43 protein-coding genes and 2 pseudogenes (2 of these 45 only partly in view) are annotated in these 57,671 nt (G+C 70.1%); 22 read left to right on the forward strand and 23 right to left on the reverse strand.

The genetic code is table 11. From position 1 onward, the window contains the following. The 4 genes from ADL29_RS42345 to ADL29_RS03810 all read left to right on the forward strand — a co-directional run. Positions 1 to 337, forward strand: the 3' portion of a protein-coding gene (locus tag ADL29_RS42345) for an RDD family protein (protein ID WP_157878375.1). The gene continues 332 nt to the left of window position 1, outside the view; the window shows 337 of its 669 coding nt (coding positions 333-669); its start codon lies off the left edge, out of view; its stop codon occupies positions 335 to 337. 579 nt (positions 338 to 916) lie between these two features. Then, the gene (locus ADL29_RS03800) at positions 917 to 1,528 is read left to right on the forward strand and encodes a GNAT family N-acetyltransferase (protein WP_053922339.1); all 612 of its coding nucleotides are present in this window, start codon (positions 917 to 919) and stop codon (positions 1,526 to 1,528) included. 1,165 nt (positions 1,529 to 2,693) lie between these two features. Next, positions 2,694 to 3,305 (forward strand): lasso peptide biosynthesis B2 protein, encoded by a 612-nt coding sequence (locus ADL29_RS42350; protein ID WP_107094887.1) that lies wholly within the window; start codon positions 2,694 to 2,696, stop codon positions 3,303 to 3,305. A 1-nt stretch (position 3,306) separates the two neighbouring features. Then, entirely contained in the window at positions 3,307 to 5,133 is a 1,827-nt protein-coding gene (locus ADL29_RS03810) for an asparagine synthase-related protein (RefSeq protein ID WP_053922340.1), read from the forward strand. On the opposite strand, the gene ADL29_RS03815 is transcribed toward ADL29_RS03810, so the two are convergent. After that, on the reverse strand, positions 5,117 to 6,337 hold the full coding sequence (locus ADL29_RS03815) for a hypothetical protein (RefSeq protein WP_245689126.1): 1,221 nt from the start codon (positions 6,335 to 6,337) through the stop codon (positions 5,117 to 5,119). The two genes, ADL29_RS03810 and ADL29_RS03815, sit on opposite strands and share 17 nt — an antisense overlap. Positions 6,338 to 6,786: 449 nt before the next feature. Next, positions 6,787 to 7,608 (reverse strand): SDR family oxidoreductase, encoded by an 822-nt coding sequence (locus ADL29_RS03820; RefSeq protein ID WP_053922341.1) that lies wholly within the window; start codon positions 7,606 to 7,608, stop codon positions 6,787 to 6,789. Between the two features lie 97 nt (positions 7,609 to 7,705). Here ADL29_RS03820 and ADL29_RS03825 point away from each other — a divergent pair, with 97 nt between their 5' ends. Together ADL29_RS03825 and ADL29_RS03830 are read left to right on the forward strand one after the other, a co-directional pair. Next, positions 7,706 to 8,125 (forward strand): MarR family winged helix-turn-helix transcriptional regulator, encoded by a 420-nt coding sequence (locus tag ADL29_RS03825; RefSeq protein ID WP_053922342.1) that lies wholly within the window; start codon positions 7,706 to 7,708, stop codon positions 8,123 to 8,125. Between the two features lie 462 nt (positions 8,126 to 8,587). Then, positions 8,588 to 10,120 (forward strand): tyrosinase family protein, encoded by a 1,533-nt coding sequence (locus tag ADL29_RS03830; RefSeq protein WP_053922343.1) that lies wholly within the window; start codon positions 8,588 to 8,590, stop codon positions 10,118 to 10,120. A 349-nt stretch (positions 10,121 to 10,469) separates the two neighbouring features. Here ADL29_RS03830 and ggt read toward each other — a convergent pair whose 3' ends face one another. Beyond that, positions 10,470 to 12,344 carry a gamma-glutamyltransferase gene (gene ggt / locus ADL29_RS03835; protein ID WP_053922344.1) on the reverse strand — a complete coding sequence of 625 codons (1,875 nt, stop codon included), beginning with the start codon at positions 12,342 to 12,344 and terminating at the stop codon, positions 10,470 to 10,472. A 208-nt stretch (positions 12,345 to 12,552) separates the two neighbouring features. Here ggt and ADL29_RS03840 point away from each other — a divergent pair, with 208 nt between their 5' ends. Together ADL29_RS03840 and ADL29_RS03845 are read left to right on the forward strand one after the other, a co-directional pair. Next, positions 12,553 to 13,302, forward strand: coding sequence for an SOS response-associated peptidase (locus ADL29_RS03840; RefSeq protein WP_046930217.1), 750 nt, complete (start codon positions 12,553 to 12,555; stop codon positions 13,300 to 13,302). Between the two features lie 312 nt (positions 13,303 to 13,614). Continuing rightward, positions 13,615 to 14,061, forward strand: a complete 447-nt coding sequence (locus tag ADL29_RS03845) for an RICIN domain-containing protein (RefSeq protein WP_053922345.1) — start codon at positions 13,615 to 13,617, stop codon at positions 14,059 to 14,061. A gap of 143 nt (positions 14,062 to 14,204) precedes the next feature. Here ADL29_RS03845 and ADL29_RS03850 read toward each other — a convergent pair whose 3' ends face one another. The 6 genes from ADL29_RS03850 to ADL29_RS03875 all read right to left on the reverse strand — a co-directional run bounded on the left by ADL29_RS03850 (position 14,205) and on the right by ADL29_RS03875 (position 21,881). After that, a complete protein-coding gene (locus tag ADL29_RS03850) occupies positions 14,205 to 15,128 on the reverse strand; it encodes an RNA polymerase sigma-70 factor (protein WP_053922346.1) in 924 nt (307 codons plus the stop codon). A 54-nt stretch (positions 15,129 to 15,182) separates the two neighbouring features. Then, complete coding sequence (locus ADL29_RS03855) at positions 15,183 to 15,656, reverse strand: carboxymuconolactone decarboxylase family protein (protein ID WP_053922347.1); 474 nt, start codon at positions 15,654 to 15,656, stop codon at positions 15,183 to 15,185. Positions 15,657 to 15,756: 100 nt separating this feature from the next. Then, positions 15,757 to 17,166: an alpha/beta hydrolase family protein gene (locus tag ADL29_RS03860; RefSeq protein ID WP_053922348.1), complete on the reverse strand. Its 1,410-nt coding sequence runs from the start codon at positions 17,164 to 17,166 to the stop codon at positions 15,757 to 15,759. A gap of 1 nt (position 17,167) precedes the next feature. Next, a complete protein-coding gene (locus tag ADL29_RS03865) occupies positions 17,168 to 18,496 on the reverse strand; it encodes an MFS transporter (RefSeq protein WP_078970717.1) in 1,329 nt (442 codons plus the stop codon). Next, complete coding sequence (locus tag ADL29_RS03870) at positions 18,493 to 20,511, reverse strand: PEP/pyruvate-binding domain-containing protein (protein ID WP_053922350.1); 2,019 nt, start codon at positions 20,509 to 20,511, stop codon at positions 18,493 to 18,495. The genes ADL29_RS03865 and ADL29_RS03870 overlap by 4 nt, the downstream gene beginning before the upstream one ends. Beyond that, positions 20,508 to 21,881, reverse strand: coding sequence for an ATP-grasp domain-containing protein (locus ADL29_RS03875; protein ID WP_053922351.1), 1,374 nt, complete (start codon positions 21,879 to 21,881; stop codon positions 20,508 to 20,510). The genes ADL29_RS03870 and ADL29_RS03875 overlap by 4 nt, the downstream gene beginning before the upstream one ends. Positions 21,882 to 22,237: 356 nt before the next feature. Between ADL29_RS03875 and ADL29_RS03880 the strand changes: the two genes are divergently transcribed. From ADL29_RS03880 to ADL29_RS03890, 3 genes and pseudogenes are all read left to right on the forward strand, one after another. Continuing rightward, a complete protein-coding gene (locus ADL29_RS03880) occupies positions 22,238 to 23,518 on the forward strand; it encodes a helix-turn-helix transcriptional regulator (protein ID WP_053922352.1) in 1,281 nt (426 codons plus the stop codon). 377 nt (positions 23,519 to 23,895) lie between these two features. Next, a complete protein-coding gene (locus ADL29_RS03885) occupies positions 23,896 to 24,672 on the forward strand; it encodes a class I SAM-dependent methyltransferase (protein ID WP_053922353.1) in 777 nt (258 codons plus the stop codon). Between the two features lie 127 nt (positions 24,673 to 24,799). Continuing rightward, a pseudogene (locus tag ADL29_RS03890) lies at positions 24,800 to 25,213 on the forward strand (M24 family metallopeptidase); the annotation flags it as partial. Positions 25,214 to 25,255: 42 nt separating this feature from the next. Here ADL29_RS03890 and ADL29_RS03895 read toward each other — a convergent pair. From ADL29_RS03895 to ADL29_RS03915, 5 genes are all read right to left on the reverse strand, one after another. Next, the gene (locus tag ADL29_RS03895) at positions 25,256 to 26,455 is read right to left on the reverse strand and encodes a molybdopterin molybdotransferase MoeA (protein ID WP_053922354.1); all 1,200 of its coding nucleotides are present in this window, start codon (positions 26,453 to 26,455) and stop codon (positions 25,256 to 25,258) included. 171 nt (positions 26,456 to 26,626) lie between these two features. Continuing rightward, a complete protein-coding gene (locus tag ADL29_RS03900) occupies positions 26,627 to 28,267 on the reverse strand; it encodes a glycoside hydrolase family 13 protein (protein WP_053922355.1) in 1,641 nt (546 codons plus the stop codon). A 65-nt stretch (positions 28,268 to 28,332) separates the two neighbouring features. Then, positions 28,333 to 29,166, reverse strand: coding sequence for a carbohydrate ABC transporter permease (locus ADL29_RS03905; RefSeq protein ID WP_046930205.1), 834 nt, complete (start codon positions 29,164 to 29,166; stop codon positions 28,333 to 28,335). After that, entirely contained in the window at positions 29,163 to 30,185 is a 1,023-nt protein-coding gene (locus ADL29_RS03910; RefSeq protein WP_053922356.1) for a carbohydrate ABC transporter permease, read from the reverse strand. The genes ADL29_RS03905 and ADL29_RS03910 overlap by 4 nt, the downstream gene beginning before the upstream one ends. A 13-nt stretch (positions 30,186 to 30,198) precedes the next feature. Further along, positions 30,199 to 31,503, reverse strand: coding sequence for an ABC transporter substrate-binding protein (locus ADL29_RS03915; protein WP_053922357.1), 1,305 nt, complete (start codon positions 31,501 to 31,503; stop codon positions 30,199 to 30,201). A 433-nt stretch (positions 31,504 to 31,936) separates the two neighbouring features. On the opposite strand from ADL29_RS03915, the gene ADL29_RS03920 reads away from it, so the two are divergent. Further along, positions 31,937 to 32,995, forward strand: coding sequence for a LacI family DNA-binding transcriptional regulator (locus ADL29_RS03920; protein WP_342671135.1), 1,059 nt, complete (start codon positions 31,937 to 31,939; stop codon positions 32,993 to 32,995). A 286-nt stretch (positions 32,996 to 33,281) separates the two neighbouring features. Continuing rightward, a complete protein-coding gene (locus ADL29_RS03925) occupies positions 33,282 to 35,033 on the forward strand; it encodes a PKD domain-containing protein (protein ID WP_245689127.1) in 1,752 nt (583 codons plus the stop codon). Between the two features lie 114 nt (positions 35,034 to 35,147). Here ADL29_RS03925 and ADL29_RS03930 read toward each other — a convergent pair whose 3' ends face one another. The 5 genes from ADL29_RS03930 to ADL29_RS03950 form a co-directional block, all read right to left on the reverse strand. Beyond that, positions 35,148 to 37,007, reverse strand: a complete 1,860-nt coding sequence (locus tag ADL29_RS03930) for a glycoside hydrolase family 35 protein (RefSeq protein WP_211274242.1) — start codon at positions 37,005 to 37,007, stop codon at positions 35,148 to 35,150. A 246-nt stretch (positions 37,008 to 37,253) separates the two neighbouring features. Continuing rightward, positions 37,254 to 39,344 (reverse strand): serine/threonine-protein kinase, encoded by a 2,091-nt coding sequence (locus ADL29_RS03935; protein ID WP_053922360.1) that lies wholly within the window; start codon positions 39,342 to 39,344, stop codon positions 37,254 to 37,256. 52 nt (positions 39,345 to 39,396) lie between these two features. Further along, a complete protein-coding gene (locus tag ADL29_RS03940; RefSeq protein WP_053922361.1) occupies positions 39,397 to 41,583 on the reverse strand; it encodes a protein kinase domain-containing protein in 2,187 nt (728 codons plus the stop codon). Between the two features lie 4 nt (positions 41,584 to 41,587). Then, positions 41,588 to 42,460, reverse strand: a complete 873-nt coding sequence (locus ADL29_RS03945; protein WP_053922362.1) for a protein kinase family protein — start codon at positions 42,458 to 42,460, stop codon at positions 41,588 to 41,590. Between the two features lie 100 nt (positions 42,461 to 42,560). Continuing rightward, entirely contained in the window at positions 42,561 to 43,529 is a 969-nt protein-coding gene (locus ADL29_RS03950) for an ArsR/SmtB family transcription factor (RefSeq protein WP_053922363.1), read from the reverse strand. Positions 43,530 to 43,587: 58 nt separating this feature from the next. On the opposite strand from ADL29_RS03950, the gene ADL29_RS03955 reads away from it, so the two are divergent. Next, a complete protein-coding gene (locus ADL29_RS03955; protein WP_053922364.1) occupies positions 43,588 to 44,817 on the forward strand; it encodes an MFS transporter in 1,230 nt (409 codons plus the stop codon). A gap of 360 nt (positions 44,818 to 45,177) precedes the next feature. After that, positions 45,178 to 45,507 (forward strand): annotated as a pseudogene (gene merB / locus ADL29_RS44865) (organomercurial lyase); the annotation flags it as partial. Positions 45,508 to 45,777: 270 nt separating this feature from the next. Here merB and ADL29_RS03960 read toward each other — a convergent pair. Together ADL29_RS03960 and ADL29_RS03965 are read right to left on the reverse strand one after the other, a co-directional pair. Further along, positions 45,778 to 46,803, reverse strand: a complete 1,026-nt coding sequence (locus ADL29_RS03960) for an aldo/keto reductase (protein WP_053922365.1) — start codon at positions 46,801 to 46,803, stop codon at positions 45,778 to 45,780. Positions 46,804 to 46,810: 7 nt separating this feature from the next. Next, positions 46,811 to 47,275 carry a MerR family transcriptional regulator gene (locus ADL29_RS03965; RefSeq protein ID WP_053922366.1) on the reverse strand — a complete coding sequence of 155 codons (465 nt, stop codon included), beginning with the start codon at positions 47,273 to 47,275 and terminating at the stop codon, positions 46,811 to 46,813. Between ADL29_RS03965 and ADL29_RS03970 the strand changes: the two genes are divergently transcribed. The 7 genes from ADL29_RS03970 (at position 47,274) to ADL29_RS04000 (ending at position 56,302) form a co-directional block, all read left to right on the forward strand. Next, positions 47,274 to 47,912, forward strand: a complete 639-nt coding sequence (locus tag ADL29_RS03970) for an aldehyde dehydrogenase family protein (RefSeq protein WP_078970718.1) — start codon at positions 47,274 to 47,276, stop codon at positions 47,910 to 47,912. The genes ADL29_RS03965 and ADL29_RS03970 overlap by 2 nt on opposite strands. 237 nt (positions 47,913 to 48,149) lie before the next feature. Next, positions 48,150 to 48,887, forward strand: coding sequence for a FadR/GntR family transcriptional regulator (locus ADL29_RS03975; RefSeq protein ID WP_078970719.1), 738 nt, complete (start codon positions 48,150 to 48,152; stop codon positions 48,885 to 48,887). A gap of 72 nt (positions 48,888 to 48,959) precedes the next feature. After that, a complete protein-coding gene (locus ADL29_RS03980; protein ID WP_053922368.1) occupies positions 48,960 to 50,450 on the forward strand; it encodes an amino acid permease in 1,491 nt (496 codons plus the stop codon). Positions 50,451 to 50,494: 44 nt separating this feature from the next. Continuing rightward, the gene (locus ADL29_RS03985) at positions 50,495 to 51,526 is read left to right on the forward strand and encodes an asparaginase (protein ID WP_053922369.1); all 1,032 of its coding nucleotides are present in this window, start codon (positions 50,495 to 50,497) and stop codon (positions 51,524 to 51,526) included. 89 nt (positions 51,527 to 51,615) lie between these two features. Beyond that, the gene (gene aspA / locus ADL29_RS03990) at positions 51,616 to 53,037 is read left to right on the forward strand and encodes an aspartate ammonia-lyase (protein ID WP_053922370.1); all 1,422 of its coding nucleotides are present in this window, start codon (positions 51,616 to 51,618) and stop codon (positions 53,035 to 53,037) included. A 127-nt stretch (positions 53,038 to 53,164) separates the two neighbouring features. Beyond that, positions 53,165 to 54,124: a LysR family transcriptional regulator gene (locus ADL29_RS03995; RefSeq protein ID WP_053922371.1), complete on the forward strand. Its 960-nt coding sequence runs from the start codon at positions 53,165 to 53,167 to the stop codon at positions 54,122 to 54,124. A gap of 216 nt (positions 54,125 to 54,340) precedes the next feature. Then, entirely contained in the window at positions 54,341 to 56,302 is a 1,962-nt protein-coding gene (locus ADL29_RS04000) for a collagenase (protein ID WP_053922372.1), read from the forward strand. A gap of 82 nt (positions 56,303 to 56,384) precedes the next feature. Here the strand turns inward: ADL29_RS04000 and ADL29_RS45935 are convergent, their stop codons facing one another. After that, complete coding sequence (locus tag ADL29_RS45935; RefSeq protein ID WP_281181755.1) at positions 56,385 to 56,510, reverse strand: hypothetical protein; 126 nt, start codon at positions 56,508 to 56,510, stop codon at positions 56,385 to 56,387. A 72-nt stretch (positions 56,511 to 56,582) separates the two neighbouring features. After that, on the reverse strand, positions 56,583 to 57,671 hold the 3' portion of the coding sequence (locus tag ADL29_RS04005; RefSeq protein ID WP_053922373.1) for a carboxylesterase/lipase family protein. It continues 537 nt past the right edge of the window; only the last 1,089 of its 1,626 coding nucleotides appear in the window; its start codon lies off the right edge, out of view; its stop codon occupies positions 56,583 to 56,585.

Raw genomic sequence — 57,671 nt, forward strand, 5'->3', positions numbered from 1 at the left:
CTCCTCCGGAGCCCATCTGCCCTTCTCGAAAGATCTCCTCATCGTCTTCGGCGGAGGCCTGGGCTTCTCCTTCCTCAACCATGTGATCCTTGCCCGTATCTCCGGTGCGAGCATCGGCAAGTTCGCCACCCGCACCCGCGTGATCTACGAGAAGACCGGGACCCGCCCCTACCTGCCCCGACTGTTCCGCCGTTGGCTGGGAGGCCTCGTCTTCGTCGTGATCTGGATCATCGCCGCGCTCATGGACTCCGCGGACGAGGGCCCCGACGACTTCTGCGGCGTCCGCCTGGTCCGCTACCGGGACCTGCGGGCGGCCACCCAAATGCAGGGCCACTAGCGGCCGCGGGACCGGGCTTCTCCCTACGCAAGCAAGCCCGAGCCCGCCCCGGATCCAGTCCCGTCCCGTCCCGTTCCGCCTCTGGATCCAACCCACGCATCGAACACCGCCCGCGCCCCTCCCCCGTCGATCCGCTCGGTCGGCTCCTGGAGGGGCGCCGAGCACCAGGCACCCGGGTGGGCTGACAACTGGTGGCGCAGCCAGAGAGCCCACCCTGTCGAGCGCCGGCCCCTGACCAGCAGTACTCCGAGCCACAGCTGGCCAACCACCAGGACGACGATCCTCTGCCGTCACGAACACCGCCTGACACTACGACGCCTGTGCACAACTGCCGCGCTGCCAGACGACCCGTTCCCCCCAACTGCCCTTTTTCAAAGACGAGTTCGCATGGCACTTCAGCGCACTGCTCGAACGTCACCTACGACTCAGGAACGGTGGGACTGATCCCGCTTACGGTGCGCAGGCTTTACCTGCTCGCCCGGTGTGGCTCCGGGCAGCGGTGGGCTTATGCCATGCAGGCGCGGTGCGCAGGCGAATAACCGGAGGACAATGGGCCCGTCGCCCGGACACACTGCAGACATGACCGATCATGAGCGAGACGTTCCGTTCCGCCGGTTCCGCTTCAAGCCCACGCTGGATGGAGAGCTGGTCGTCCTGCGGCCCGTCACGGTGGACGACGTTTCTGCGCTGATGCCCATGTTCCGGGACGCGGAGGTGGCACGGCTGACCGGCAGTCACGGGGAGGGCGCGCCGGATGAGGCACAACTGCGGGCGTGGTACGGCTCGCGCGCCGGCCAGGACGACCGGCTGGACCTTGCCGTGGTGGAGCGGGCGACGGGGGACGTGGTCGGGGAGGCGGTGCTCAACGAATGGGACCCGGGAAACGAGAGCTGCAGCTTCCGGATCTCCTTCGTACCGGGCGCCCATGGTCGCGGCCTGGGGACCGAGGCGACCCGGCTGATTGTCGGTTATGGCTTCGAGAAGCTGGCGCTGCACCGCATCTCGCTGGAGGTGTACGCGTTCAACCCACGGGCTCGCCGTGTCTACGAGAAGGTGGGCTTCGTCCCCGAGGGAGTGCTGCGGGGTGCGCTGCTGTGGGAGGGCGAGCGGGTGGACGCTGCGGTGATGTCGATCCTGGCGCCGGAGTGGTTGGAGCACTTCGGGCGGCCGGAGTCGGCTGGCCGCAGGTAATGGCGGAAGCGGGCCCGTCCAGAAATTCGGATACCTTTCAGGGGAGCCAGGAGGGCCGGGTACCAGCTGATTTCACATTCAACTTCCACAACCCGAACTCCCGCGCAATCATTGACGGCAAGTTATGTGCGACAACGTACCCACCACCTGAGACATGTCACAGTCGAAGTGTCCGCACACAGACGAGAGTTCCCCAGCTCCACCCCGGTAGCACTACCTACCAACCCTATTCCTTCCGACTCCACCAGTCGCATTCCCCTCGCATTTCCGAGGTACACCCGGCGGCCGAGCGCATTGATCCGTTCATGTGCGATGAGCGAGGGAATCGCACCGCAACCGGACGGCGAGTCGGTGGCACACGTAACCCCCGAAGAAGTGCAAAGAAGGTCACCGTGCCACTCACCCCGGCCGATCCACGACCCGGGCTCGAGGAGTACACGCACTACGGTCTCCTCTACCCCGGCCTCACCGTGAGCCGAGCTCCGTCGCCGCGCTTCCACCACCTGGCCGAATGGCTCGTAGGGCAGGTCGGTTCAAAGCGTTTCGGGTGCTCGACGGGACGCATCTTCCACGGATCGTTTCCCGATTCGACGCCGCCCGGCCGAGGTTGGGAGTCATGGCTGACCTCCCTGGCGCGTACTCGTGGGCCGGCCACCGGCTCGCGGGGCGAACTCCCCCAGTTTCCATCGTGCGCCGCAAACCGGCCGGCCGCGACTGGAGAACGATGATCGTCGGAAAGGCCCCCTAAGGCCGCCGTACTTCTGCGGTGTGACGACAGAGCGGGCACCGCAACCAGGGCCTTGGCGATTCGCCGCATCGTGACCTTCTGTTCCGACGTCCAAACAGAGAGGTGACGGAGAGATGTCTTCAACAAGCCTCGTCACCGACCCGAAAAGGTGCCGAACGTCGGCCGATTGACGTCGGAAGTCCGGTTGCGGGGCATTCGGGGGAGAGTAGCCTGGAATTTGAGGTCCCGCGGGTTCTGGAGGTAGGCGATGTTTCTCCGATTGCTGCGGCGTCGTAGGCCGCATCTGCTCGTCCGTCTCGGTAACGGCCGTCTCATCCGCGGCTTCAGCGGCGGAGACTACGACGGTCACGGATTCCAGCACTGACACCGTTCACGGTGGAATGCTGGAGATATGCGGTGACAGAGGACACCGATGCCATGGCAGCCCTGGCAGCCATGGCAAGGATCCTGTCACCGCATTGCCGTGTCACCCGGATGTCCGACGGAGCGCTGATCGCGGACTGGAAGCGGACGCGTTTCCTCGGATTGGCGACGACGGAAGTCGAGAAATTCGCCTCCGGAAGCCCTGAGGAACGCGCCGAACTCGTCACCGGTCTCATGCGCGCCGGGTGCGCAACGGGCCGCCGGAAGACATACGCGGACGTCGTCGTCGGGCTCTGGCTGGGTGGAGCGCACCTGCTGATCCGGACCCTTGGATTCGGGCGCGTCCTGCGGCTGCTGTCCTTGGTCGCACCGGGTTACACCCGTGCGGACCTCGCCTCCGCGGAGGAGGTCGGGCGGCTGAAACAAGTGGTGCAGTCACACCGCAGCAGAAGCTGGTTCGTCAACGGCGACTGCAAGTCCGAGGCGGTGACGGCCTTCGTCCTCCTGCGGCGGTGTGGCCTGAAAGCCGTACTCCACGTCGGTGTGCGTGAGCACCCGTTCGCCCTGCACGCGTGGACAGCCTCGGGCGGCCTGTGCATTCCCGATGCCGATCCGCGAGGGCACGCGTTCACACCGGTGCTCTCGATCGGCTGCGGAGGACAGTGACATGGAGGCGCTCCGCCTCGACTGGGCCGGGGGCGCACCGAGGCTCCGGACCAGCGAGGCCATGGCGCGTCAGGGACTCGTGACGACGGTCTCCTCGCGGGCCGGCACCGCGGCCGTCGTCGGCTGGGTCGGCTCGGCCCGTGACCGGGCGCGGGGCGCGCGCGGTCTCCTCGACGACTCCGACAGGCAGGGAGCCGCCCCGCCCATGCCGGCCGGCGACTACGCGGCTGTTCTGGTGTACCGCGACCGCATCCTCCTGACGCGCGACGAGCAGGCACGCATCCCGCTGTTCTTCAGGGAGTCCGGTGGCCGCGTGAGCGCCGTAAGCACCTTGGTCCGCTGCCTGGGGAGCGGCACAGAGCTGGAACCCCGCTACTTCTGCCGCTACCTCACCGGGAACATGGCACAACCGCACTCGGACCTCACCCCTTTCGCCGGGGTGCACCGCGTCCTCGGCGGCGAGGTGGTCGAGCTGTCCCTCACCGGGCAGATGCACAGCCGTACGCTGCGACGCGCCCGCCTGGCCACCGGCCCGCCCGAGCCGACCGCAGGCGGCTCCTGCCTCGATGAGGCCGCGCAGGAGTTGCGCCGCGCGCTGGAGAACGCCGTCGGACGCCGCATGGGCACGACGACGGCATGCCATGTCTCCGGCGGCACCGACTCCACCAGCGTCGCGCTGCTCGCCGCACGCCTGCTGGCCGCGGAACGGGGCGGCGCCGGGGAGCTGGTCCTGCTCGCCGGGCGTTTCTCCCGCGGGGAGCTGGCCGCGGAGCGGCCGTACCTCGACGTCGCGCTGGAGGAGATCCGCCGTCAGGCACCCGCGGCCCGCCCGGTGATCGTCGACGCCGACGACGTGGCCGACTTCGACGACTTCCAGCACCACGCGGGAGATGCCGACGAGCCTCATGCGCACGCCTTCCGCGCCCCGTTCTGGGCCAGGCTTCACGCCGCGGCCGCGGAACTGGGCTGTGATGCGCTCCTGACCGGCTGCGGGGCCGATCCGATCGCCGACGCCAATCCGTTCCACCTGCACAGGCTGGCTCGCACGGGACAGCTCCGGCAGATGGCCGAGCAGGCACGTGCCTGGGCCGCGGGAAGCGAGCGGGGTTTGTGGGACATCGTCCGCGCCTACGTGGTGCAGCCGGCCGTACCGCTGGCAGCCGAACGGATCACCGCGCTCCTCCGCGGCGGAACGGGCGGAACGGTGCTCGGCGGCCTCAGCACCTTCAACCGCCCCGGATGGCTGCGATCCGGATTCGCGCGCGCTCACGGCTATCGGGATGCGGGCATCGCGGAGAGCCGGTTCGTGTTCGGGCGCAAGCCGGAACAGTCGCTCTACGACGCCGCCAATTACGTCGCCGCTCCCGACCTGCTGTCCTGGCAGCGGGCACAACGGGACGGATTCTTCCTCTCGCACCCCTTCCTCGACCCGGAGGTCATCGCCACGCTGAGCCGTCTGCCCGCCGCAGCCACGTTCCAGCCGGGCCGCCCGAAGGCCGTTCTCCGTGAGGCCATGGCGGATCTGCTCCCGGCCCCGATCCGCGGCAGGGCGGTCAAGGTGCCCTTCAACGACCTCTATGCCCGCGGCCTGCGGACACACGGCGACGAACTCATCGCCTTGTGCTGCTCCGCCCGACATCCGCTGATCGCCGAGATGTTCGACGTCGAGACGCTGTGCCGGGCCGTGCGGGAGGCCCAGCTCGGCCTGGGGGACTCGCACTCCTGGGATCGCGTGAACAGCTCGCTCGCCCTGGTGGCCTGGCTGGAGGGACTGGACCGGCGTTCCGGCGCGCTCGGCGCGGCGGTGCCCGTCACCGCTGGCTCTTGATGTCCCACAGGGTTCGCTCTACCGGGCCGGTGCGGACGTCGATGAGGCCGTACCGGCTCGACACCTCGCGGTTTTCCTCCACGGTGGGGATGCGGTTACCCTCGCCTTTTCGCGTAATGGATGAGTACACCCACGCGCCCTGCGTGCCGAACTGCCAGTAGGCGGTGATGAAACGCGGGTCCCTTGTGTGTTCGTCGAGCGCATTGTTCTCGTGCACCCTGGCACGGTAGATGAGAGAGTCAAAACCTCTCCTCTGTTGCTTCTTCACCCATCCCGGCACTTTTTCCCTACCCCAGGAGTACGCCACGAAGTCGAGCGGTGACTTCAGCACGAGCCGGTCTTTGCGCGCGAGGCTCGCGGTGGCATAGAACGCCACCTGGTCGTACTTCGTGTTCATGGGCAGTTGCACCACCACTCGCGTGGCGTAGGTGTCGTTCGACTCAACCCAATTGCCATTGAACATCCATTGTTTTGCCTCGACCAACTGGCCGGGCTGATGAATCTCTCGGCGGGAGAGCGGGTTCATATCCGAGGAGTTGGGCCACTGCTCGGCATCGGTTCGCCACTGCTGGCGGAGCCGGTCCTTCGAGCTCAGCGGCACCTTTTTCCCCATGGCGTGGAACTCGGTGCCGAGCACGTAGAAACCCACGTCGCCGTGGTTCCGGATAGTGATGTCGACCGGTACGGCGAATGCCTTGCGGTCCTTGCTCAGCACCGGCTTTCCCATGGACAGCGTGATGAGAGGCTGGGTCTGTCGCTGGTACGGCTGATAGAGGTTCTGGTAGCCGAAATTAGCGGTCGCAATGACAGAGGAGACGATCAGCGCGGCGGCCACCCGCTTCGGAGCGGGGATCACGACCGATGTCCGCCACACCGCGAAGACGGCGTACGCCGAACCCGCCGTGAGCGCGCCGAACAACACCCGGTAGCCCGCGGATTCGCCGTCGTTGACTGTCTGCACCAGGAGCATGGCGTTGGTCAGCAAGGCCGCGAACGTGCCGATCAGCGCGACCATGCCGGAGTAGGGGAAGCTCTGCCGGATGTAGTGGTCCAGCACCGCGACAGCGCCCACGAGCGTGGTGAACGAGACCACGAGAAGGACGGCACCGGTGATGCGAGCGGGGAAGGTCAGTCCATGGACGAAGTCCGCGCGGCCGAGCCAAGCCAGCACCAGCGTGGTCATGAGGAGGACCAGCACGATCACTGCCAGGGCCACCCGCGACTGCCAGGTTCTCAGCGAGGGCTGTCGTCTTTTCGGATGGGGACGGGAGTGAGGCTTGCGGGGAGTCCGCACGCAATCACCTCCTGAGGCCGCCGTTCGTGCCCCAAACGCACATGTGCAGCGCGGACTCAGGAGATCTGCCGTCGCGCCGGGGTTCGAGCACCATCGTCCGTGGTGATCCATCGGGTCGCCATCCGGATGCCCCCGGACGTGCGAGCCGGTGGTTCGCCAGGTGGGCTGTCGAACGTGCTGCTCACTCCCAGCAACGTCAACGACGCCACGGCGTTCCGGCAGGTCCTCGACGGCATCCGTGTCCGCGTGCCGTCACGGGTCGGCCGCGCACGACACCCGAGCGCGTGCCGGGGTGACCGTGATCCCAACGTGGTCTGAATCGCCGACCGCCACCGCGCCGGACTCGCCGCGGACGCTCCCTAGGCAACCCACGTCCCGGTCAGCGTCTGCACGGCCGAGCCGTCGAGGTCCTTGAGCTTCGCCCCGGCGAAGGCGCGCGCGGCGTCGGAAGTGAGCACCCGGAAGGCGGGCCGCTCGGCTGCCAGTAGTTCGACCATCTGCGCTGCCACGTCCTGCGGCGTCTGTGCGTGGGCGAAGGCGCCGCGGGTGCGGTCCAGGTAGGCGGACAGGGCAGGCGCGTACGGCCCGGCCTGCTCCAGTGCGTTGTCTGCGAGGCCCACATTGCTGACGAACTCGCTGGCCACGGCGCCCGGCTCGACCACGCTGACAGACACGCCGGCCGTGGCCGCGACCGGCGCGAGGGACTCCATGAAGCCCTCCACCGCGAACTTGGCGGCGCAGTATGCCTCGTTGAAGGGCTGGCCGATCACGCCGCCGACGCTGGTCACGGTCAGCACCCGGCCCTTGCTCGCCCGGAGCAGGGGCATGGCGGCCTTGGTGACGTGCAGCACGCCGAAGAAGTTGACCTCCATGACGGTGCGCACGTCCTCGACGCTCTCCCGCTCCAGGGTGCCGAGGTGGCCCGCGCCGGCGTTGTTGACCAACGCGTCCAGCCGGTCGAGGCCGGCCAGGCATGCCTCGACCGAGGCTGGGTCGGTCACGTCCAGGGTCCGGACGTCGACGGTGACTCCGGCTGCCTCCGCCGCCGCCAGCAGCGCGCCCGCCTTGGCGGTGTCGCGCATGGTGGCGATCACCTGCCAGCCGCTCTGTGCGGCGGCCACGGCGGTGGCCAGGCCGATACCGGACGAGGTGCCGGTGATCAGGACGGTCTTGGTGCTCATTCAGTGACCCACTTTACTTATGCAGCATAATTAATATTGAGCATAAGTATGGGGTGCGATATTTCAGGTTGTCAAGCACCTCGGTACGCTGGACGCCATGTCCCACCCATCAGATGAGCTCACCAGGGAGATCGTCGGCCTCTTCGCGGCCATCAACCGCCGCTACAGCCAGGAGGCCGAGGCCGCCGCGTCGAACCACGACCTGACCCCGCTCCAGGCCAAGGCACTGCTCGCCGCCGAAGGCCCGGTCCCGACCCGCCGCATCGCCGATCGGCTGCACGCGGAGCCGTCCAACGTGACCGTGATCATCGACCGGCTGGAGTCCCGCGGGCTGGTCGAGCGGAGCCACGACCCGGACGACCGCCGCGTCAAACGCGTCGCCGCCACCAGGGCCGGCCGCACCGCCGCCGCCGACCTCCGCGCCCGCATGCCCTTCGCCGCCGAACCCCTGGCCCGGCTCACTACGCAGCAGCGCGAGACGTTGCGTGAGCTGCTGCAGCTGATCCTGGAGGCGTGACAGCAGTCGGGATTCCAGTACGCCATCCGGTGGCGGCGGAGGACACCCGAGCGCCGCCATTCGGATGAAGAGGAGTCACAGCGGCCGGACAGGCAACCGGGGATCCGGCAGTCGTCGTCGACAGCGCTGCCACGCGGAACGCACATGCCGCCACCGTCAGCCTTCGCCACCCGATCAGCGGCACGACAGGGCAAGGCACATAAAGGCACATAGCGAGCGCCCACACATGCCTTGCCTGAGGTGTCAGGCAGCACATCCCGGCACCCGCCGGAACGCCACCGCATTCCCTTGTTCCTTGTGTGCGGGCTCCTCAACACCGCGCCGAGCCACGGCTTCCGCTCCGCCGTCGGGTGGGTCCCGAGCACGACCGCCCTTGCTGCGTCCGAGTGGTGCGGGACAACCGTTCGGGTCATGGTGGATGTGTTCGGCGCATATTCACCTCCCACGCGAAGGAGCAACGGCATGGCGAAGTACACCCGCCGCGATGCGAGCATCATGAACACCTGGGACCCGGTGCTGTACTGGTATGCCCGGGCCGTGGGTGAGATGCAGAAACGGAATGCCGGCGATCCGACGAGTTGGGTATTCCAGGCACGGATGCACGGCGTGGAGGGAGGCGCCAATCTGCCCCCTCCCATTCCGAAGCACTGGAATCAGTGCCCGCATGGCGGTTGGTACTTCTTGCCGTGGCACCGGGCCTATATCTGGTACTTCGAGAGAATCGTGCGGGCGACCATCAAGAAGATCGCCGCAGCCGAAGGAATCACTCCCGACCCGTCCGCCACCTGGGCCCTCCCGTACTGGAACTACGCGTTGGACCCGGCAGGCACGGAACCCGCATTCACCTCGCGTGCGCTGCCCGCGGCATTTCGTGAACCGCAGATGCCGAGCAAGCCGGACGGCAGTGGACCGCTCGTCACCAACCCGCTCTACCTTCCCGACGAACGAGTCCCCGAGCAGGACTTCTGGAAGAAGCCGCACCGCGGTGAAGGACAGAACTCGGCCCACGAAGTGGTCGACCACGACGCGGCCAGCCCGTACTGCGCCATGCAGTTGGACATCTTCTCCCTTCCCAAGGGAGGGATGGTTCCGCAGCCCAGCTTCGGCAGTGCGAACTCCGGTCCCGACATGCCGCACTTCGACAGGCAAGGCCCTGGGCAACTGGAGTTGACGCCCCACGGACTGATCCACGACGGCGTCGGGGGCTGGATGGGCGCGGTGTCGGGTTCTGCCCGCGACCCGATCTTCTGGCTGCACCACGCCAACATCGACCGCTTCTGGCCGTCGTGGCTCAAGAGAGACGTGCATCGCAAGAACCCGCAGGAACCGTGGCTGTCCAGGAAGTTCATCCTGTTCGACGAGAGCGGGAGCCAGGTGCAACCTGAACCCACCCCGCGGGACTTCGTCAAGTCGGATCTCGACTACGAGTACGAGTCACTGGACAAGGGGACAGGACAGCATCCGGTCGTCTGCGCACAACAGGTGGTGAGTGCGGAGGAGCGGGTCCTGGTCACGTCCAACCCCGGCCACACCCTGAGCCTCGCCGAACCGACGGAAGTGCCCTTGGAAGCCGCCGACGACTCCAGTCAGGCTCAGAGCTTCCTCGCCAGCGGCGACGTACCTGAGACCGGGCTGATCCTGACGGTGAAGGGGATCCGGTCCAACACGCCCCCGGGAACGCCCTATCGCGTCTACCTCAACCCGCCGCAAGGGGAGGGGCAGCCCGACAACGACTACTTCGTGGGCTGGGTTTCCTTCTTCGGCGCGACCGATGTCGAGGGCGGTCACCACGGCCATGGCGAGGGCGGTGGCGACGGCAACGAGTTCAGCTACGACATCACCGATCGCGTCCGCCAACTGCAGGAGCGCGGCCTGTGGACGCAGGACCCGCTCACCGTCTCCATCGTGCCCGCCACTCCGGCACCGAGCGAGTTCGCCGCCAGCCCTGACGCTCCCCGGCCCAGCGTCGAGCACGTCATCATCACCACCCGGTAGCCCGCAACGGCCGACGGCTCCGCACCCGCCATCAGGGGTGCGGAGCCGTCGCTTTGCCCGGAACCGGCAGTCATGGCCTGCTGGTGATGGCCTGCGGCGCTCGGCGCAAGAGGGCCACTGCTGCCAGTCACATCCGAGTTGCCAGTCGAGGAACTCCTGCTCCCCCGAACAGGCCGCGGCGGGCCGAGGCTTGCCGAACTCGACGAGCTGGAAGCCGTTGGCGTAGAACTCGTTTCCGGTTCGCTCGTCAAAGATCGTGGGGAGTCGGATGAACGGTACCGCCCGGCCGAACGCCCGCGACTGCCGCCGCTTCAGCGCTGTGGGTCAGTAAGCCCAGTGCGCATCCCCGTCAGCGCCGGGCCCTGCGGACCACCATCGCGGATCCACCGCCGCGGCGCTTGGGTTCGGCGACCGCCTGCACCCGGCCATCGGAGAGGAACTCCAAGGCAGCGACGGCACCGATCTCCGGAGACGGGGTGAAGGTCTTGGGGGCCTCGACGAAGTGCTGGCCGAGTCGCTCCAGCGCGGCGCGCTCAGGGGAGTCGAGGAACGCCGGTTCGGCCTCGGTGTCCTTGCGGTTGCGCTGGGAGATCCGGGGTGCGGCAACCGCTTCCGGCAGGGACATGTCCAGGTCGACGCGGTTGACCAGGGTCTGCAGCACGGTCGTGATGATCGTGGCGCCTCCGGGCGAACCGACGGCGAGGTACGGACGGCCGTCCTTCAGGACGAGGGTCGGGGACATGCTGCTGCGCGGCCGCTTTCCGGGGCCGGGCAGGTTCGGGTCGGGCACGTCCTTGGAGAGGGGGGTGAAGTCGAAGTCGGTGAGCTCATTGTTGAGCAGGAAGCCGCGTCCGGGCACAGTGATCGCAGAGCCGCCGGTCTGCTCGATGGTCAGGGTGTACGACACCACGTTGCCCCAGCGGTCGGAGGTCACCAGATGAGTGGTCGAGGGGCCTTCGTACGGTGCCGGGCTGCCCGTCCGCTTCGGGCAACCAGTGCCGGGGCGCCGCGGATCCGCGGGGGCGAGGGGGCTGGTCAGGGTGGCGGTGGGGCTGATCAGGCAGGCCCGGTCCTTGGCGAACTCCTTGGACAGCAGCTCCTTGGTGGGAACGTCGGAGAAGGCCGGGTCGCCGACCCATCGGTTGCGGTCGGCGAACGCGATACGGCTGGCTTCCAGGTAGTGGTGGAGCGCCTGGACCCGGTCGGCCGCGGACAGATGGTAGTTCTCCAGGATGTTGAGCGCTTCGCCGACGGTGGTGCCGCCGGACGAGGAGGGCGCCATGGAGTAGACATCGAGACCGCGGTAGGTGGTGTGGGTCGGATCGCGGCGCAGCGCGGTGTACTTCGCCAGGTCGCCGGCCGCCATCAGGCCGGGGCGCACCTTCGTGTCGGATCCCGGTGCCACCGGCGGGTGCTGCACTGTCCGGACGACATCGCGCCCGATCGCCCCACGGTAGAGGGCGCCCATCCCCTCGCGGGCGAGTTGCCGGTAGGTACGGGCGAGGTCCGGGTTGCGGAAGCGCGACCCGACGACGGGGAGTTCACCGTGCGGCAGGAAGAGCTTGGCCGTGGAGGAGATGTTCCGGAAGCGTTCCTCGTTCATCTCGGTCTGGGCACGGAATTCGTCGTTGACGACGAACCCGTCGTCGGCAATCCGGGTGGCGGGCTCCAGGGCCTTGGCGGGCGAGAGGGTTCCCCAGTCGTGCAGCGCCTTCTGCCAGGTCGCCGGGGTGCCTGGTACGCCCACGGAGAGGCCCGAGTTGACGGCTTCGGGGAACGGAATGGGCTTCCCCGTCGAAGGGTCGATGAAGGCATCCGACTTCATACGGTCGGGGGCGGTCTCCCGGCCGTCTATGGTGCTGATCCTGCCGGTGCGGGCGTCGTAGTAGGTGAAATAGCCGCCGCCCCCGATGCCCGCCGAGTACGGCTCGACGACGCCGAGGGCGGCGGCAGTGGCGACCGCGGCGTCGACGGCATTGCCGCCGTGGCGCAGCACGTCGAGCCCTGCCCGGGAGGCGTACGGATTGACGCTGGAGACGGCGCCGCCGCTGCCGGTGGCAACGGATTCCTTGGCAGGCGGCTTGAGCCGGGAATTCGACGCGGCCTTCCCCGGGCCGGACGGGGCGCCGACGCCCGGCTGGGCGCCTGTGCTGAGGGAGAGGACCAGGGGCACGGCGGTCACCACAACGGCTGTGGCCGCGACCACGATGCGACGGACAGGCATAACGCCTCCGGGGATCTCGGGCGTGGGGGGTGAGATTGCCGAAACCCTGACAGGAGGCGACCGGCACAGCAACGTACGGTGGCGATAATTGCGCTACTTCTGAGGGTTCCCAATCGGTAACTTGACGGAGGGGCTTGGCGCCGGGAACTTCTTCCCCTTCCACGGCATGGGTGCCAACCAGCGGCCGGGTACGTGGCAGGGTGGGGGCATGTGTGGCCGATATGTCTCCACCCGACGTCCGCAGGATCTGGTCGGCCTGTTCGACGTCACGCGCTGGGACCCCGACCAGGTGCTCGATCCGAGCTGGAACGTGGCTCCGACCGACGACGTGTGGTCGGTGCTCGAACGCGTCGAACGCGACACCGGCGAGGTCACCCGGCAGCTGCGGCCGCTGCGCTGGGGGCTGGTGCCGTCGTGGGCGAAGAGCCTGAACGTCGGCGCGAAAATGATCAACGCCAGGGTGGAGACCGTCGCGGAGAAGCCGGCCTACCGCCGGGCGTTCGCGAAGCGCCGGTGTCTGTTGCCGGCGGACGGGTTCTACGAATGGCAGGCCGTCGCGGCGACCGGGACGGCCAAGGCCGGCAAGCAGCCGTACTTCATCAGCCCCGAGGACGGCCAGGTGATGGCGCTCGCCGGGCTGTACGAGTTCTGGCGCGACCCGGCCGTGTCCGACAACGAGGCGCCGGGTGCGTGGTGGACGACCTGCACGATCATCACGACCGAGGCCACCGACGCCGCCGGACGCGTCCACCCGCGCATGCCCCTGGCCATCGCACCCGACGACTGGGCCGCCTGGCTCGATCCCGCCCACCAGGATCCGGGGGAACTCCGTGCCTTGCTGGCGGCTCCCGCTGCCGGCCATCTGGACGCCCGCGCGGTGTCCCCCGCGGTCAACAGCGTACGCAACAACGGACCGCACCTCCTGGACGAGATCGCCGATGACCGGTCCGAGGACTGAAGGCGAGGGGCCGGGACGAGACGCCGCCGAGCGCTTCGCGGCAGCGAGTGCGTCGCTGCCGGCTGTCCGGCCGGGCCGCCGGGAAGGGCGTTGCATGGCGTGCTCACGCCGGGTAGCGTGACCACGGCCTTAATGCTCAATTCGGCGGATTAAGGCCACTGGCACCACTAAGTGAACGCGGCCACAAAGGCAACGGATTTCGCATGCGACGCTCCATTGCCGTTGCGGCAGGGGTTGGGGAGCCGTGCATGCCTGCGCGAGAGGCAGCCGTTGTCGCCGGGTTCGACATTTCGACTCTCAAGGGGGAACTCCATGAAGAAGCGCCTGATAGGTAAGTTCGCCGCCGCGGCGGTTCTCGCCCCGGCACTGGCCCTTGCGGGTACGGGCCAGGCATTCGCCGCCAGCCAGACCGTCACCTGGAAGAACAAGGGCAACGGCAAGTACCTGGCGTACTTCAACGGCAGGGTCCGTACGACTTCCGCCACCGGGGCGACCATGAAGTGGACCGAGACCAAGCAGTCCGGCGGTTCCTTCACCCTCAAGCACCGCATGACCGGGAAGTGCCTCGACAGCAACCGGCAGGGTGCCGTTTACGTGATTGCGTGCAACGGTGGCAACCACCAGAAGTGGTACGAGATCAAGGACTCCGCGGGCTGGCGGCTGAAGAACAAGGCCACCGGGCGCACCCTCGGGGTGCAGCCCAGCGGGATCGCTTACACCGCATCCGACACGCGCATCCCGCGCCAGCGCTGGAGCTGACGCACAGGGCGCGGAGGACACACCGCTCGTCCTCGCGGCTCGCCTGCGCAGCTCGTTCGGGCTTCGTGTGCGGCAGGCCAGACAGGCCCTCCATTCGCCGGACGGCGGATGGAGGGCCTCTTCGCTGTAGTCGGCTGTGGCGGTTATTCCGTGGGCCGGCGTGCCTGCCGTACTTCGTGGTGGATCGCCCAGGCGTCCGCTACCGGGCCCAGGTGCGCGAGCTTGTCGGGGTTGATCACCGAGCGGATCGTCTGGATCTGCCCGTCGAGCACCTCGAGTGCCAGGGTGTGGAGCACCTTGCCGTCCCGGTCGCGGAAGATCGCGCCCGGCTGGCCGTTGACCTCGTGCGGCGCGAACGTCACATCGATGCGGGCCATGAGGGGGAAGACGGCGGCGAGCAGCCGGGCCACGTTCCCGGCTCCGCTGACGGCCCTGGCCAGCTGCGGAGCCTTGCCACCGCCGTCGCCGACCATCGATACGTCGGCGGCGAGCAGTACCTGCAGGCCCGCGACGTCGCCTTCGCGGAGGGCCTCGAAGAACCGCGACGCGAGTTCCTCCCGTTCCGTGCGGACCACTTCGAAACGCGGCCGCCCGGCCTCCATGTGTCGCCGCGCCCGCACCAGCAGCTGCCGGCACGCCGCCTCCGACCGCCCCACCGCCGCGGCGACCTCGTCGAACCCGAAGCCGAACACCTCCCGCAGCACGAACACCGCCCGCTCCAGCGGGCTGAGCCGCTCCAGCAGCAGCAACGCCGCCATCGACACCGAGTCGGCCAGCTCGACCGACCGCGCCGGATCCTGGTACGGATCGCTCAGCAGCGGCTCGGGAAGCCACGGGCCCATGTACTCCTCGCGCCGCACCCGTGCGGAACGCAGTACATCGATCGAGATCCGTGTCACCGTGGCCGACAGAAAGGCCTTGGTCGACGTGGGCCGGGTCGCCGAGCCGTCGAAGCGCAGCCATGTCTCCTGCACCGCGTCCTCGGCCTCACCCACACTGCCCAGAATCCGGTAGGCGATCGAAAACAGCAGCGGCCGCAGCTCCTCGAACTCCTCGACCTTGCTCACGCCGACTCCCAACCCATTGCCGATGCCGATTCAGCCGCCGATACCGTTGACGATTCAGTGGAACTGCCCGGGCTGGTAGTTGCCGGCCGGCTGCTGGGTGATGATGTTCAGCCGGTTCGCCATGTTCATGAAGGAGACCAGCACCACCAGGGCGGTGAGCTGCTCCTCGTCGTAGTGCCTGGCGGCACGCGCCCACACCTCGTCGTCGACCCCGCCGGCCGCATCCGCGACCCGGGTCCCCTCCTCCGCCAGCTCCAGCGCGGCCCGCTCGGCCTCGGTGAAGACCGTGGCCTCCCGCCACGCCGCCACCAGGTTCAGCCGCACCGAGGACTCGCCGGCAGCGGCGGCCTCCTTGGTGTGCATGTCGATGCAGGCGGCGCAGCCGTTGATCTGGCTGACGCGCAGTGCCACCAACTCCTGCGTGGCGGTCGGCAGCGGCATGTCCTTGAGCTCCTTGCCGGCCGACATCAGGTACGTGAATGCCTTGCGGGCGGTCGGGCCGGTGGCGTAGTTCAGTCGCGCGTCCATGGTGTGCTCCTGTGTGGTGGTCGGTGGCTACACCCCCTGAGACGGGGTAGCCCGACCCCCTGTGACATGGACGCATGTGACCTGCGTCTCCCGGCTGTGGTCAGCGCCCCGGCAGTGTCTCCTGCAGCCAGTCGAAGACGATGTCGCAGTGCTGTTGCGGCGCCATCGGGGAGCAGTGCAGCTGCGCGCCGGTGGCTGCGGTGAGCTTCACGTAGTCCTTGGGGGAGGCCAGCTTGTCGAACAGCTGGCGTGGCTGTCCGGGATAGAACTGCTCGTCCTCGTAGTCGAGGACCAGGGTGGGCGTGGTGATGCGGTCCACGATGTCCGTGATGGTCAGGGCCTCGATACGGGTGGCGGGGGTGTAGAAGTCGGTGAAGACCTTGCCTTGGCGGGCGGCGAGCATTGCCGGGACGGAGAAGGGCTCGAAGCGTTTCTTCATCGTTGCGGCCGCGGCGGGCGGGAGCTCGGGGACGACCTCCTTGTTCCAGATGGTGTTGGTCTCCGCCTTGTCCGGGGTAAGGACCTTCCGGATCTCGGGCGGGAAACCCAGCCAGGGTTCCAGGCATCCCGGCATCGCCACCAGGGCGGCGAGCCGCGTCTCGAAGGCTGCGGCTCGGGGGGCCAGGTCGCCCGCCATGCTCAGCCCGGTCAGAGCGATGCGGTCGGCGTCCACGTCGGGACGGGCGGCCAGCCAGTCGACGAGCGGGGTGACCACCGTTTCCCAACGTGGTGTGAAGACCACGCGGTTCACGAAGAGCAACTGTCCCTGGCCCGGCCCGTCGTACACGAGGGCATTCCAGCCGCGCTCCAGGGCGGCCGAGACGCCATACGCCCACATGTCGACGTTCTGTCCGTCGCTGCCGTTGGTGAGGATCACGGTGGGGCGCCGCTCACCGGAGTCGTCCGGGCGGAAGAACCACACCGGCAGGGGGGTCTTCCCGTACGGGACGTTCGTCGTCACCGGTGCCGGGTCGCAGAGCCTGCAGAACGTGTCCCAGGCGCCGCGCCCCGCCCGGTAGAGCCGTTCCTCGCTGCCGGGGTCGTCGGAGCCGAGGACGAAGAACAGTGCCTGGGCGTAGTACTGAGCGGCCCGCAGTGCGCGAAGGCGTCTGGTCTGCCCGTCGGGCTTGCTGCCCTCGGGTGCTTCCAGCAACTGGTCACCGAGATGCTTGAAGGTGTCGACGTATGTCTGCGCGGACAGGCCGGCCTTGTTGATGCTGTTCACGGCGGTGAGGACCTCGCCCACCTCGCTGCCGCTGAATCCGGCGCCGCCGAGGGCCCAGAGCGCACTGAAGTTGTACGACGGGTCCTTGAAGAGCGTCATGGCGCCGGGCGTGGCGTCGCCGGTGGAGCCGGTGGCCGAGCCGGAAGGAAGCGGGGCGCGCCCCTGTGCGGTAGGGGTGTCCAAGGCCGTGCAACCCGCTGACAGTACGCCCCCGGCTCCGGCGACGAGCCCGGCGAGCGCGGTCCGTCGGGTCGGGTGGGGTGCCTCGTGCGCCACGTCTGTCATGTCAGCTGACCGTAGGAGCTGCGCCACCCGCGTCTTGCTGCACGACACAGGCGGTTCGCCCGAACGGCCTGGGGCCGGGTCGGGCACGGGACCGGTCCGAGCGTCGTAGTGCCAGGTGCCAGACAGCCATCAGGGCGCCGGTCAGCAGGGCGCTGTGCCACAGCAGCGCATCCAGTCGGCCCCCCGCGAGGTAGGCGCCCGCGGCCACGGCCGCCAGGGCGCACACGGCGCGGTCGACGATGCTCTCGACGGAGAGCAGGGTGGCGCGTGGTGCGCCGTGGGGAATGGCGTCGTTCACCAGCTTGCGCTGGAGCGGGTAGGCGAAGCCGCAGACGGCGGCGAACAGGCAGAGCAGAGCGATGACGGTCCAGGGGCCGCCGAGGGTGAGACCTGCCAGTGTCCCGGCCATCGCGAGGCTGAGCAGTGTCACCCATACCGCCGGCCGCAGCCGTGTGGTGAGCCACTGCGGGCGGGCCGAGGCCACCGCCTCCGCGACCGTCATAGCGGCCAGTACGGCGCCGTGCGAGGTCTCGCCGATACCGTGGTGCAGCAGCACCGGCTGGAAGAGATTGACCTGGCAGATGCGGGAGAGGGTGAAGACCGCCACTCCCTGCACCATGACCAGGGCGAGCCACGGGGCGGCGCGCAGGGTGCACAGTGCCGCCGTGGCGTCGTGCAGGGCAGCGAGACGGCGGCGCGGGGCGGCAGCGGGCGGGGAGGAGGGTGCCTGGCCCGGCAGCACCAGGGCGCAGAGCAGAGAGCCGGCGGCGCTGACGGCGCTCAGTGCGTACGGTGCACCGTGTGCGAGGGCCATGAGCGGGCCGACCAGCGGCCAGCACAGCACCTTCGCGCCCAGGCCCCAGGCCCTCGCCTGTCCCTCGGCCGTCAGGTAGTGCTCGCCGGCGCCCTGGGCGCGCAGGCTGTCGTAGAGGTAGGCGCTGGCGGCGCCGGAGGTCAGGGAGCGACCGGCGGCGATCGCCAGGAAGTGTGCCAGGAAGCCGGTGTAGGTGGGGGCGAGGAGGGGGGCCAGGTTGGCCGCGGTCATCACCACGGCGCCGGCGCGCAGGCAGTTGCGGGCGCCGATGCGGTCGGCCACCAGTCCGGTCGGAATCTCGAACAGGCAGAAGGCGATGTAGTAGATGCTCTGGATGCCGAAGATCTGTCCGTCGGAGAGGCCGGCCTGCCGCTGGTAGGCGTAGAAGACAGGCATCCACCACAGGAGGTTGAACAGCAGCTGGAAGGCGTTGTTCAGGCGGATGATCCGGCGGACCCGGGGAGCCAAGGGCCGGGCCGTACCGGCTTTGCCCGGGTGGGCGCTGCGGCAGCTCATCGCGCGTAGGGGCGGATCTGGACCAGGTGGAACGCGCCCTGATCGGTCATCAGCCATTCGATGTCGAGCGGACGGTCCACGTCCGGTGCGCTGAAGTGCGACTGGAGCAGCCGGCCGGCCAGCGCCAGGTGCGCCAGCCGCTCCCGCGTGGCGGCAGGCAGGTCCGTGCCGGAGGAACCGAGCGCGACGGTGCGGCCCCCGCCCTCGACCGTGTTGTAGAGGTACTGGAGGGGCAGCCCCGTGCCGTCGACGACGGCCTCGGGCGATCCGGGCGAGCAGTTGAGGCAGACGTTGCGGAAGTCCGAGCGCTTGGTCGGGTTGCAGGTCACCAGCACTCCGCCGAGGGTGGCGGGCAGGTACGGCTGGACGATCACGCCCATGTAGGTGTCGTCGAGGGAGATGCCCGCCTGGTGGCGGAGCCGGACGCTGCGCGGCGACAGCAGGGAGGCCCACACCTCGCGTACCGCGTCGAGGAGCTGGTCCGCGCCGTACACGGAGGTGACCGAGGTGTAGACGCCCGCCGCGGAGAAGCCGGGCAGGTCCTCGGCGTTGGCGGACGAGCGGACCACGAGACGGCGGCCGGCGGCCGGTCCGGTGGGCAGCGCCCGGACGATTTCGCGGGCCACCTCGTCGGGGAGGGCGGTCGTCCGGACGAGCTGCTGCAGCCGCAGACAGAGCGGTTGCACCGCCTCGGGGGCGCCGCGGTCGAGGGCCGCCTTGAGCCGGATGATGCCCTTGCGCAGCGCCGGGGAGGAGCGCAGGAAGCGGTGCTGCAGGCCGAACGGCAGGGCGATGCCGTCCGGCACGCTGACGGTTTCGGTCACGAAGTCGGCGGCCGCGGACCGGAGTTCGCCGGGGGCCGTCGGCTGCGTCATGCCGAGGCGGGCGGCCAGATGCCGGTAGAGGTCGGGGCGGGGCGGCCGCGGCCGGCCGTGGAAGGCGGTGAGGTCGGCGGTGCGGGCGTCCAGGACGTGATGGAGCTCCCCGAGGTGGGCGGCCTTGGTGCCGTAGCGGTTCTGGTCCGCGAGGCGCAGTCGGCGTAACGGCCGCGCCGCGATGTCATCCAGCAGCGGCGTCCGCAGCCGGATGCGCTGCCGGTGCCGGGCCGGTGCGGCCGGCACCGTCGCCGCGGCGAGCGGGACGAGGCTGATGTCGTCCTCGGTGACCCGGTAGCGGACCCAGCCGCCGTCCAGGCTCTCGGTCTCGATGAGCCGGTCCAGGTCGCGGACGATGGCGTTGGGAATGCCCCAGCCGGCGGCGAGGACGTTGGTGTGCGAGAGCGGGGTGGTCGCCGCGGTGTTGATGAAGCCCGCGACGCGCGGTACATCGTCCGGCAGGCACGGCATGGCGATGATGTCGGAGCCGCCGAGTGTGGCGGACGCGGCCGTGTACTCCTCGGTGGTCCGGAAGTGGCGGAGCCGGCCGGCGGCTTCGCCCGGGTTGAGCGGTGTGCGGGTGCGGTGGCCGAAGAGCTCGTGGCTGAGGATCCGCGGCACCCGGATGTCGCTGACCGGGGCGAGTGCCTGCTCCTGGCCGTGGTTGGCCGGTTTCAGCAGCAGCGGCAGCCGGCCGTCGAGCCGGTGCCGGACGAACGTGTAGAACTCCTCCAGCAGCGGGCCGTCCATGGTGTCGGCCTCGGTCGTCTCCAGGACGAGGAAGGGCCGGCGGCGGCCGTCGGTGTTCTCGTCGGTGTGCAGGGAGAGCACTCCCAGCAGGAACCGGCGGTCGGGGGCCATGTAGACGGAGGCGTTGAAGGCGTCCAGGCAGGAGTCCAGCTCCGCCGGTTCCATGCCGAGGACGCGGGTGGCAATGTAGTCGACGTGGAAGGGGTGGACGGCGGTGTCGAGCAGGTGCCAGGTGTCCTCGAAGCGGTCCACCACGACCTTGAGGTACGGGTGGCCGGCCAGGGTTCCGGAGAGGCTCCGGAACAGCGGCAGGGCAAGGTGATGGCCGACGGCCGTACGGTCGGCGACGGGGCGCGGAGCGGCGGCCGGCGGGATGACGGTGGTGTTCATGAGCGGGCCTCCGTGGCGCCGACGGGGGGAAGGATCTTCGGCAGTGCGTGCACGAGGGCCTGGAAGTCGTGGAGCACGGTCCCCGGGTCGGTGGCGGACAGCAGGCACAGTGCCGCCATCGTGTTGGCGCCCGCGGTCGGGTCGTACACCGGCACCGGAGCGCCGTCCGGGAGCGAGTTGTCGGCCACTACGGACAGTCGGCTGCCGTCGCTGAGCGGCACCGCGTCCCGTACCGTCGGGAAGTCCCAGACGCGGCGGTCCGGCCAGGCGTCACCGGCGGCGTCGACGGCCAGGACGACGAGCGAGCCGGCCGCGCCGCGTGCCTCCTGGGAGGTGAGGGCCTGGGCGGGCCAGACGACCGGCCGTCCCAGCAGCTGGTCGACGAGCATGCCGATGACGTCCAGGCCGAAGACCTCCTCGATCTGCGGAACGGTCATCGCGCCACCGAACCGTGCAGCGGTCTCGATCACCCACATCCGGCCGTCCGCGCCGAGCTTGATCTCCGTGTGGGTACCGCAGTTCTCCAGGCCGAGGGCGTCCACGGCCTCGCGGGCAAGGGCCACGATGCGCCGCTGGGTCTCGTCCGGCAGCGGCACGGGGGTGATGCCGGCGCGCTCGGTGAACGGCGCCACGGTCGGCATCCGGCCGCTGAGGCACACCGGGCGGAACTCCCCGTCGGCGACGACGGCCTCGACGCTGATGTAGTCGCCCCAGCCGCTCCGGTCGAACCAGCCGTCGGCGGTGCCCAGGACGATCTCCTCGACGAGGAAGTCCCCGCCGGCTCCGGCCACATGGAGTTCGGCGTAGCCCAGCTGCGCGGATTCGGCCATCACGGCATGTGCCCGCTCCCAGGCCGCCGGTATCTCGTCGGCGGAGCGGATGATCTGGTGTGCGGTGGAGCCCGCGCTCCAGGCGGACTTCAGCAGGAGGGGGAGGCGGAGCGTGGCGGCCGCGTCGCGGAGCTCCTGCTCGTCGGCCACCCGGCGGAACCGCGGCTGGGAGATGCCGCGCTGCATCCAGGTGCGGCGCATCAGCCGCTTGTCGCGGGCGAGCGCGCTGCGGTCGCCGGCCCCGGCGAGGCCGAGCTTGGCGCAGGCCTCGGCGACCGCGACGACCGCGTACTCGGAGAACGTGACGATCGCGTCCGCGCCGACGGCCTCGGCCCGGGAGACGATCAAGGACACCAGATCGTCCCGCTCGGTTCCGCCGGGGCCCACTACCGAAGCGCACAGCCGCTCGGCGGCCGGGGCGGCGGTGGGCGGCAGCGTGCTGAGCGCCAGCAGGTGCACTGCCGACCGCGCGGCGACCCGTGACAGGGCATACCCCAAGGGCGGACCGCCCTTGGCATACACGAACAGCACCGTGCTCACTGGAATTCGTCTCCTCTACAGGCGGTTGGGGGCCGTATCCACCGGTGGACCGGTGCGGCCGACGGCGCCGGATCCGCTGTCGGTTCGCCGTACTTCCAGAGAAGCAGCCGGGCAGGGCCCGCTGCGCCGCGGCGGGCCTCACGCACTCAGGCAAACGCCAGAGTTGTGGACTTCGCAGCCAGCTGGTGAAGATTCCGTGATGCTGTATGGCGGTGGAGGACGCGCATGCTGCTGCCGGACGCGTGCCTCCAGATCGGCCGAGAAGCGGGTATGCGACCGGGGAGCGCCGGATACGCATGGCGGTGGCGCGCAGACGCGCCACCGTGGGAACCGATCTTCACCAGGGAGAGGCCGCTGTGAACGAGACCGGTCTGAAGTCGCTGCTCGAGCACCTTCCGGTGTCCTGGTGGGAGGCCGACCGTGAGCTTCGGGTGACCGACAGCGGGGGTGGCGCCTTCGACGACACGGGCACCGCGCAGCGCTTCCTGGACACCGTGTGCCGCCGGCCGTCCGGACCGGCCGCCGCCGGACTCCGGCACTGGCAGGCGCGGTTCGACGGCCGGCTCTTCGATGTGCACTGGCCCGTCGGGGCGCCGCGGCAGGGCCGCCGACGCGGACTCGCCGTGGAGGTGGGCACCGGCCCGGCCGCCGACCGCCGTTACGACGCGTTCGCCGACCTCGCCCCCGCCGCGGCCTTCATCCGGGACGCCGGCGGTCGCCACCTGTGGGCGAACCACGCCTACGCCCATCTGTACGGCACCACACCGGAGCAGGTCATCGGCAAACACGTCGAGGAGGTCGACTCCCCCGTCGATGCGGCGCGGGTCCTCGCCCTCGACAAGGACGTGCTCACCCGCGGGAAGCCGGTGCGGCACACTCTCACCTATCACCGCCCGGACGGCAGCAGCGGGCAGGCGGCCGGTCATCGCTTCCCCGTGCAGGAGGGCACCGAGACCTGTGTGGCCGGCATCTACATCGACATCAGCGACTACACCCGCGCGCTCCACCAGCGCCGGGAGGCCGAGGAGAGCCTGTGCGCGCTGCGCGATCACAGCGGGCTGCCGTGCGCGCTGATCTCCGCGGGCGGCCGGATCCAGCAGGCGAGCGCGGCGGCCGCCGAACTGCTGGGGATCCGGCTGTCCGACCTGGTGGGCCGCCGGGCCGACAGCGTGCTGGCACCCGCCTCGGAATTAGCCGGTCTGTGGCGCGGCTGGCGCGATCTGATAGTCCGCCGCAGCCGGCGGATCCAGACCTCCGCCGTGCTCGTCGATGCGCACGGCCGGCAGCGCAGGGCCCGGCTGCACCTGACGACGGTGGGCCGGGGCGCGGCCCGCGCCACCAGCGTCTGGGCGGTCGTCACCCACCAGGGCATCTCCCACGAACCCTACCCGGCCCTGACGGCCAGTCAGGAACGTATCCTCTCGCTCCTGGCGGTCGGCCGCAGCAACGCGGACATCGCCACCTCGCTGCACCTCTCCCGTCAGACCGTTGACTACCACCTCAGCCGTCTCCGGGACCTCCTGGACGCTCCCAACAGGTGCGCGCTGGTAGCGCGCGCCTACGCCCTCGGCATCCTCGTCCCGCAGTCCTGGCCCCCGCGTTCGGCGACCGCCGTCCGCTCGCCGAGAGCCACCTGACCGGCGGTCAGGTCGGCCGGTACAAAGGGAGCCGGTACGGGCCGTATGTGTCATCGGGGCAACCCGGACCGGGGACCCGAGGGCCCATCACCCGAAACCGCATGCGTGAGCCTCTTGGTTGATTTGCCAAGCATGTGCCCTTTGATGTACGCGATCGTCCTCGTGGATGCAGGATGCATGAGATGAGAGGGATGTTCGGTTGTCGGAGGCCGGAGGAGCGGGGGTGACAGCGCACCTTCTACTGGCCCGAACTCGGCAGGCAAGGTCAGGATCCGCGGCACGGTCACGCCCTCCCCCGCGCCCGCCCTCACCACCGGCGACGCGCAGGGGCAGCGTCCCTCCCCCTGTTTCCTGCTCACGAGGCGAGGTAAGGACCCATGACGACACGCACCCAGGACGGCAGCGCCGGCGACGTGGACCACGCCGCCATCGGTTCCGGTTACCCCGCCCACCGGCGGCCCGACGCCCGCATCGCCCAGGTGATCGCCGAGGCGCTGGACGGCGCCCGTACGGTGCTCAACGTCGGTGCGGGTGCCGGGTCGTACGAAAGCGCCGCGCGGTCCGTGACGGCCGTCGAACCGTCCCGGTCCATGCGCGCGCAGCGCTCCTCCGGCCTCCCCCCGGCCGTTGACGCCGTCGCCGAGGACCTGCCCTTCGCCGACGGCGAGTTCGACGGCGCGATGACGCTCTTCAGCGTCCACCAGTGGAACGACGTGAAGGCGGGCCTGCGCGAGATGCGGCGCGTCACCCGCGGTCCCGTCGTCGCGTTGACCTGCGACCCGCGGCTGGTATGCGACTTCTGGCTGTACGGGTACGCACCCGAGGTCCTCGACACCGAGGCCCGCCGCTACCCACCCGTCGAGGACATGGCCTCGGCTCTGGGCGAAAACGTCACCGTCCGGACCGTACCGATCCCCCTGAACTGCACCGACGGCTTCAACGAGGCGTACTACGGGCGCCCCGAGATGCTGCTCGACCCGGCCGCCCGGCAGGCCTGCTCGGCATGGAGTTTCGTCGACGACGGCGCCCGTGAACGCTTCGACCGGAACCTGCGCGACGACCTCGCCTCCGGTGCCTGGGATGAGCGCTTCGGGCACCTGCGCACCCGGCCGGCCTATCAGGGCTCGCTCGTCATCGTGCGCGCGACCCTGTGACGAGACACCGTAACGAGCCCCCGTAACAACGAGACACCGCAACGAGGAAGAAGGACAGCACCATCGCAGTACCCGACCGCATGGACGAGCAGTTGCGCGCCCTTGGTCTGGTGGAGGCCCGGCGCAGGGCCGCTGCTTCGAGGAGTACGAGGCGGACTTCGGCCACACCTTCGTCTTCGGTGAGGACCCCGCCAAGCACCGGCTCCGCCATGATCTGCCGTTGGTCTTCGCGGCCGGGCGGGAGGCGTTCCGCGCCGATCCGGACATCACCGGCGGACGGCTCCACGCCGAGGTGCAGGCGCTCGCCGCCAAGGCGGGCTGGACCCTCGGGGGCTGGCACGCAGGCCACCTGGTGGGCGAGTTCCCGCACGAGACGATCGACGGCACCCTGGTCGAGTCGTACATCACCCCGGACAACGACCACCCGATCCGCCGCACCGACCGGGCCGGCTGGCGCTGCCACTGGATCCTGGAAATTCACCTGACCGACGAGCAGAACGGGTTCGGCGGTTTCTACGAGCAGCTGCTGGACCTGGCGTGACGCCGCCCGGAGCCGGCGGCCGCGCGCGCCAGGCCGCGTCGTTCATCCCTCCAGCGGGACCAACGGCGCCGGGCTGCCGTCCGCCCAGCCGTCGGTGATCACGGCGAGGGCGTCGCCGAGGGCCGCCCCGTGGAGGAAGGCCGCACGGTGCCCGCCGACGACCCGGGCGCTGGAGCCGTCCCAGGCAACCGGCACCAGCCGCGTGAGCCCGGCAACCGGCTGGACGTCACCGCTGACCGGGGCCTGCGGCAGGTGCGGGAGGGTCCGGCCGGACAACCCGGCGATCAGTGGGGCGAGGAGGGTGTGGGCGGCAACGAGGGCCGCGTACGGATTCCCCGGCAGTCCCACCAGCCATCGTCCGGCGCCGAGTCCGGCCATCAGCTGAGGGTGTCCGGGCCGGCAGGCCACGGTGTCGACGACCATCCGGGCGCCCGGCGTGGCACAGCAGCCGCGCAGTTGGTCGGTGGCGCCGACGGAGGTGGACCCCGTGACGACGATGATCTCGCAGTCGCTCACGGCGTTCACCGTCCGGGCCAGGAGCCCGGCCGGACGGTCGGACACATACTCCACCGCGACGGTCTCGCCGCCGAAGGCGGCGACCAGTGGCGGCAGCAGCGGGCCCAGGGCGTCCCGGATCCGCCCCGGGCCAGGACGGCCCCTGCGCTCCAGTTCGTCCCCGGTGACCAGGACGGTGACCCGGGGCCGGGGCCGTACGTGCAGCGTGTCGTAGCCGCAGGCCGCGGCCAGCCCGAGCTGCGCGGGGCCGACCCGGGTACCGGCCGGGACCAGGACGGCCCCCGCCGGGGCGTCCTCACCCGCACGCCGGATGTGCCTGCCCGGCAACGGCGTGCGGCCCGAGACCCGGCCGCCGCTCAGCGCCGCCCGTTCCAGCGGCAGCACCGCGCGGGCGTCGGCCGGGACCGGGGCCCCGGTCGAGATCTCCACCGCCTCCCCCGCCGCGAGGGACCCGTCCCAGACCGCGCCGGCCCTGACGGCCCCTCGGATGCGCCACGGCCCGGCGCCCGCCACCGCATAGCCGTCCATGGCGGCGGTGTCGAAAGCGGGCAGCGGATCGCGGGTTCTCAGGGCATCCGCCAGCGTCGTCCCGGCTGCCGCAGCCAGCGGCAGTGCGCGGGCCCCCAAGGGCAGCGGCGCCGCATGGGCGAGCTCCCGGGCCCGCTCCCAGGACGGCCCCTGGGCGGCTGCGGTGCAGGCGGTGGCGGCATCGGATGTCAGAAGCATGGCGCCAGCTTGGCGCCCGGACTTTTCCGGGTCTTGCGGAGCCGATTTCCGTTGTGCGCCGACCTGCTCACGCAGCCCGCCGGGTGTCTGTGATGCCTGCCGCCCGTACGCCGGTGGCGGCAGCGCCGTGCGCGCTGCCGCCGTCCTCTCCGGTGTGGACCGCTGACGCCGCTACAGCTCCAGCCACACCGCGGTGTCCGGCGCCAGTCGGCCGTCCTCGACGGGCCCGCTCGCCAGCAGCACCGCATCGTGCTCGGGCAGCCGGTACGGGTCGGCCGAGAGGTTGACGATGCAGGCGAAGCCCGGCTCGCGGGTGAAGGCGAGGACTCCGGCGGGGGCGTCGAGCCAGGTGAGGCTGCCGTCGCCGAGCGCCTGGTGGTCGCGGCGCAGCCCCAGGGCGCGGCGGTAGAGCTCCAGCATGGATGTCTGGTCGCCGGTCTGGGCCTCGACGCTGAATGCGCTCCAGTCCGTGGGCTGGGGCAGCCAGGGCGCGCCGGCGGCGTCGTCGGGGCTGAAGCCGTACGGGGCCTGCTGCCCGGACCACGGGATGGGCACGCGGCAGCCGTCGCGTCCGGGGTCGGTGTGCCCGGAGCGTTCCCAGATGGGGTCCTGCAGCACCGCTTCGGGCAGATCCTCGACCTCCGGCAGTCCGAGTTCCTCGCCCTGGTAGATGTAGGCGCCGCCGGGCAGGGCGAGCATCAGCAGGGCCGCGGCGCGGGCCCGCCGGGTGCCGAGTGCGAGGTCGAGCGGGCCTTCGGGCCGGTAGGGCTGGTTGGGCAGCCACTTCCTGACGGTCTTGCGGCCGAAGCGGCTGGGGTGGCGTACCACGTCGTGGTTGGAGAGCACCCAGGTGGCGGGGGCGCCGACGGAACCGAGGTTGGCGAGCGAGCTGTCGATGGTCTCGCGCAGCGCCGCGGCCTCCCAACTGGTCATCAGGAACTCGAAGTTGAAGGCGGTGTGCAGGCCGTCCCGGCGTACGTACGCGGCGAGCCGCTCGGGGCTGTCGGCCCAGGCTTCGGCTACGAACGACCGGTCGCCGGGGAACTCGTCGGCCACCTTGCGCCATTCCCGGTAGATCTCGTGCACCTCGTCACGGTCCCAGTGCGGGTGGTCGATGCTGCCCGCGAGCGGCGGCGCGGAGGGGTCCCTGCGGGGCGGCAGGTCGGGCAGGTCGGGGTGCTTGACCAGGCCGTGCGCCACATCGATACGGAATCCGTCCACACCGCGGCCGAACCAGAACCGCAGGACGTCCTTGAACTCCGCGAGCACGTCCGGGTGCTCCCAGTTGAGGTCCGGCTGCTCGGGGGCGAACAGATGCAGATACCACTGCCCGTCGGGCAGCCGGGTCCAGGCCGGGCCGCCGAAGCAGGACTGCCAGTCGTTGGGCGGTTCGGCGCCGTCCGGGCCGCGGCCCTCCCGGAAGACATAGCGCTCCCGCTCCGGGCTGCCGGGCCCGGCAGACAGCGCTGCCTGGAACCATATGTGCCGGTCGGAGGTGTGGTTGGGGACGATGTCGGGGATGACGCGGATACCGTGCCGGTGCGCCTCGTCGATCAGCGCCTCGGCCTCGGCCACGCTCCCGAACAGCGGGTCGATCTCCCGGAAGTCCGCCACGTCATAACCGTGGTCGGCCATCGGCGACTTGTACCAGGGGTTGATCCAGATGGCGTCCACGCCGAGCGACTTGAGGTACGGCAGGCGGGAGCGGATGCCGGCGATGTCGCCGACCCCGTCGCCGTTGCCGTCGGCGAAGCTGCGGATGTAGACCTGGTAGATGACGGCGCTGCGCCACCACGGTGCGGTGTTGGGCATGGCTGTGCCTACTCCTTGCGGAAAGGGGGTGTGCGGGAGGGAGGGGTGCGCGGTGAGCGGGGCGGCTACTTCGCCGCACCGGCGGTGAGGCCGGCGACGATCCGGCGCTGGAAGAGCAGCACCACGATCACTAGGGGGATGGTGACGAGGACGCCGGCCGCCATCTGGCTGCCGAACGGCGTCTCGAACTGGGTGGCCCCGGAGAACTTGGAGATCGCCACGGGTGCGGTCTGCATCTCCGCCTTGTTCGTCATCGACAGGGCGATCAGGAACTCGTTCCAGGCCGCGATGAACGTGATGATCGCGGTGGTGAACATGCCGGGCGCGGCCAGCGGGATGATGACCTTGCGGAAGGCCTGGCCGCGGGTGCAGCCGTCGACCATGGCGGCGTGTTCCAGCTCCCGGGGCATCTGCCGGAAGAAGGCGGTGAGGTTCCAGACCGCGAGCGGCAGGGTGAAGGACATGCTGGGCACGATCATTGCCTGGTAGGTGTTGATCCAGCCCATGTCGACGAACATCTTGAGCAGCGGGACCATGATCGAGACCACCGGGAACATGGAGGTGGCGATGATCAGGGTGAGGACGAGGCGCTTGAGCCGGAATTCCAGCCGCGCCATCGCATAGGCGGTGAAGGTGGCCAGGATCAGCGCCAGGACGGTGGTGATACCGGCCACGACGACGCTGTTGAGCAGCGCGCGGGTGAAGGACTGGGACGGGTCGAGGACCGCGAGGTAGTTCTCGAACGAGATCCGGGTGGGGAAGGGTGAGTTGTCGAAGATGTCGGACGTACGCCGGAGGCTGGAGACCAGCATCCAGTAGAACGGTGCGAGGCAGTAGGCGACGACCGCGGCGACTCCCGCGTACAGCAGCCACTTGCGCAAGGCCGGCGAGAGGGTCATGCCGCCACCTCCGTACGACGGCGCGGCAGCCACCTGCCGCGCTTGGGTCCTGCCTCGTCATCACCGACGACATTGGCGCCGAGCAGCCGGACGAAGGCGAGCGCGATCAGGAAGACATAGAGGAAAAGGATCACCGCGTAGGCCGCGGCCGGTCCGAACCGCACATTGGCGGCCTGGTCCTGGGCAAGCATGGACAGCGTCTCCACGGACGTCTTCTGCGCGCCGATGAGGATGTACGGCAGGTCGAACATGCGCAGCGCGTCGAGAGTCCGGAAGAGCACGGCCACCAGCAGTGCGGGCTTCACCAGCGGCAGGGTGATGTTCCAGAACTGGCGCAGCGGGCCCGCTCCGTCCATCCTGGCCGCCTCGTAGACCTCTTTGTTGATCACCTGGAGGCCGGCCAGTACCAGCAGGCCGATGAACGGCGCGGTCTTCCAGACATCGGCGATGATCACGGCGGCCTTGGCGTGGAACCCCTCGGTCGTCCACAGCACGTGCCGGCCGGTGAGGGCGTTGGCGATGCCGTCGCTGTTGAAGATCCAGCGCCACAGCAGGCCGGACACGGCAGTGGGGATCGCCCAGGGCACCAGGATGCTGGCCCGGACCAGGGCCCGGCCCTGGAACGCGCGGTGCATGATCAGCGCCATCGCCACCCCGATCACGGTTTCCAGCGCGACGGTGGTGAAGGTGAGGAAGGTGGTGTTCCAGAAGGCGTTCCAGAACCGGGCGCCCGCGTCACCGAAGATCGCGGTGTAGTTCTCCGCGCCGACGAATGGGTCGGTGTCCCGGACGAATCCGGTCTTGGGGTCGATGCCGGCGGTGCCGAACAGCGAGTCCTTGAGGGCCACGATCGTCGGGTAGAGAACGACGACGGTCAGCACCAGCAGCGTCGGGGAGATCAACAGGGCCGCGAGCCGTCCTGAACCGGCGGTCGCGCGGGGGCGTCGGCGCCGGGGCCGGGAAAGGCCGGGGGGCGCGGTCGCCATGCGGGGTGCGGGTGGGTTGTGCGTGGTCACCATGGCCGTGCTCTCCTTACTCCGCCGCGGGCAGCTGAAGGGCCTTCTGGAGGTCCTTCAGGGCCTGCTCGCTGTTCTTGCTGCCGGTCATGGCGGCATACGCCTCCCGTTGGATCGCCGCGGTGACATCGCCGTACTGGTAGACCCGGGGGCGCGGCACCGCGTGCAGGATCGACTTCTTGAGCGTCGGGAGGTACGGATACTTCTTGACGAGCGTCGGGTCCCGGTAGAGCGCCTTGTACGTCGGCGCGGCGGGCGCGTGGGCGAGCGTGAAGCGCTGGAGCTGCTCGCTGGAGAAGAACTTCATGAAGTCGATCGCCGTGGCCTTGTTCCCGGCCGAGGCCGACAGGGCCAGGTTGTGTCCGCCCAGGCTGGATGCGCCGGGCCCCTTGAGGCCGGGAAGCGGTGCGACCGCGAACCTGCCCGCGACCTTGCTGGAGCCGTCCTTCTTCGCCGCCAGGGCGTACATGTACGGCCACTGCCGTTCGAAGATCACCTTCCCGGCCTGGAAGACCCGTCGGCCGTCTTCCTCCTGGTAGGTCAGGGCATCCTTCGGGATGATGCCGCTCCTGAAGGAGTGGACCAGGAAGTCCAGTCCGCGCTTCGCCTGGGGGGTGTCGACGTGCGGCGCGCCGACCGGGTCGGTGATGACACCGCCGGCGGAGTTCACGGCCTCGGCGAAGTTGACGGTCAGTCCCTCGTACTTCTGGAACTGCCCGACATAACAGCTCATGCCCTTGGCTTCGGGCAGCTTCCGTACCTTGGCGCAGTCGGCCGTCATCTCGGCCCAGGTGGCCGGGGGCCGCTCGATGCCGGCCCGTTTCAGCAGATCGCTGCGGTAGTAGAGCATGCCGCCGTCCGAACTGGCCGGGACGGCGTACAGGCCGCCGCGGTACTTCCCGGTCTCCACGATCGGCCCGAGCATCCTGGCCAGCGGAAAACGGTCCTGCGGCAGCCGGTCGATCCAACGGTGCGCGGCAAACTCCGAGGTCCACACGGCATCGAGGGACAGCACCGTATAGGCATCGGACTTTGTCTGCGCGTTCTGGATCATCTGCTGACGCTGGGCGTCGGGGTCCGTGGGCAGCTGGATGAAGGTGACCTTCTCCGTCGGGTGCAGCTTGTTCCAGCGGTCGAGCACCGGCTGGACGGAGCCGGTGGCGTCCTTGCCGGCCACGTAGGTGATGGGGCCGCGGCCCTCGAACGACGGCTTGCCTGCCGCCACGGTGCCGCCGGGCGCGCCGCAGGCGGCGAGGGCCGCGAGCCCTGCGAGCACCGCGCCGGCGCTCCGCAGCGCTCTGGTGGTTCTTGCTGTAGTCATGCGGGGGTCTCATCCCTTCACCGGCAGGGTGCGGCCCGCCGGATCGCATGGACAGGTAGGGGAAAAGAGAGCAATGAAAACACGGCGGATAAGCCGTGAATGCGCTGCCACATGCGTCAGACAGGAAGAAATAGCAGGTCAACGCCTCGAAGGTTCGCTTCTCTCAGGCGGAGCCACCTACGCTGTGACAGCGCTTTCAAGCTAGGAGGCCACACAGGGGAAGTCAATGCGCTACGTCGCGGTAATCCACCGGACATCCAGATGCACCATGCAGCCGTTACAGGGATCCCCCGCCGGGATCACTACCGGGATCCCGGCGGGGGGTCCCGAGGACGACGCCGCGGCGCGCAGGCCCGCAACAAGGCCATGACAGGCCATGACAGCGCTGTCATCTATCGCCATGAACATGTGCCCGCTGTGCTACCGTCCGTTCATGCCAGCAGCTCAACGGCACCCCACGATGGCCGATGTCGCCGAGCGGGCCGGGGTCTCCGCTTCCACCGTTTCGCGCACCCTTCGCGGCCTTGCGACGGTCTCGCCCGAAGTCCGCGCCCGGGTCGAACAAGCCGCCCGCGAGCTGAACTTCGCGGTCTCCCGGCAGGCCGCCAGCCTGGTCACCGGCAAGACCGGCGTGGTGGCGGTGCTGGTACCCACCCTCAACTCCTGGTTCATCGGCTCGGCGGTGTCCGCCCTCGGACCGGAGCTGCGCACCGCGGGCATGGACGTGCTCGTCTATGTCACCCCCGAGATGACCGAGCGCGCCGACTTCTTCGAGCGGCTGCCGGCCCGGCGGAACGCCGATGCGCTGCTGGTCTTCTGCTTCGATCTCACGGCCGAGGAGAAGGCCCGACTGGACGACCTGGAGATGCCGGTCGTCTACGTCAGCCAGCACGCCGAGGGCTGCCCGAGCGTGTATGTCGACGACGTGGCCGGGGCGTGCCGGGGCACCCAGCATCTGCTCAATCTCGGGCACCGTCGTATCGCGTTCGTCCAGTCGGTCGGCGCCAGCGGATTCGCGTTCAGCTCCAACGAGCGGGTGGCCGGCTATCAGCAGGCGCTCACCCGGGCGGGCGTCCCCCTGGACGACGACCTGGTGGTCGCCACCCCGGTCGACGACAAGCGCAGCATCGCGGAGGCGATCGGCGAGCTGCTCAGCCTGTGGGAGCCGCCCACCGCCATCTTCGCCGAACACGACGAGCTCGCCTCCTGGGTGATCTGGACGCTGCGCAAGGCCCGTGTCGAGGTGCCCGAACGGATCTCCGTCCTCGGCTTCGACGACCACCCGATCGCGGAGTGGTCCGATCTCTCCACGGTCGCCCAGTCACCGGAGGACATCGGCCGCGCGGCCGGCGAACTGGCCCGCTCGCTGATCGACGACCCGGACGCGGACCCTGGGCGTCATATCGTCCTGCCCACCCGCCTGATCCCGCGGGCGAGCACCGTGCCGCTGCGCAACGGCGGCGCGGAGGGGGCGGAGGGCGGGGCGGGCTGAGGGGCCGTAGGGGCATTCCGCGGCGTGCACCTCGACCCCGCCAGACCGTAACCGTGGGTAAGTGATCAGTTTCACGCAGTACGGGACCCTGCTCGTGGTCCATACCGGTCCCCCGACTGTCATCATCCCTACCGATGCGGGATTCAGTTGACTCCGCACGGACCGAAATGACAGCGAACACAGGGGTATTGGCGTGAGATTAGCGTGGTCGCGGTGGGTTGCGCCCAGGCGGGCGGGCACCGGCGCGGGTTCCGTTCCGAGCAGGCCCGGAGTGGCCCGTCGCTCGTTGGCCGCGAGGTGTGTCGCGGCGGCCGGCGCGGCCGGAGTGCTCTTCGGTCAGCTTCTCGGCGGGCTCCCCGCCGCGGCGCAGACCGCTGCGCACACCATCGCCTTGCCGGGGTCGGCGTTCCCCCTCGTCCTCGACGTGGACCTGACGCCGAATCCGGTGTGCAGCGGAGCGGTGCACGGCAGGGTGGAGGTCTACGACCCCGCCGCGGCGAAGGCAGGAGCCACCGTGGAGTGGCGGGTACGCGCCGGTGAGAAGCAGCTGGCCGGCGGGCGCCTCGACATGGCCGCCGATGTCGGCACGGCGAAGTTCAGCATCCCCTTCGACCGGGTGCCCGCAACCGAGACCGCCCTGCAGATCGACGCCCGCGTCGCCGCCTCGTCCGGCGGCCAGGCACCCGGCCGCTACGGCAAGGTCTGGCGGGACACGATACGCCGGGGGTGCCACCCGGTGCGGGTGGCATCCGTCGGTGACTCCGTCGTCTGGGGGCAGGGCCTGGACCACGACCAGAAGTTCCCTTATCTGACGGGTGAGTTGCTCGGCCGCCGGACCGGCCGGGGCGTTCAGCACATGGACTACTCGATCTCCGGCGCGGTGCTCGATGCGCCCGAGCTGCCCGCGGGCAACAACGACGCGGCCTGTCTGCGCACGACGGAGAAGCAGGATCCGGACGGCGACGGGGAGATGGAGTTCGGCGAGGTCACCCAGCAAATGCCGGATGTCTTCTGCCAGTTGGAGAAGGCGGGCGCACAGGCGCGGGCGGGCGGCTACGGCCTCGATCTGGTCGTGATCAACGGGTGTATCAACGACCTCGATCCCTTCTTCGGCATCGGCGTCGGCATCACCCCCGGCTCGGAGAACCTGCGCAAGGCAGTGAAGCGCGAGTGCTCCGGCATCGGCGCGGCAGCGGAGAACCCGGCCAAGGACGTGCCCTACTTCAGCGGCGCGAAGGTCGGGTACGGCGGACGCGGGATGCAGGCGGCGATCGAGAAGGCCCACTCCCTGCCGGGGCATCCGAAGGTGCTCGTGGCCGACTTCTACTACGCGCTGAGCCGCAGCAGTTCTCCGATCCCGGTGAAGACCTGCTCGACCCCGGGAGTTGCCGGGGCGTGGCTGACCTCCTGCAAAGCCGCCCTCGGCAGCGTGGCCGAACGCTACGAGCAGTACACCCAACTGGCCAATGCCGCCTACCACCAGGCGGCGGCCGCCGCCAACAAGGCGTCCAAGGACGGTTCCTACGCGGTCGCGGCCGACGGGCTGTTCACCGTGGACAACGCCGTGCTCTCCCGGGACTCCAAGGTCTGGAACACTCCGCTGACCGACCCGGCGTTCCCGCTGCGCACGCGGGCCTGCCCCGAGCTGAGCGCGACTCCTCTGCAATGCCTGAGTGCAGCGGTCGGACATCCCGACATCGAGGGCGCCCGGCAGTACGCCGACGCATTTCTCCTCAACCCGAGTGTGCGCCGGTGGTTCCACCTCCCCCGCCAGGGACCCCGGGCCCGGCTGAACGCCCCCGGGAACGCGCACGTCGGCAGTGAGGTGCGCATGTCCGTGACGGTGGACGGAAAGCAGCCCGCCGCCGGGTACCGCTACCACTGGTACTTCGGCGACGGTACGCAGCAGGAGACGAGCGAGGCGGCCGTCACCCATGCCTACGACCGTAAGGGTCCCTGGCTGTCACGCGTCGTGATGACCGGTCAGGAGGGGCGAAGGGTCCTGGTCGAGGCCGCCCGGCCCCTCACCGCGGACTGAAGACTCCGGGTCTGAGGCTCCGGGTCTGAGACTCCGGTCCAAGACCCCGACCTGAGGCTCCGGCCAAGGGGGCGGCTCGCAGGAGCGGGCCGCCCCTCCCCCCGGTCTCCTGCCCTAACCGATGTCGGGCTCGGACCGTACCTCGATCCGGTCCCCCGTCCGCTCCATCTCCAGGACGACGAGCTCGTTCCGCCCCCGACGCCACAAATGGCTCGGGGCGTACAGGGTGACCTGCGGTCCGAGCGACCAGTACCGGCCGAGCGCGAAGCCGTTGAGCCACACCATGCCCTTGTCCCAGCCCGGAAAGGCGAGGAAGCCGTCCGCGGGGGTGTCGACATGGACCCGGGCCCGGTGAAAGGCGGGGCCGGTCGGCGTGTCTCCGCCTCCGAACGTCAGAGCCGAGAGGTTGTCGAGAGGCAGCCGGCGGATTTCCCAGTCGCTCACTTCCTCGTCGTCGAGAAGGACCTTGCCGCTGATTCCCTTGGGGTCATTGAGCCCCTGGCCGAAGTTGACCCGTCCGGTGGGATCGACCAGGAGGTCGAGGGTGCCGGATGCGCCGGCCACGGTGAAGCCGACGGTGTGGTCCGGCTGGTTGCGGTCGAAGGTGCCGATGCGCTTGCCGTCGCCGAACACCAGGGCACGATCGCCCAGGCCGGTGACCTTCAACTCCTTGCTCCCCTGCGGTCCGCGCACCCGAGTGCGGTAGTGGATCAGTCCGTACGCCTGCCCGAGCGCCTCCATGTGGACGGGCGCGGTACGCCGTATTGGGGTGCTGCTCAGCACGTCGAGCGCGTCCATCAGCGGCACCGACTCACGAACGGCGACCCTCTGGGCCGGCATGCGGCGCGGGGTGGCCGGAAGGGGTGTGCTGGGCAGAGTGGTGTACTTGGCCAGTACGTCACGCACCTTGTGGAATTTCTCGGTGAGTTCGCCGGATTCGCTGATCGGGGAGTCGTAGTCGTAGCTGGTGACGGTGGGCTGGTAGGCGCTGCCGCTCAGGTTGGCACCTGCGGACCAGCCGAAGTTGGTTCCGCCCACCGCCATATAGAAGTTGATGGACGCACCCGTTTCGAGGATCTTCTCCACGTCGGCGGCGGTCCCTGCCGGGTCGGTGGTGTGGTGGTGCTCTCCCCAGTGGTCGAACCAGCCGTCCCAGAACTCCGTGCAGAACACGGGCTTGTCCGGCTGGAATCGGCGCAGTTCGGCAAAGGGTCCGGTGGGGTCCCCGGCGAAGTTGACGGTGGAGAGGAGGTCGGGAAGGCTGCCGTCCTCCAGCGCCTGCTGACTGGCTCCGTTGGAGCAGAACAGCAGGCTGTCCACGCCCTGCGCCCGCATGGTGTCCCGCAGATGTTCCAGGTGCGCATGGTCGTCGCCGTAGCTGCCGTACTCGTTCTCGACCTGCATGGCGATGATGGGCCCGCCGCGGGTGGCCTGCAGATCGACGAACCGGGGCAGCAGTTCGGCGAACCAGGCGTCAACCGCCCGCTCGTAGGCGGGGTCGGAGCGGCGCAGCGGAGCGTCCTTGTCCTTGAGGAGCCAGGCCGGCAGACCGCCGAAGTCCCATTCCGCGCAGATGTACGGCCCCGGTCTCACGATCACCTTGAGTCCGGCCTCGTCCGCGGTCCGTACGAAGGCGGCGACGTCGCGCCATCCGCTGAAGTCGGCTTTCCTCTTGGCCTCGTACGGTTGGTGGAAGTTCCAGGCGACATAGGTCTCCACCGTGTTCAGGCCCATGGCCCGCATCCGCAGCAACCGGTCGCGCCAGTCCTTGGGATGCGTCCGGAAGTAGTGGAAGGCGCCCGAGAGGATCCGGAACGGCTCGCCGTCCAGCAGGAATTCGTTGCCACGGATGGTCAGTCCCCGCGGGCTGTCGGCCTGGGCGAGGGTCGTGCGGCCGCCGCCCAGAACGACACCCGCGGATGCGGCCCCCACCATGGCCGCGCTCAGAAATCTCCGTCGGCTGAACTGCGTCATGTCTGCTCTCCTTGACTCGACCGACCGTCACCAAGGTTCGAACATGTTCAGTGATGCGCGTTTCTGTTCATTGAGAGTGTTAGGTAGAACAGAAACGAGCACAAGGGTCCGGACCTGCCAGGGCGATGAGCACGCCCAGCGCGAGGCGCCCCCAGTGAAGGACCAACGTGTGGCCGGCGACGCTCTCCTGGAGGAACGTGGACGCGGTACAGCCGACGGGTACCGCTGCGATCGCCGGCAAACGGCTCAGTACACCGGCAGCGCCAGCAGTGATGCGCCGTTGCGGACGAAGAGGCGGTTGGCGTCGCCTGCCATGGAGCGGTCCTGGCCGCTGAGGGGGTAGGTCTGGGCCTGTCCCTCCCCGGAGCGCGGCAGGCCGCTCACCCCGATGTCGTCACTCTCCACGATCCAGAGGCTGTTGCCCTGGACGACGGGAGGCCGCCAGGGCGGAGCCACACCGGAGATGAGTACCATGAGCGGCTCCTGGCTGCCGTCGGTGCGCACCCACCTCGGCACCTCGCAGTTCAGTGCGTAGACCATCCCGCCGGCCACGGCGGGCGGGCCCCATCCGGCGGTGTCGTCCTCCTCCCGGGGCGGTCGCAGCGGGTCCAGGGCCCACCGCTCGCTGCCGCTCGCGACCTCGACCGCCGCCAGGCTGCGACCGCCGAGATAGACGGTTGTGCCGTCGATGACGGGCGGCAGCGGTCCCGCGGCCTGGTTCTGGCGGACCCAGGCGCGGGCACCGTCCTCGGCGCGGACCGCGACCACGTCTCCCGCCTTGCTGCAGACCACCAGATGGCCGGCGCCGAGGGCCGCCGCGGGGCGGCCGCCGGACAGCGGCAGTGGTGGCCGCTTGGTCCACTTCACCTTCCCGTCGGTCCCGACGCAGCGCAGCCGGCCGTCGGAGGTCAGCAGGTAGACGGCGTGGGCGTCGGCGGCCAGCAGGGTGCCCACCTCCGCGTCCACCGTCCAGCGGGGGGACCCGGTGGCGGCCACCCAGGTGCGCAGCGTGCCCTTGCCGTCGGCGGTGGCCACCAGCCGGTCCCCGATGCACAGATAGCCGGCCGCCGCCTTCGCGTCGGCGATCTTCCACCGCTCCCGGCCGTCGGTGACCCGGCGCGCCGCGATGCCACCCCCGGAGGCCGCATAGACCACCACGTCACGTACCGGCAGCGGGGCCGGCGAGCCGGGGGCAGCCACGTTCGGGACGGGGCCCCACAGCTCTTTCGGGGAGCCTTCGGCGGAGCCGAGCGGCGCGGCCTTCACCTTGGCGGCCGGCGGGATGTCGAAGGGGTCGGGCGGGGTGTCCGCACCGTCGTCACGGTTGAGCCACCAGGCGGTGCCGCCGCCCGCGGCGGCAAGCAGCGCCCCGCCGCCGGCCGCGGCGAGGAGCCGCCGCCGGGTGAGGCGGGGGGTGCCGCCGGGTGAGGCACCCTCGGGAGCGGGCGTACGGGCCGTCAGGCGGCGCGCCGTCGCTTCCCGTTGCCGGATCTCCTGCCCCAGCCGGCCGGACTTCCACAGCCGTTCGGGCTGCCGCGGCGCCGTCCCCGCGGCCTCGGCGACCTGGGTGGGCAGCGGGCGTGCCGCCGGGTCCTTGGCGAAGCAGGGCGTGACGAGGTACCGCAGGCCCTCCGGTACGGCCTCCAGGTCGGGGTTGCCGTGCACGACCTCGTACAGGACGGCCGTGATCTCGGCACCGGTGTACGCCGGCCGGCCGCCCGCGGCGAAGGCGAGGACGGCGCCGAGGGAGAAGACGTCGGCCGCCGGTCCGACGCGCTGCCCGAGGACCTGTTCCGGCGCGCCGTAGCCGGGGGTGACCGGGATCTGTCCGGTACGGGTGAGGGTCAGGCCGTGCTCGGGGCGGGCGATGCCGAAGTCGATCAGGCGGGGGCCGCGCGAGGTGAGGACGACGTTGGGGGGCTTGACGTCCCGGTGGACCAGCCCCGTGGCGTGCACGTCCCGGAGCGTGCGGGCCAGTGACCGCGCCAGCTCCCGCACGGCGGCGTCGTCGAGGGGCCCGAAGTCCTTGACGGCGTCGTCCAGCGTCGGGCCGGCCAGGAACTCCGTGGCGATCCACGGCCTGCCGCCCTCCAGTTCGGCGGCCAGTACGCGGGCCACGCCCTCGCTGGTCACCGCCCGTGCGGTCCGCGCCTCCCGCAGGAAACGGTCGGCCAGGTGCCCGTCGTGGGCGAGTTCCGGCAGCAGGACCTTGACCGCGGCGGGGCGGCCGGAGGCGTCGGCTGCGAAGTACACCTTGCCCATGCCGCCCTCTCCGAGGACGCCGTGGAGGCGGTAGGGGCCCAGGCGCAGCGGATCTCCCTGGCCGAGGGGTTTCACAGGCAGTCTTCTCCTGGATCGGGAACGGGCGGTGTGTCAAACAGGCGGTGTGTCAGGCGAGCGGGAGGGCGACCGTCCGCTTCTCCTGGCGGACGTACAGCCGTCCGCCCTGGGGGTCGGCGGTCAGGACGACGGGCTCGGTCTCGTACGTCCAGACGGCCTTGCGGGTGCGCAGGTCGATGGCGCGCAGGCCCTTGTCGTCGGCGCAGTAGGCGTACCGCTTGCCGACCGCCGGGGCCACATCGCGCTTGTTCTTCCTGCCGGACAGGCCCTTCTCCTGCCAGTTCAGCGTGCCGGAGGCGGCGTCGACGGCGACCAGTCCCTGATCGCCCTCGGTGCTGTAGACGACTCCGTCGTGGACGGTGGGCGCGCCGAACCGCCGCTCCTCACGTGCGCGGTCGCCGGCGCCGGGCCGGTTGCCGAAGTACCACTCCAGCCCGCCGTCGGAGAGCCGGCGGGCGGTGAGGTTCTCGGCGCCGAAGTAGAGGTTCCGGTCGTCGGTGACCAGCCGGGACGGCGGGAGGGTGCCCGTGAACGTCTCGGACATCTCCCACAGTTGGCGGCCGTGGCCCTTGTCGTGCGCGGAGAGGCCGATGAAGTGCGAGTCCGTGCTCGGGCTCCCGCACAGCACCACCCGGGATCCCACCACAACGCCGCTCAGCACCGGCGGCACGCCCTCGGTCCCCGGCCCGTCCACCGGGCTGCGCCAGCGCTCCTTGCCCGACTTCAGGTCGGCCGCGACCAGGTACCAGCGCTTGCCGGAGGCGGCCCGCGCCACCAGGTACGCGGTGCCGTCGGCCACGCACAGCAGCTGGTTGTACTGCTCCTTGCCGGTGAACGCGGAGAGTTCCACAAGGGGCTTGCTCAGCTCGCCGTGGAACTGCGAGACCTCGCACACAGCCAGCGACGCCGCCTTCTCCTGGTGTCCCCGCAGGGCGTACATCCGCGTGCCGTCGGTGGCCGACCGCCAGGTCTCGGCGACGTTTGCCTGCCAGGTCGGCTTGCCCGACTCGGCGTTGATGCCGCACAGCACGATCCCCGCGCGCATGGCCAGGTTCCGGCCCACCGTCATCACCTCACCCCCGGAGTCCGGGCACCGCAGGACGGCGCTCCACAGCGGCGAAGGGGGCTTCGGCCGGTCGACGGCGTCCTTCTTCTTGGCGCCGCCTCCGCCGTCCTCGGAATCCCCGAGCAGGGCCCAGGCCCCGCCGCCGAGGAGGCCGCCGCCCAGGAGGGCGCCCCCGGCCACGTACAGCAGCCGCCGCCGCGAGACGCCCGGTACGGGGGCGGTCCCGGCGTGTGGTGCCTCGGCGGGCACCGGCGGCGGCAGGCGGTGCGGCGGCTCGCGCCACACCTCGTCGCTGCGCCGGGCGATCTCCCGCAGCACCGCGTCGGGGAGCAGGTCCGCGAACCCGCCGGGGTCCACGGGGGCATCCTCGGCGCCGCGCAGCGCGGCGAACAGCTCGGAAGTGGACGGGCGGTGTGCGGGGTCCTTGGCCAGGCACCGGGAGAGCAGGGGGCGCAGCGCCTCGGGAACGCTGCCGAGGTCCGGTTCGCCGAACCGGACGCGGTACAGCAGGTCGGTGGGCGCCCCGCCACCGAACGGGCCGCGGCCGGTGGCGGCGAAGACCAGCACGCCGGCCAGGGCGAACACATCGCCCGCCGCGGCGTGTTCCAGGCCCGCCGCCTGCTCGGGCGACATGAACGCGGGCGTTCCCATGGCGCTGCCGACGTTCGTCAGGTGCTCGTCGCCGAAAGACCGGGCGATGCCGAAGTCGATGATCCGCGGGCCCTGCGCCGTCACCAGGACGTTGGACGGCTTCAGGTCGCGGTGGACCACCTCCGACCGGTGCAGCTGCTCCAGCCCGGCGGCGAGCGACGCGCCGAGAGCGCGCACGGCCGGCTCCGGCAGCGGCCCGCCCGCCTCGACGGCCTCGTCCAGCGGCGGGCCGAGGACGTACTCCGTCGCCAGCCACGGAGTCGGCGCCTGGGGGTCGGCGTCGACGACCGCCGCACCGTGACGGGAGCCGATGACGCGTGCCGCGTCCGTCTCCAGCCGGAAGCGGGTGCGCAACGTGGTGTCCGCGGTGAGACGGCTGTGCAGTGTCTTCACCGCGACCGTGCGTCCACCCGCCGAACGGGCCAGGTAGACGGTGCCCATACCGCCCCCGCCGAGGCGGGCGAGGATCCGGAACGGCCCGACGGTGTGCGGGTCGTCGTGCAGAAGTGGGGAGATCATGGCCTCAGCGCTCTTGGGTGGGGAGTGCGGCGGCGAGGACCTCCGCCGACTGACGGGACAACGCCGCCACGACACGGCCGGGCAGCGACACCGGCTCCGTGGAGCCGGCCAGCGCGCCGTACGCCGCGCCCGGCAGCAACTCCGCCAGCACCCTGGCCGGTTCCGGCCGGCGGTCCGCATCGCGCGAACGGCACGCGGTGACGATGTCGCGCAGTCCGGCGGGGATCTCCTGCCGCTCGGGCACGGTGTGCCCGGTCGCCGCGTACGCCAGCACGGCACCCAGGGCGTAGACGTCCCCGGCCCGGTCCACCGGGGCGCCCGCCGCCAGCTCGGGAGCCAGGCACCCGGTATCCAGCCAGGTCGCCGGCGTGGCGGAGGCCCCTGCGACCGCGGTCGCGCGCATCGCACCGAAACACCCCAGGAACGGCCCGCAGGCGGTCAGCAGCACGCCCGCCGGGCAGACACCGCCGTGCACGATGCCCAGAACATGGGCCGAGGCCAGGGCTTCGGCCAGCGTGCCGCCCAGCATGCGGACCAGCGGCTCCGGCAGCGGGCCGCCGTGCGCGGCCAGGACGGCGGGCAGCGGCAGCGCGGGGCGGTACGGGGACGCGTACCAGGGGAAGGCCGACGTCCCGCCGCACTCGACAACAGGCCAGAACCCGGGCTGGGTCAGCCGGGCCGCCTGCTGCGCCTCGGCCGCCCACCGTGCCGGGTCACCGCCGGCCGGCGGCAGACACACCAGGACCGTGCGCCCGCCGTCGGCACTGCGGGCGAGATAGCGACGCTCGGGAACGCCCCGGCTGCCGTCCGCATCGAGACGGGCCAACGTCACAAAGTCCCCGATCCGCGCAGGATCGTCCTGCCGCAGCCTCTCCACTTGGTTATCCCCCGTCAGGCTCGTTTCGCACGGGAGCTTATATGCGGGGCGAACGAGGGGTGGAAGGGGGCCCGGCCTCCGGGACGGCACCCAAGAGACGTCATGCGTCCTTCTGGGCCCTGACGAGCGCCTCCCCCGCCTCGGTGCGGCAGTAGAGCACGGAACGCCCCACACGCCGTCGTTGCACCAGACGGGCATCGAGCAGCACCTTCAGGTGGCGCCCCACGGACCCCAACCCGTGCCCGGTCAACGCCACCAGGTGTGTGGTGCTCTTCGGGTCGTCCAGCAGCACGAGGACCCTTGCCCGTACCGGCCCGAGAAGCGCGCGCAACGGCTCTGGAACCGGTGTGCGCTCCGCCTCCGCCAGGACACCCGAGCAGGGGTAGACGACGGCGTAGCGCCGGGACTGCCAGGAGACCCAGCTCTGCTGCGGCGTGACCGGCACAAACATCAACTGCGCTCCGGAGATCTCTCGCGAAGGATGGTCACGCGCGGTGACCTGCAGACGGCTCTGCCCGAGCCAGCGCATGCCGGTGCGCATATCGGCCAGGGCGCTCGCCCAGCCGCCTTCGCCCCACTGCGCCGTGCGCGCCACGACATCGGCCTCGATGATCCGTCGGCGCCGCGGCCAGTCGGGCAACACCGTGTGCCGCCAGACCCACTCCACGAGGTCGGCGGCCCGCTGCGGCAGATCGGAACGGTGCAGCTCGGCGGGGAGGGGGCCGTTCAGTGAGACGGTCAGGTCGGTGCGGGCGGTCTCGGCCGGTGTGTCCCGCAGCCGCGCCACCTCGGCGTCAAACACCTGCTCCTTCTCGGTGGTTGGTGTGGGGGTGAGGAAGGTGGCGTTCCAGGTGGGTCCCAGGGCGGCTCGTATGAGGAGTGCGGTGATCGGGTGCCGGGCCTTCCGGCCGAGGTAGGCAGGCAGGTACGTGTCCAGCCAGGCACGCTCCCCCGGGTGTGCGGCCCTGCCTCGTTCCAGGACTTTCAGGCATGCGGTGGCCTCCGCGAGGGGCGAGATGACGAACCGGCTTCCGGCGAGTGTGTCCGCGTTGACCTGCCACCAGCCCATGGTTTCGCCTCCCTGCGAAACATTACGCCGGCTCCGCAGCGCCGCTGAGACTCCGGGCATGCAGACCTATCGCACCCTTTTCCGTACCAGGGAGTTCACCCCGCTCCTGCTGACGTCTGCCGGGCAGGGGGCGGGTCAGACGGTGAGCGGACTGGCCCTGGGAACGCTGATCCACTCGGGAACCGGTTCGCCCTTGCTGACCGCTCTCGCCATGTTCGGTCCCTCGCTCGCCCAGGTGATCGGGGCCACGACGCTGCTGTCGGCAGCCGACCGGCTGCCACCGCGCGCCGCCTTGACCGGACTGTCCCTGCTCTTCGGTCTCGGCACCGCGGCCCAGGCCCTGCCCGGTCTGCCCGTCACGGCGGCCTTCGCGGTCGTCCTCGCACTCGGTGTGGTCTCCGCCGTCGGTGGCGGGGTGCGCTACGGGTTGCTCAACGAGCTCCTCACGAAGGACGGTTACCTGCTGGGGCGCTCCCTGTTCAACATGTCGGCGGGGGCCGTGCAGATCTGCGGGTTCGCGGTCGGCGGTGTACTGGTGGCGGCGCTGTCCGCACGCGGCGCGCTGCTCGTCGGCTCTGCGCTGTACTGCTCGGCCGCGGCCGTGGCCCGGTTCGGTCTCGCCCGCCGCGCGCCGCGGGCCGCGGGACGGCCGTCAGTCGGCGAGACCTGGCGGAACAACGCGCGTCTGTGGGACTCGAGGCCCCGCCGCCATGTCTACCTGGCGTTGTGGGTTCCCAACGGGCTGATCGTTGGTTGTGAGTCCCTGTACGTCTCCTACACCCCCCGGAATGCCGGAGTGCTCTTCGCCTGTGGTGCGTTCGGCATGCTGGTCGGCGACGTCCTGGTGGGCAGGTTCGTACCCCGGCGGTGGCGGCAACGGCTCGGCGTTCCGCTGAGTCTGCTGCTGGCCGCTCCGTACCTGGTCTTCGCCCTGCGGCCGCCGCTTGCCGTCGCCGTACCGGCGGTCGTGGTCGCCGGGCTCGGATACGCGGCGAGCCTGCCGCTCCAGGAGCGTCTGATGTTCCTGACGCCGGAAGAGCTGAGCGGGCACGCCCTCGGGCTGCACTCCGCCGGCATGCTCACCCTGCAGGGTGTGGGCGCGGCCCTGGCGGGCGCCGTCGCACAGTTCACCTCTCCCTCACTGGCCATGGCCGCAACGGCAGCGGTTTCGACAGCGGTCACGCTCGCCCTGGTTCCTGGTCTGCGCCCCCTCCCGCACACCCAGCATGCCCAACCGTCCCGGCAGCCTGCCTCCCCACGGCCCGCCCAACCCGATGCGGCACGGTGAGGCAGGGCCGTCATCCTCGGCGGGGGAAAGCGGCTCTTCGCAGGCATGCTGTCGCGCTCGCTGCGGTGCGTGTCCGTGCCGCACCAGCGGTCACGACACTGGGGGCGCCAGGACACATGCTGGATCCGAGTGGCCCCGCACCGGCGACAGGAGCACAGGCACATGGCCGAGGGTTTCGCAGGCACCGGCCAGGCTCCGCGCACGTCCGAGCTGGCCGGTTGCACCGGGCTCTCCGCCGACGAGGTGCGCGAGGGGCTGGCGCAACTGCACGCGAGCCATGATCTGGTGTGGGACCCGCGGGACCGCGATCGGGTCCTCATGGCTCATCCCTTCGCCTCCGTGCCGCTCGGCTTCCCGGTCATGGGGGCGCGCACGCTGTGGTGGGGCGGCTGTGCCTGGGACTCGTTCGCCATCCCGCATCTGGTCCACGGCGAGCCGGACGTGCTGGCCGCCACCCGCTGTCCGGCCTGTGACACCCCGCACGCCTGGGTGGTCAACCGAGCCGCGCCGCCACCCGGCAACGAGGTGGCGCACTTCCTCATCCCGATCCGCCGTGCCTGGGAGGACGTCGTCCACACCTGCAACCACCAGCGGCTGTTCTGTTCCGCCCCGTGCGTCGACAGCTGGCCGGCGCGTACCGGGCAGGAGCGCGGCTACGTCATGGATCTGGCGACCCTGTGGCGTCTCGCCCGCAACTGGTACGCGGGGCGCCTGGAACCGGGCTGCTCCCGTCGTGATCCCGCTTCCGCCGCCGACTACTTCGTGGAGGCCGGCCTGTATGGCCCCTTCTGGGGCCTGCCCGACCGGCAAGAGAAGGATCGGACCGGCCCGGACTGGCTTCCCCTGCCTCAAACCCGGTCGGTCGGGGCGGATCCTCCAAGTACTCCAGGACACCGCCGGGTTCCCGGGGAACGCCCAGGCCTGGGCCACGGCCCACTCGGGATCCCTCCGCGGGCGGACCTACGCTTCCCGCGCCGCGGAGGTGAGGGACATGTCCGCGTAACGGTCACCCGCAACCTGTCCGGCGATCGGCTCCAGCAGCGCCAGTTCCTCGGCGCTCAGCGCGATCCGGGTGGCCGCGGCGTTCTCGAGGAGGCGGCTGCGCCTGCGGGTCCCGGGGATCGGCACGACGGTCAGGCCGTGTGCCTGCGCCCGGTGCTGCACCCAGGCGAGGGCGATCTGCGCCGTGGTGGCGCCGTGGTCGGCTGCGATCTTGTGCAGGGGCGCCAGGAGAGCGGCGTTCGCCTTGGCATTGTCGCCGGTGTAGCGCGGCAGCGACTGGCGGAAGTCGCTGCTGGAGAGGTCCTTGCCCGCGTCGGTGAAGGCACCCGTCAGAAAACCCCTGCCCAGGGGCGAGTACGGCACGAAGGCGACCCCGAGTGCGGCGGCCGCGCCCACCACGCTGTGCTCGACGTCCCGGCTGAAGACCGACCACTCCGACTGCACGGCGGTGATCGGGTGCACGGCGTGCGCCTCGCGCAGCTCGGCACCGGTGACCTCGCTCAGGCCGAGATGCTTGACCTTGCCTTCCCGCACCAGTTCGGCCATGGCGCCGACGGACTCGGCGAGCGGGACGGCGGGGTCGCGGCGGTGCATGTAGTAAAGGTCGATGACCTCGACGTTCAGGCGGCGCAGACTCGCCTCGACGGCCTTCTTGACGTAGCCGGGATCGTTACGGATGGCCCGGTAGCCCGGGTCGTCGGCGCGGTACTCGATGCCGAACTTGGTGGCCAGGGTGATCGTGTCGCGGTGCGCGGCGACGAACGGTGCGAGGAACTCCTCGTTGGCACCGACGCCGTACATGTCGGCGGTGTCGATGAAGGTGACGCCCGCCTCGACGGTGGCCTCCAGGGTGTCGCGGGCCGCCGCGTCGTCCGTCTGCCCGTATGCGGCGCTGATGCCCATGGCGCCGAAGCCCTGGACGCCGACGAGGGGGCCGCCGTTGCCCAGCTCGACCTTGCTGATCTGTTCGATGGTGTTGCTCATGATGGCCTCAGTCCCTTTCCGACGCCCGGCGGGCGCCCGCATAAAAATCGATCTTGGCGTCAAGGACGGTGAGGGTGTCCTGCAACTCCGCGATGCGCGTGACGACCTCGCGCCGGGTCTGTTCCAGAATCTCCCGCCGTTCGTCGAAGGTGGCCTCACCCTGGCGGACCAGCTCCGCGAACGTGACCATGTCGGCGACCGGCATCCCGGTCAGTCTCAGCCTGCGTACGAAGGTGAGCCAGTCCAGGTCCCTGTTGCTGAAGAGACGCTGGCCGTTGTGCGACCGCTCCACGTGCGGCATCAGACCGATTTCCTCGTACCAGCGCAGGGTGTGAGCCCTGAGCCCGGTGTACTCCGCGACCTCGCGGATCGTGTAGCGGTCCTGGCCGTCGGGTCGCGGATGGTCCGTCCCCGCGACCACGCAGACGTCCACGGGCGGGGATTTCACGGGGTTGCTGTCGATCACCGTCATGCCGATTACGTTAGGACGTTCAAGTGCACTTGAAGCAAGCGCACTCCGCGCGCTGTGGCGATGGCACGGCGGGGCGGCCGGTCGGCACACCCGGGAAGTCAGTCCCTCGGCATGGCGTCCGGCAGGCCGAGCGCTCGCTCGGCAGCTGCCCGGAGCACCCGACGACGCTCACGCCGCCTTCGGCCCGCTGGCCCATCCCGCCCAACTCGCCTCCGTACAGGGCCTGTTGCAACGTCTCCCGGACCACGCCGAGATCGTCACCGGCGGCGCGTCCCTCGACCGGCCCGGCTACTTTCACCAGGCCACGGTGATCGCGGGGGCGCGGCAGAAGGACGAGATCGTACAGAGCGAGGTGTTCGGCCCGGTCGTCACCATCCAGCCCTTCGCCGACGAGTCCGAGGCCCTCCACCTGGCGAACGACGTACCCCAGGGACTCGCCGCGAGCGTCTGGACCCGCGACCACGACCGCGCCATGCGCGCGAGCCGCGCGCTGCGCACCGGCATCGTCTGGGTCAACACCCACGGCACGACGGTGTCGGAGATGCCGCACGGTGACGTACGCCACTCCGGCTACGGCAGCGATCTCTCCCTCACCGGCCTGCTCGACTACACGCAGGTCAAGCACGTCATGCTGTGACGGACCGCCGGGGCTGAGCCGCGACGCGGACGGCCGGTCGGCAGGACGCCGGTCCGGACAAGATCGCGATGGCCGCCGAGGCCCGCGGCAGGGGCGTCGGCGCTTCACTGACCAGCGCATTTGTCGCCGACGCCGCGGGAGGCCGAGATCGGCTCCGCCCCCTGGAGGCCCGCCGGACTTCCGCGCGGACCGCCCCACCCCTTGACAGCGGCCCCCGCCAGACTCGACGATCCCCGGGTGAACCTGTCAGACAGCCAGACAGCTGGCGGAATGCCCCGGCGCGTCAGCGCGATGGAAGCGGTCCTGAACCATCTGCGCGGCGCCATCGAGCGGGGCGACTACGCGGTCGGGGACAAGCTCCCCTCGGAGGCGGAGCTCTGCCGTCGCCTGGAAGTCAGCAGACCCGTGCTCCGGGAGGCGCTGCGGGCGCTCCAGACGATGGGGCTGACGGTCTCGCGTACGGGCAAGGGCACCTTCGTCGTCTCCGACGGCGCGACCGCCGACCCCACCTTCGGCGACTACTCGGCCAGCGATCTTCTCGAAGTGCGTCGGCATGTGGAGATCCCGGTGGCCGGGTACGCGGCGGTACGCCGTACGCCGGAGGACCTCGACCAGCTGAGTCACCTGCTGGAGCGGATGGAGCAGGAGACCGACACCACCGCATGGGTCGCCATGGACACCCTCTTCCACCTCTCCGTCGCCCAGGCGGCCCGGAACCCGGTCTTCCGGCGGGTGATCGAGGAGATCCGCGACGCGCTGGCCCGGCAGTCCGCCTTCCTCAACGAGCTCGGCGGACGGCGCGAGCAGGCGAACCGGGAGCACCGGGCGATCGTCGAGGCGCTCATCGACCAGTCCGAGCACGACGCGGCGGAAGCCATGGAGCACCACCTCGCCCGCGTCGAGTCGACGCTGACCACCATCGTGCGGCCACCCCACGACACGAACCCCTCCACGGAGAGTGAGGGTCACGTGTGAACGAAGGCAGCGCGATCACCACCTGAAGGCACCGCCGCGCGCAAGCGAGGCCGAGTGAAGCGAGGTTTCGGCATGAGTGAGCAGTCCCTCCGGCAGGCGGAGCCACAGCAGGAGCAGCGGGCGGCAGCGAGCGGGCCCCCCGATGCGGGAGATGCCGGGTACAGCAAGTCGCTGAAAACCCGGCACATCAACATGATCGCCATCGGCGGGGCGATCGGCACCGGGCTGTTCCTCGGCGCGGGCGGCCGGCTGGCCGGCGCCGGGCCCTCGCTGGCCCTGGCGTACGCGGTCTGTGGCGTCTTCGCCTTCCTCGTGGTGCGCGCGCTGGGGGAACTGGTGCTGCACCGGCCGTCCTCCGGCGCGTTCGTCTCCTACGCCCGGGAGTTCCTCGGCGAGAAGGGGGCGTTCGTCGCGGGCTGGATGTACTTCCTGAACTGGGCCACCACCGGGATCGCCGACATCACGGCGGTGGCGACCTATACGCACTACTGGGGCATGTTCTCCGACATCCCGCAGTGGGTGATCGCCCTGACAGCGCTCGCGGTCGTGCTGACCGTGAATCTGATCTCCGTGAAGATCTTCGGTGAGATGGAGTTCTGGTTCGCGATCGTCAAGGTCGGCGCGCTGGTCGTCTTCATGCTGATCGGCATCTTCCTGCTGGTCACCCAGCACCCGATCGCCGGCCACTCCCCCGGTCCCGCCCTGATCACCGACAACGGCGGTGTCTTTCCCACCGGGACCCTCGCGATGCTGATGGTCGTCCAGGGCGTCGTCTTCGCCTATGCCTCCGTCGAGATGGTCGGTATCACGGCAGGTGAGACCGCGGAGCCGGAGAAGGTCATGCCCAAGGCGATCAACTCCATCATGTGGCGGGTGGCCCTCTTCTACGTCGGCTCGGTGGTTCTGCTGACGATGCTGCTGCCGTGGAACGCGTACTCGGCCGATGAGTCCCCCTTCGTGACCGTGCTGTCCCATGTGGGGGTGCCCGCGGCGGGCGGCGTGATGAACCTCGTCGTGCTGACCGCCGCGATGTCCAGCCTCAACTCCGGTCTCTACTCCACCGGGCGGATTCTGCGCTCGATGGCGATGTCCGGTTCCGCGCCGCGGTGCACCGGCGTGATGAGCCGCAGCCAGGTCCCGTACGGCGGCATCCTGCTCACGTCGGGAGTGTGTGTGCTGGGCGTGGGCCTCAACTACGTCGTGCCGAGCGAGGCGTTCGAGATCGTGCTGAACTTCGCGGCGATCGGCATCCTCAGCACCTGGGCGCTGATCATGGTCTGTCATCTGCTCTTCTGGCGGAAGACACAGGCCGGGCAGCTCGTCCGCCCCGTCTACCGGCTCCCCGGCTCGCCGTGGACCGAGAGCGTCACACTGGCCTTCCTCGCCCTGGTCCTGGTCCTGATGTGGACCGACGGCGGCGCCGGCCGGACCACCGTCCTCTCCCTGCCCCTGATCGTGGCCGCGCTGGTCGGCGGCTGGTTCCTGGTACGGGGACGGGTCCGGGCCATACAGGATGCGGCGGCGCCGGAGAGCACCGGACACACCCACCACACCGCCCCCTAGAACACCGACACCCCTCAGAGCACCGAAAGCACCGAGAACCGATCATGAGTCAGAGCACCACCCTGCCGCGCCGCGCTCCCCAGGCCCCGCCAGAGGTCCGCGAACCGGCCCACGCTCCCGTCGCCCATGTGGTGCGCGGAGGCATCATCGAGGGCGTCCACCACGGATCGGTCGTGGTCCTGGCGGCCGACGGGAGCGTGGCGTTCCAGACAGGCGACATCGAGGCCGCCTTCTACCCGCGCTCGGCTCTCAAACCGCTCCAGGCGGTCGGCCTGCTGCGTGCGGGCCTGCCGCCGCTGGACGACGAGGCGCTGGCGCTGGTCGCGGCCAGCCACTCCGGCGAGGACCGGCACCTGGCCACCGCCGGGCGCATCCTCGCCACCGCCGGTCTGACCGAGGACGACCTGCGCAACGTCCCCGATCTGCCGTACGGGAGCGCCGTACGGGACGAGTGGATCGGGCGCGGTCTCGGCCCCACCCGGCTCGCCCAGAACTGCTCGGGCAAGCACGCCGCCATGCTGCTGACGGCCCGGACGCGGGGCTGGCGCCTGGACGACTACCTCGACCCGGGGCACCCGTTGCAGCGGGAGATCGCCGCGACCGTCGAGGACCTCACCGGTCAGGGCATCGCCCGGGTCACCGTCGACGGCTGCGGCGCGCCGCTGTTCGCGGTCTCGCTGCACGGACTGACCCGGGCCGCCGCCCGGCTCGCGACCGCCGCTCCCGGCACCGACGAGGGCCGGGTCGCCCAGGCCATGCGCGAGCACCCCGAGATGGTCTCCGGCAGCGGACGGGATGTCGCCCGGCTGGTGCACGCCGTACCGGGGCTGCTCGCCAAGGACGGCTTCGAGGGCGTGGGGATCGCGGCGCTGCCGGACGGGCGGGCCGTCGGCGTGAAGATCGCCGATGGCGCCGACCGTGCCCGGATGCCGGTGACGGCGGCGGCCCTGGCGCGCTGCGGAGTCGATCCCGAGGTCCTCGCGGCCTTCGCCACCACGCCGGTCATCGGCGGCGGCGCACCGGTCGGATCCCTCCGGGCCGCGGGCGCCCTCGCCCCGTGGGACAACCGCGCCTGACCTCCCGTCAACTCCACTTCAATCGGGCGCCGTTCACACCCCTCGGCGCTCGCTCTCCTCCTCCCACCTCGCAAAGGACCACCCGCACCATGACTGCCGCCGCCCACCGCCGCGAACACGATCTGCTCGGCGACCGCGAGATACCAGCCGACGCGTACTGGGGCGTGCACACGCTGCGCGCCGCGGAGAACTTCCCGATCACCGGCACGCCGATCTCCGCCTACCCGCATCTGATCACTGCGCTCGCCGCCGTCAAGGAAGCCGCCGCCCGCGCCAACCAGGACCTCGGCCTGCTCGACGCGGAGCGGGCCGACGCCATCGCCGCGGCCTGCCGGGAGATCAGGACCGAGGGCCGGCTGCACGACCAGTTCATCGTCGATGTCATCCAGGGCGGTGCCGGCACCTCGACCAACATGAACGCCAACGAGGTGATCGCCAACCGTGCGCTGGAGATCCTGGGCCACGACAAGGGCGACTACCGGCATCTGCACCCCAACGAGCACGTCAACCTCAGCCAGTCGACCAACGACGTGTACCCGACCGCGGTGAACGTCGCCACGATCAGCGCCGTACGGGAGCTGCTCGACGCGATGGCCGTGCTGCGCAAGGCCTTCGCCGCCAAGGCCGAGGAGTTCCGCGACATCCTCAAGATGGGGCGCACCCAGCTCCAGGACGCGGTGCCGATGACGCTGGGCCAGGAGTTCTCCACGTACGCGGTGATGCTGGAGGAGGACCAGAGCCGACTGGCCGAGGCCGTCCTGCTCGTCCACGAGATCAACCTCGGCGCCACCGCCATCGGCACCGGGCTCAACGCCCCCAAGGGCTACGCCGAAGCGGCCCGCGGCCACCTGGCCGCCCTCACCGGCCTGCCCCTGGTCACCGCCGCCAACCTCGTCGAGGCGACGCAGGACTGCGGGGCGTTCGTCCATCTCTCCGGCGTCCTCAAGCGGATCGCCGTCAAGCTCTCCAAGAGCTGCAACGATCTGCGGCTGCTCTCCTCCGGCCCGCGCGCGGGCCTCGCGGAGATCAACCTGCCGCCGGTGCAGGCCGGTTCGAGCATCATGCCCGGCAAGGTCAACCCGGTGATCCCGGAGGTCGTCAACCAGGTGGCCTTCGAGGTCATCGGCAACGACGTCACCATCACCATGGCCGCCGAGGCGGGCCAGCTCCAGCTCAACGCGTTCGAGCCGGTCATCCTGCACTCCCTCTCGGAGAGCATCACCCACCTCGGCGCCGCCTGCCGCACCCTCGCCGAGCGCTGCGTGGCGGGCATCACCGCCAACACCGAGACACTGCGCGCGAGCGTGGAGAACTCCATCGGTCTGGTCACCGCCCTCAACCCGCACATCGGCTACACCGCCGCCACCGCGATCGCCAAGGAAGCGCTCGCGACCGGGCGCGGGGTCGCCGAGCTGGTGCTGGAGCAGGGGCTGCTTCCGGCCGAACGGCTCGCGGCCCTGCTGCGCCCGGAGGAAGTCGCGGGCACGGGCGGTGACTTGACCCCGGCCTGATCCCGAGCGCCCAGGCGGGGACCGACGGAGAAACGCGGCGACGGTCCCCGCACTCATTCGGCCGCTTCCAGCCGTGGGACGGCTGCGGGCGTATCGTTCCCTGGCGCGGACTGGGAGGAGTGCAGCCATGGAGTTGGAGCTTCGGCACCTGAGAGTGCTGTGCGCGATCGCCGATGCCGGGAGCGTGGGCCGGGCCGCGTCGGCCCTGGGGTACTCACAGCCGGCCATGAGCGCACAGCTCCAGCGGATCGAGCGGCACTTCGGTCACCGGCTGTTCGAGCGGAACACCTCGGGTGTCGAGCCGACGCGGTACGGCACCGAGGTCCTGGACCAGGCCCGTGACGTCCTGGCCCGTGCGGCTGCGATCGGGCGCCGGCCGGCCGCAGACGATGCGAGGACGCGCGGTCCCCTCCGCCTGGCCTCGACCAACTCGCCCGTCCTTTCCGGCATGCTCAACCGGCTCCGGAGCCGCCTGCCCGATCTCACGCTCACGGTCAGCAGTGTGTATTCGTCCTCGGAGATCGTCGAACTCCTGGAACGCGGCGAGGTGCATGCCGCGATCGCCGCGGACTACCCCGGCCGTGAGCTGCGGCATTCGGCCGCCGTGGCACACCGCGGGATCGTCACCGAGCCGTCCTTCGTCGCACTGCCGGCCGGGCACCGGCTCCGGCACTGCCCGGAGGTGGCGCTCGCCGACCTGGCGGACGACGCGTGGTTTCTGACTCCGGACGACGGGGCGGGTTGGCCGGGAGTGTTCTACGAAGCCTGTGGAGCGGCCGGATTCACGCCGGCTGCGGCCCACGAATTCCTGGGCGACCAGCAGCAGTTGCAGAACATGATCGCTCAAGGCATAGGGATCTCCATCGTTCAGGCGACGCTCCGGCCGATCCCCGACGTCCTCATCAAACCGCTGGCCGGCACGCCCCTGTGGTGCCGTTATGTGCTGGCCTGGCGACGTGAGAGCGTTGCCGACGAGGTGGCGGACACCCTTTTCGACTCCGCCGCCGCGGCATACCGTGCTCTCATCGCGCAGTCGCCGCACTTCCGGACGTGGGCCTCACGGACCTGGAGCATGACCAGGCCGTAGGGCGCGGCTCGGCGTCCACATGCCGCGTCGGCTCAACTGAGCTGCGTGGAACCGGCGTTGGTGCCGCCGCATCGACGGGACCGTGGGCCCGGATGTTATGGCTGCTCGGCCCCAGGTGCTATGTCACACCTTATTGCCGCGGTCAAGGTGCGTTGAGAGGGTGCCTCTCACGCCTCAGCACGACCCCGAGGCGCATCTGTCCACGAAGGAGCATGGATGCGCTACCGCTCCCCCCTGCCCAGAGGTATGGCCGGCACCCTGGCCGCCTGCCTCACCATGGCCGGCCTCCTGGCCGCGCCGGCACTGGCGACGCCGCGCTCACCGGCCGCCGATCAGGCCGTGACCGCACGCCGGATCACCCCCACCCCCCACCCCGTACCACTGACCGGCCGCACCGTCGGCGCGAACGAAAGGTCCGTTCTTCAGGGCCGACCGGTCGGTGCCGCCCAGCTCCCTCCGCTCAACGCGAAGAAGCCCCCCATTTCTTCGACTGCAGCGGAGCGGGAGAAGGGCACCAGGCACGGTCCCCTGGCCGGCTGCAGCCCGTCCGACTTCGGCGGCCGGACCGGATCCGAACTGGTCGAGTTCGTCAAGGCCTCGACCACGGAGTGCGTCAACACGTTGTTCAGCATCACCGGCGAAGACGCGCACAACGTCTTCCGCGAGGACCAGATGGTCACCATAGCCAACGCCTTCAAGGACGGGGCGACGAGCTATCCCGGTGACAACTCGGACAACGTGTTGCAGCTCGTGATGTTCCTGCGCGCCGGCTACTACGTGCAGTCCAACCATCCGGACGACGTCGGTGACTACGGCCCGGATCTGGCAAAGGCCAGCGAGGGCAGCCTTGATGCGTTCTTCGGCAACTCGCATTCCAAGGACGTCTCTTCGGCCAACGGTGATGTCCTGAGCGAGGTCATCACCCTCACCGACAGCGCCAACGAGCAAGGCCGCTACCTGGACACCTACAAGCAGGTGCTCAGCGGCTACAACAGCTCCTACGACGACATCCCCAGCATGCTGGCCGCCGTCAACAACGTCTACACCCCGCTGTGGCGCGGGAACTGGAACCCCGAGTACGTCAAGGCGGTCACCGCCGACCCGAGCATCATCGACACCCTCAACAAGTTCGCGCTCGACCACCTCGACATGCTGGGCACCGACAACTCCTACCTCGACTCCAACGCCGGGATGAATGTCGCGCGGTACGTCGAGCACCAGGCTCTCCGGGACAAGGTCCGGCCGCTCATGAAGGGCCTGCTGGACGCCTCGAAGATCACCGGTAAGACCGCGCCCATGTGGGTCACCGTCGCGTCCCAGGCCGACTCGTACGACAAGGACAACTGCAAGTACTTCGGCGTCTGCGACCTTGCCGACCAGCTGACCAAGGCGGCGCTGCCGGTCACCCACGAGTGCGATGCCACACACACCATCAAGGCACAGGCGCTGAAGCCCGAAGAGCTCGAGGCCGCCTGCACCAGCCTTCTGAGCCAGGACGCGTACGTCCACGACCTGGTGAAGAACAACGGCCCGATCCCCGACCAGTACGAATCGACCATTCAGCTCGTGGTGTTCGGCAGTCGCAACGACTACCAGACCTACGCCGGGGCCATCTACGGCGTCGACACCAACAACGGCGGCATCACCATGATCGGAGACCCGACCAAACCCGACAACAAGCCCATGTCCATCATGTACCAGAGGAGCGACGACAACGGTTTCCCGGCCCGGATCTGGAACCTCAACCACGAGTACACGCACTACGTCGACGCCCGTGACGACATGAAGGGCGACTTCGGCCAGCAGACATCGGTTCCGGACGTCTGGTGGATCGAGGGCTTCGCCGAGTACGTCTCGTACGGCTACCGCAAGATCACCGACGACCAGGCGGTCAGCGAGGCCGGGAAGCACACCTACAAGCTGAGCACGCTGTTCCAGAGCACCTACGACAACAGCGATGTGACCCGCACCTACCCCTGGGGCTACCTCGCGGTCCGCTACATGTTCGAGAAGCACCCAGACGACATCGCCACCATGCTCGAGCACTTCCGGACCGGCGATTACCAGGGCGGCTACGCCGTCTACAACACCGATATCGGCACCCGCTACGACGCCGACTTCGATGCCTGGCTGACCGCCTGCGCGAACGGCGCCTGCGCCGCCAAGACACAGCGGTAGACAGTCACAGCGCGAGGCACTTCCTTTCCCGCAGTCCTTGCGGGAAAGGAAGTGCCTTTTTGCCTTGGGGACAGCCGGGTAACTATGTGACCAGCCAGACCACAAACGCGATGGCGGTGAACAGCAGCACCGCGCCCTCGATCCAGTCCGTGAACGTGAACCGGCTCTTCTTCTTGCTCTGGACGTCGTGCGATGGATCGTCGGTCATGCCTGGCTCTCCCCCTCGTGTTGGTTGCGCTCCATCTCTACACCATCGCCGGACCACGGAAGGGGGCGCCCCTCATGGCGCTGTGTCCCACAGGTCGCAGCGATGCCCGGCCCGCAGTCCGGCCGTGGTGGTGTTGCCGCCCTCGGCGGCGGTGCGCAGCTGGAGCACCCGGCCCGGTCGGGAGCCCTGCTCCGGCATGGTCGGCTGCCCCGTTGCGTGCGGCGCCGAGCCGTGGAGGAAAGAGCCCCAGTACGCGGTCATCTGCGCGGACAGGGCGCGTTGCCCGGCGTTGAGGTGCGCACTGCGGGCGTAGGGCTTGAACAGGTAGTTCAGCTCGGCCGCGTGGGTGGCGCCGAAGTCGAAGTCGGCGTGTTGCGGGAGGGAGGCGAACAGCGGCGAGGTGCGGTCGGCGAACTCGTAGGCGTAGACCCGGCCGCGTCCGGCCAGGCGTGGATGGGTCCGCAGCGCCGGGCAGGCGAAGAGGTGGTCGCCGAAAGCGGCGGCGTAGGCGTAGCCGGGGCGGTCGTACGCGCTGAGTGGGTAGCGGGCCAGTGCCCGGGTGCCGGTTTCCTTGCCGAAGGTGGCGGTGAGGGTCTTGGGGTAGGCGTCTGCGGTCAGCGGGGTGCCCCAGCGGTCGAAGCCGTCGTAGGCGAAGACCAGACCCTCCTTGCTGTTGGCGCCGTTCATGACGGGGACGTGTGAGGCGCGGCCGGAGGTGAAGGCGTCGGCGGGCTGGAGCGGCAGTTCGCGGCCGCCGACGGTGTAGCGCCACAGGTCGGGCCCGGTGCCCTTCTGGGCGTCGAGGATCTCCTTGGCGGGCTTGGCGCGCAGACAGTCGGCCGCGGTGGCGGGCTCGGTGCAACCCAGCTTGGCGGCGAAGGCGAGCCCGTCGGCGACGGCCTTCTTGCGGGTGGCGCCCGTGCAGTCCCCGAAGTCACCGCTCTGGATGATCGCCGCCCGGTACAGGCCCCGGCTGCCGGAGGAGGCGAGCTGGGTGCAGACCGCGCTGCCGCCCGCCGACTCGCCGGCGAGCGTGACCCGCCTGCGGTCACCGCCGAAGCGGCCGATGTTGGCTCCCACCCAGCGCAGCGCCTGCTGCTGGTCGAGCAGGGCGAAGTTGCCGGTGGTGCCGGGGAGGGTGAGGAAGCCCTGGGCGCCGAG

It is taken from the genome of Streptomyces chattanoogensis (assembly GCF_001294335.1).
Lineage (GTDB): Bacteria > Actinomycetota > Actinomycetes > Streptomycetales > Streptomycetaceae > Streptomyces > Streptomyces chattanoogensis.

What these genes read in the sequence shown, in the direction of transcription:
- ADL29_RS03950 (WP_053922363.1), bottom strand. Translation starts at nt 43,529, where the DNA reads ATGGGCTGGTGGCAGGTCAACGCGGACACACTCGCCGGAAGCCGGTTC.
- ADL29_RS03985 (WP_053922369.1), top strand. Translation starts at nt 50,495, where the DNA reads ATGAGTCAGAGCACCACCCTGCCGCGCCGCGCTCCCCAGGCCCCGCCA.
- ADL29_RS03960 (WP_053922365.1), bottom strand. Translation starts at nt 46,803, where the DNA reads ATGAGCAACACCATCGAACAGATCAGCAAGGTCGAGCTGGGCAACGGC.
- ADL29_RS04000 (WP_053922372.1), top strand. Translation starts at nt 54,341, where the DNA reads ATGCGCTACCGCTCCCCCCTGCCCAGAGGTATGGCCGGCACCCTGGCC.
- ADL29_RS03965 (WP_053922366.1), bottom strand. Translation starts at nt 47,275, where the DNA reads ATGACGGTGATCGACAGCAACCCCGTGAAATCCCCGCCCGTGGACGTC.
- ADL29_RS03865 (WP_078970717.1), bottom strand. Translation starts at nt 18,496, where the DNA reads ATGAGCTGCCGCAGCGCCCACCCGGGCAAAGCCGGTACGGCCCGGCCC.
- ADL29_RS42350 (WP_107094887.1), top strand. Translation starts at nt 2,694, where the DNA reads ATGGCAGCCCTGGCAGCCATGGCAAGGATCCTGTCACCGCATTGCCGT.
- ggt (WP_053922344.1), bottom strand. Translation starts at nt 12,344, where the DNA reads ATGCCTGTCCGTCGCATCGTGGTCGCGGCCACAGCCGTTGTGGTGACC.
- ADL29_RS45935 (WP_281181755.1), bottom strand. Translation starts at nt 56,510, where the DNA reads ATGACCGACGATCCATCGCACGACGTCCAGAGCAAGAAGAAGAGCCGG.
- ADL29_RS03910 (WP_053922356.1), bottom strand. Translation starts at nt 30,185, where the DNA reads ATGGTGACCACGCACAACCCACCCGCACCCCGCATGGCGACCGCGCCC.
- ADL29_RS03870 (WP_053922350.1), bottom strand. Translation starts at nt 20,511, where the DNA reads ATGAACACCACCGTCATCCCGCCGGCCGCCGCTCCGCGCCCCGTCGCC.
- ADL29_RS03995 (WP_053922371.1), top strand. Translation starts at nt 53,165, where the DNA reads ATGGAGTTGGAGCTTCGGCACCTGAGAGTGCTGTGCGCGATCGCCGAT.
- ADL29_RS03955 (WP_053922364.1), top strand. Translation starts at nt 43,588, where the DNA reads ATGCAGACCTATCGCACCCTTTTCCGTACCAGGGAGTTCACCCCGCTC.
- ADL29_RS03830 (WP_053922343.1), top strand. Translation starts at nt 8,588, where the DNA reads ATGGCGAAGTACACCCGCCGCGATGCGAGCATCATGAACACCTGGGAC.
- aspA (WP_053922370.1), top strand. Translation starts at nt 51,616, where the DNA reads ATGACTGCCGCCGCCCACCGCCGCGAACACGATCTGCTCGGCGACCGC.
- ADL29_RS03840 (WP_046930217.1), top strand. Translation starts at nt 12,553, where the DNA reads ATGTGTGGCCGATATGTCTCCACCCGACGTCCGCAGGATCTGGTCGGC.
- ADL29_RS03855 (WP_053922347.1), bottom strand. Translation starts at nt 15,656, where the DNA reads ATGGACGCGCGACTGAACTACGCCACCGGCCCGACCGCCCGCAAGGCA.
- ADL29_RS03930 (WP_211274242.1), bottom strand. Translation starts at nt 37,007, where the DNA reads ATGACGCAGTTCAGCCGACGGAGATTTCTGAGCGCGGCCATGGTGGGG.
- ADL29_RS03845 (WP_053922345.1), top strand. Translation starts at nt 13,615, where the DNA reads ATGAAGAAGCGCCTGATAGGTAAGTTCGCCGCCGCGGCGGTTCTCGCC.
- ADL29_RS03895 (WP_053922354.1), bottom strand. Translation starts at nt 26,455, where the DNA reads ATGCTTCTGACATCCGATGCCGCCACCGCCTGCACCGCAGCCGCCCAG.
- ADL29_RS03825 (WP_053922342.1), top strand. Translation starts at nt 7,706, where the DNA reads ATGTCCCACCCATCAGATGAGCTCACCAGGGAGATCGTCGGCCTCTTC.
- ADL29_RS03860 (WP_053922348.1), bottom strand. Translation starts at nt 17,166, where the DNA reads ATGACAGACGTGGCGCACGAGGCACCCCACCCGACCCGACGGACCGCG.
- ADL29_RS03900 (WP_053922355.1), bottom strand. Translation starts at nt 28,267, where the DNA reads ATGCCCAACACCGCACCGTGGTGGCGCAGCGCCGTCATCTACCAGGTC.
- ADL29_RS03920 (WP_342671135.1), top strand. Translation starts at nt 31,937, where the DNA reads ATGCCAGCAGCTCAACGGCACCCCACGATGGCCGATGTCGCCGAGCGG.
- ADL29_RS03915 (WP_053922357.1), bottom strand. Translation starts at nt 31,503, where the DNA reads ATGACTACAGCAAGAACCACCAGAGCGCTGCGGAGCGCCGGCGCGGTG.
- ADL29_RS03810 (WP_053922340.1), top strand. Translation starts at nt 3,307, where the DNA reads ATGGAGGCGCTCCGCCTCGACTGGGCCGGGGGCGCACCGAGGCTCCGG.
- ADL29_RS03980 (WP_053922368.1), top strand. Translation starts at nt 48,960, where the DNA reads ATGAGTGAGCAGTCCCTCCGGCAGGCGGAGCCACAGCAGGAGCAGCGG.
- ADL29_RS03970 (WP_078970718.1), top strand. Translation starts at nt 47,274, where the DNA reads ATGCCGATTACGTTAGGACGTTCAAGTGCACTTGAAGCAAGCGCACTC.
- ADL29_RS03905 (WP_046930205.1), bottom strand. Translation starts at nt 29,166, where the DNA reads ATGACCCTCTCGCCGGCCTTGCGCAAGTGGCTGCTGTACGCGGGAGTC.
- ADL29_RS03800 (WP_053922339.1), top strand. Translation starts at nt 917, where the DNA reads ATGACCGATCATGAGCGAGACGTTCCGTTCCGCCGGTTCCGCTTCAAG.
- ADL29_RS03885 (WP_053922353.1), top strand. Translation starts at nt 23,896, where the DNA reads ATGACGACACGCACCCAGGACGGCAGCGCCGGCGACGTGGACCACGCC.
- ADL29_RS03820 (WP_053922341.1), bottom strand. Translation starts at nt 7,608, where the DNA reads ATGAGCACCAAGACCGTCCTGATCACCGGCACCTCGTCCGGTATCGGC.
- ADL29_RS03940 (WP_053922361.1), bottom strand. Translation starts at nt 41,583, where the DNA reads ATGATCTCCCCACTTCTGCACGACGACCCGCACACCGTCGGGCCGTTC.